Below are 57671 nucleotides of genomic sequence, written 5' to 3'. Positions count from 1 at the left end.
ATTCTGCACACGCTAGACTTGCTTTTTTCTGTGCCATAGATGCCTCCGTAACCTTTATTTTAACATGCTTGATAGATTTTGGCAAGTTAGTTAATCTGGCTACTGAACCAATTTGACACGTTATTCCAGGCATCCTTGACAGCATTTCCAGCATCATTTAGAGCCTGTCCGATAGAATCGCCTGCGCTTTGAGCAGAATCTTGGATATTAGACCAGACGTCTGATGATGAGCTATCAGAAGTTTCAGATTGGCTGCTACCCGTATTATAAGTGAGGGCTATGCCATTTTGGCTATAAGCATTCTCCACTGTGAAGCTAGTGCCTGCTGTGTATGGCAAGACTGCGCTAGCTACATCGCTAAAGAGGGTTGAAGCTGTACCTGAGCTGGCATCTGTCAGGTAGTGATTTTCATCTGTCGAATCATAACCCAACCACTGACTGATAACCACATCTGGAGTGTAACCGATAACCCATTGGTCACTAGTCAAGTCAGCATTAAAGCTGGTTTCCACTGTACCAGTCTTACCTGCGAGCGTATAGCCGTAGGCATTGGCATTGATGGCAGAACCATTTGAGAAGGTACCTAGCATCATGCTGGTCATCTTGTTGGCAGCAGATTCACTCATGACACGTGTTTCTGACTGCTTAAATTCAGCAACTGTTTCACCACTAGCTGTCTCAATCTTAGTGATCAAGTGGGCTGTCGGCATAACACCACCATTGGCAAAGGTTGCATAGGCCTGTGCCATTTCAAGCGGATTGGTTGTCACGCTACCACCGAGGGCAACACCCAATTCCTTATTAGCCTTATCCATATTAAGACCGAATTTTTCACCGTAGGTGAAGGCCTTGTTCACACCCATTTCATTGAGCAGGTAAACAGCTGGGATATTATAAGAATTTGCTAGGGCCTGATACATGGGAACAGATTCTGACTCGATACCAGCATAGTTGGTCGGTGCATAGCCATCATAGTCTTGAACCGTATTTGGTAGCTCAGTATTGATAGCATAGCCTGAAACAATAGCTGGTGTGTAGACAACTAGAGGCTTGATGGTTGAACCTGGGCTTCTAGCAGCCTGAGTGGCATAGTTGTAGCTTCTAAAGGTTGCGCTGGTCGAACCGACACGCCCAACCAAGCCCCAGACGGCTCCAGTTTTGGGATCCATGGCTACGCTGGCAGCTTGAGCTGACTCACCATCATAATCCGATGTTGGGAAGTAGGCACCATTATCAAAGAGGCTCTGCATATTGCTTTGGAAATTTTGATCCAACTCAGTGTAAATCTTATAACCGTTGTTGACAATGTCATCCTCTGAAATACCATAGGTCTGCTCCGCTTCTTGAATGACAGCGTCAAAGTAAGATGCGTACTGGTAATCATCACTGGTACCAGTATAGGCATCGTTAAGGCGACTGGACATATCCACTTCTGAAGCTGATTTTGCCTCATTTTCTGAAATCTTACCTGCGTCAACCATGGCCTGAAGAACGGTATTGCGACGGTTCGTAGCGTTTTCAACCGAATAAATCGGATTATAAATCTCTGGTCCTTTAAGCATACCAGCTAGAGTGGCTGCCTCATCCAAGGTCAATTCAGCTGCGCTGACACCAAAGTATTTCTTACTAGCGTCTTCGATACCCCAGACAGAATTTCCAAAGTAGGCATTATTGAGATACATAGTCAGGATGTCATCCTTACTGTATTTCTTGGTCAATTCAAGCGCCAAGAAGAACTCTTTTGCCTTACGAGTGATGGTCTGTTCCTGAGTCAGATAGGCATTTTTAGCCAACTGCTGAGTGATGGTTGACCCTCCTCCGAAACGACCCATGGTAAAGGTAGCCAGTAGGAAACGAGACAGGTTAATCCCGTTATTCTCATAGAAGGTCCTATCTTCTGTTGCAACAACAGCATTTTTCATATTATCGCTGATGGCATCCAGCTCCACATAGGTCCCTTTCTGTCCAGAAAGACTACCGACTTGTTGCTGATCCTTATCATAGATAATGGTCGTCGCCTTAAGAGCGTCTTGAAGGTCGGAGACATTGGTTGACTTGGCAACATAGAAAAGGTAAGAACCGATGGCTAGGACACCGACTCCCATCAGGAGAAGCAAAATTTTTCCCACATGGTAGCGACGCCAGAAGCGACGAATCCATGATTTTTTAGAAGGGACAAGCTTGCGCATCCAGACCAATTGAGGGAATTTGGCAAAGAACTTATCTGACCAAGTTTCCTTGACCTTGCTGCGCTGGTATTGACTGCTAGGACGCTCCTCCTTGGAAGCTGATTCTTGAAGCTCATCAGTTTTTGGCTGATCAACCTCTTCTAGCCCTTCTTTCTTTTTCTGTTTTTCTTTTGAAGACAGTTTCTGGGAGAGTTTTTGTTTCCAAGCTCCTGTCTGTTCTTTTAATTTTTCAATCCATTTCATAAGGGTATTATATCAATAAAGTCTTAAAATCCAGAAGAAAAACATCTTTTGGGGAATTTGCCTCCATTTTGCCACACTTTTTGTTACAATATGCCTATGCAATTTACCATTACCATTCCCCCAAAAATGGCCAACACGACGGTCAAAGATCTACTAGAAGAGCACTGGCTGGTGCCTCGAAAAATTCGTCATTTCTTACGCACCAAGAAACACCTTCTGGTCAATGGACAAGCAATCAATTGGCAGAGCCCTGTCAAGGCAGGTGATGTCATTTCACTGACATTTGATCAGGAAGATTATCCACAAAAGACGATTCCTTTTGGAAAAGCGGAGCTGGTTGACTGTCTTTATCAAGATGAGCACCTAATCATCGTTAACAAGCCAGAAGGTATGAAAACGCACGGCAATGCTCCCCAAGAAATCGCCCTCCTCAACCACGTCTCAGCCTTTGTCGGACAGACCTGCTATGTGGTCCACAGACTGGATATGGAGACTAGCGGAGCTGTTATTTTCGCTAAGAATCCTTTTGTGCTGCCTATCCTCAATCGTCTGCTGGAAGATAAACTGATTCAGCGCAGCTATTGGGCTCTGGCTGAAGGGCTCATGACTAGCAAGCAAGTCACCTACCGTGATAAGATTGGGCGAGACCGCCATGACCGTCGTAAACGTCTGGTTGACAGCAAAAACGGTCAGACTGCAACTACCATCGTGACCAAACTCAAAGAATACCCAAGCGCCAGTCTGGTCAAATGTCAGCTCAAGACAGGACGAACCCACCAAATCCGCGTCCACCTCAGCCACCATGGGCATGCCATCATCGGCGACCCTCTTTACAGCAGGAAAGCTGCGCCTAGACTCATGCTCCATGCCTACCAACTCAGCTTGACACATCCCTTTACACTAGAGTCAATCACTGTCAAGGCAGCGTCAAGTAGCTTTGAGAAGGTCTTGAAGAGTTATGAATAGCAAAAGAACCCCAACAAAATTGTTTGGGGTTCTCAGAATGTAGACAAACCTAACTTTCAACGGAATTGGATACAAAAGCTCTGCTTGTTTAAAATAGATGACCGATTTTTGCGAGCGGGAGTGCTAAGACAGTCTGGGAGACTGTCTTAGGCATTTACCAGATACTTCCGCCGTGATGAAAGTGTAAGAAATGCCTTTATAAAATCATTTCTTACACTCGGAATATTTGAGAGTGAAACAGTCCAGTGGACTGTTTCAGGTCTGAGCTTTGAAACTGGAAAGCTAAGAGTCTCAAATGGAATTCCACTGATACCTGAAATCATCCACTGGATAATTTCACCTGACGTCCGACATCACTTAAGGAAAGTATCGAAAAAAGACTTTGTCTTCAACCAGAGAACCAATTAAAGTTGATTATAGTAAGCCTGAACGAGCTCAACAAAATCCTCAGCATCATAGCTTGTTCCAAAATATCTTTGAGCGGCTTCTGTCCAGTAATCGGTCGGATCGACATGGTCAGTTCCACCCAGATAGTTGCTAACCATCTCATGTGTCCAAACGGTACCTGTACCGTCTTCCTGACCAAGTGTCACAGGAAGATTATACTTTTTCAACATATAGGCGGTGTAGTAGGCGGCATTGGCTAACTGTTCGGCAAAACCGCTGGCGCTATTTTCATGTGTCATTTCAAACTGGATATAGTAGGGATTCGCCTTGCTACCGGCTCCCTGAGCTTCATAATCCTCATCAGCGATACGCAAGATTGTATCACTATCAATAAAGGCATGCACAAAGACACCATCCGTATCATAGTGTTTGACCATATAGTTGACTTCACTGTCAATGGTCGAATTATCCGTCCCAGTATCATGGATAATGACTCCGATAGGATTGCCATCATCAGTCTTATAGGCAGACTGTTCAAAGCTATCCTCCAGCTCATCTGTTATCTCTGTTACAGGATAATCAAGATTATCAGCAATATAGGCATTGATGGTATTTTCCTGCTCTAGAGAAAGCTGCGCAGCGTCAATATAATAGGTCTGTCCATCCATGTCAAAGGCTGCCAAGGTCGTCTCTTCTCCCTTCAGGCTAGCCCCATAGTAATAGGCACTTATCTCAATCTCTGTATTTTGAGATAAGCTGATGCTAGAACCATCACTGGTATAAGCAAGAGCACTGCTTTCTGAAACTAGGGCAGTCTCTGAAACGGTGTAGACCTCTTCACTTGATAGGGCAATTGTTCCTGTTCTTCCCCAGAAAAACCAGATTCCCACTCCAAAAATGACGATAAAACCAGTAATCATACTAACTAAAGCTTTAGTTGATAAATTTGAAAACCAATAATTTCTTTTTTTCCTTTGTCGTCTAGACATCTCAATATTCTCAGGCATAGGACCTATGATAACAAATAAAACTTAAAAAACGATTAGCCATACACTCTAAATCAAAATCTCTCGCAGTCAAAACTGTGAGAGATTCTTTTTCTATTACCAGATAATGACACGATCTGCTTGGTCACGCCACATGCCGTCTCCCTCTTTGACATCAAATGTGTCATGGAAGTCATCGAAGTTGGCAACTTGAACATTGGTACGTAATTTACCTGGAGCGTGAACGTCGATTGAGACTAGCAGTTGAAGATACTCTTCACGCGCCTTCATACGCCAGATTGTCGCAAAGTTGACAAAGTATTCTTCTGCTGAGAAGTCTGCTTCTTTCTTAGCAGCTTCTAGCGCTGCGGCAAGACCGCCAAGGTCTGCCACATTTTCAGAAACGGTCAATTTACCGTTAACCTTAGCCCCTGCAAATTCAATACCGTCAAATTGTGCCACAACCTTATCTGTACGCTCTTGGAAAGCAGCATAGTCTTCTTCTGTCCACCAGTTGTTGAGGCTACCATTTTCATCAAAGGATGCTCCGTTAGTGTCGAAGGCATGTGAAATCTCATGGGCAATAACTGCACCGATACCGCCGTAGTTGGCTGATGAGCTCTGCTCGATTGAGTAGAATGGCGCCTGCAAGATAGCAGCAGGGAAGACGATTTGGTTTTGTTGCGGATCATAGTAGGCATTGACCATGTGAGCTGGCATGTGCCATTCGCTACGGTCAACAGGCTGGTTCCACTTGCTCCATGAATGTGCGATAGAGATTTTCGCCAAGTTCTGAGCATTTTCCACCAAAGAAAGCGACTCATCGACAACCTTCTTAGCATAGGTCGCTGGCAATTTCTCAGGATAGCCGATGTGAGGTGTGATAACATTGAGCTTGGTGATCGCCTTGTCACGTGTCTCAGGCTTGAGCCAAGTGTTTTGTGACAAGCGGTCCTTGTAAACCTCAATCATAGTTGCCACCTTGCTCTCCACGTCCGCCTTAGCCTCTGGCGAGAATTTTTCACCCGCATACCAGAGACCCAAAGCCTGATTGAAAGGTCCTTGCGCCAAGTAGAAGGCTGCTTTTCTCTTATCTTGTGCCTGAGGGGTTCCTGACAAAGCTCTGCCATATGCTCCAGAAAGTACACGGATCTCATCAGTAAGATATGAGGTATAGCCAGTCGCTGCGCCTTTGACCAAGACAGCTTTCAAAAGCTCCCAGTTCTCTTCTGAATAATAGTCAGCCGCAAACTCTGTCCAAAAACGCTCCTCTGGAACGATAATCTTATCAGGCAATTGACCCAAAATCTCAGTGAAGAAATCGTCCAATGGCAACTCTGGAACCAATTTGGTAAAATCAGCCCAGTCATAAGGGTGATAGAGTTTAGCGTACTCTGATGACTCTTCGCTTGAGAGAACGTATTGAGCCAACTTAGCATCAAGAGCAATAATTTTGTCCAGCATATCCTTGATTTCCTCAGCTGTGAAATCAAACTTAGCTAGTAATTCTTCCTGACATTGACGCCAAGTAGCTAGCAATTCCTTACCTTTTTCATTTCCTTCTGCATAGTAGGTTGTATCAGGCAAGATTGTTCCTGGTGCTTCAGCCCAGAGAACATTGAGCTGGGCATTCATAAAGTCTGGTGAGACTCCAAAAGGCAGCAGATTAGGTTTCCCTGCCAATTCAAACTCAGCCAAGTGGCTAGTGAAATCCTTAAAGCTCTCGAGTGCCTGATACTCCGCAATCAAAGGCTTAACAGGCTCAACACCCAAAGCCTCACGAGTCTCAAAGTCAGAAACCAGCTTGTGGAATTTGACAAAGTTAGCCAAAATCTCATCTTGAGGAAGATTTTTTCCTTCCAACCAAGCATCCGTTGTTTCCAACATCAGCTCCTCAATCTCATCAGCCAAGTCAGAAAAACCACCTGTACGAGGCTTATCATCAGGAATGACCGCAGTCTTTTCCCACTCGCCATTGATGGCATCGAAAAAATCATCTTGTAAACGTACCATAAGTCACAACTCCGAGTTACCTTAGTAACTCAACCTTTCTGTTCTATATATTTCTATTGTAACACGCTTTCATAAATATTGTTGTTTCAAGACTATCTAGAATAGTCTTTACTAGCGAAAAAGAGAGCTCAAAATAGGATTTGAAACTCCCTTTGTTTTTATAGTGGATTGAGAAAGAGATAGGACTAGGCAAGGAGCGAAAGAATAGAACTGGTCTTCATCAAAGCGACTTAACGCCGTCCTAACCTTTATTCAATTCACTTCATTTCCCTAAAATAGCAATGGTCTGATAGCCTTCTAGGCGAATGCTTTCCTTGACCTCAGCTTTATCATAGTTGCTGATAAGCACCTGTCCTGCCTGATAGCTCTTTGGAAGGTCAAGCGTGATTGGCTCAGCGTAAAAATTATTCAGAACCAATAATTTATGTCCTTGCCATTCGCGTTCAAAAGCGTAGACCTGCTTACTATCTGTAAAGGCTGCCTTATAACTTCCTTCTGAGATGATGTCTTCTTCCTTGCGCAGGCGAATCAGCTCCTTATAGAAGTTAAAGATAGGACCATCTTTTTCACTGGCAACATTGATATCAGCGTAGCTTTTTCCCACCTGCAACCAAGGCTGACCAGTGGTAAAACCTGCATTTGGGCTAGCGTCCCACTGCATAGGTGTGCGGGCATTGTCACGGGATTTTTTCTTGATAATGGCTAGCGCTTCCTGCTCAGTCTTACCATCTGCAGTCATGATGTCAAAGGCATTGAGGCTTTCGACATCCACATAGTCGCTGAGGCTATCAAAATCAGGATCCAGCATACCGATTTCTTCCCCCTGGTAAATGTAAGGAGTTCCACGAGATAGATGAATAGCTGCCGCTAGCATGGTAGCACCCTCATTGCGGAAATTCTTAACATCAACAAAACGACTTAGGGCACGCGGTTGGTCATGGCAGGTCCAAAAGAGGGCATTCCAGCCGCCACCTTGATCCATACCCTCACCCCAAGTGTGGAAGAGGCTGCGCAATTCTTCAAAATCAAAGGCCTTCTGTGTCCATTTTTGCCCATCTTGGTAGTCCACCTTGAGGTGGTGAAAATTGAAGGTCATGTCAAGCTCTTGACGGTCTGGATTGGTGTAGAGGATGCAATTATCAACAGTTGTGGCAGACATTTCTCCGACCGTCATCAAACTGTCATCCTGACCGAAGCTAGCTTCATTGAGCATGTGGAGGTAGTCATGGTTGATAGGTCTGTCAGTATAGGCTGGTTTCCCATCATTGATTGGGCAGTCTTCTAATACCTCATCTTTACCAATCAGATTGATAACATCAAAGCGGAAGCCCTTGACACCCTTATCACGCCAGAAGTTGACAACCTTGTAAAGCTCTTCACGGACATTGGGATTACGCCAGTCTAGGTCTGCCTGAGTAACATCAAAAAGATGGAGGTAGTATTTGCCAGTATCACCAAAAGGTGCCCAGGCATTGCCACCAAATTTAGATACCCAGTCAGTCGGCTGGTCTCTCAAGATAAAGAAATCCTGATAATATTTATCCCCTGCAAGAGCCTTTTGGAACCACTCATGCTCCGTCGAACAGTGATTGAGCACCATATCCAGCATAAAGCCGATACCTAGTTCCTCTCCTCGTGCAACCATTTCTTCAAAGTCTGCCATAGTCCCAAAATCTGGATTGATAGCTGTGTAGTCTGATACATCATAACCATTGTCTCTCTGAGGACTTGGGTAGAAAGGATTAAGCCAAATCAGGTCAATCCCAAGATCAGCTAGGTAGGGCAACTTCTCGATAATACCACGCAAGTCACCGACACCATTTCCAGTCGTATCTTTAAATGATTTTGGATAAAGTTGGTAGACAACCTTTTTCTTATCAATTGTCATTATGGTCTCCTTATAAAGTGAGAAAGGAACTGTACAGTTCCTCTCTTCTAGATTTTACTTGTAGATAGCAGAGCTTGGCCTGCTTTAACGTCCATTGGTAAGTTTTCTGGTATATCCAGTTGGAAATCGTTCTGGTTAGTCACGATAACTGGTGTTTCTGTTGGGAAACCTGCTGCCTTGATAGCCTCAATGTCAAAACTAATCAGTGACTGACCAACACGGACACGGTCACCTTGCTTGACATGTGCTGTAAAGTGCTGACCATCTAGGTTGACAGTATCCATACCGATATGCATCAGCATTTCAAGACCTTGGTCTGTTACCAGTCCAATAGCATGTTTGGTTGGGAAGAGAACTGAGACAACACCTTCTACTGGCGCCAGCAATTCTCCCTCGCTAGGATCGATAACCAAACCACTTCCCATCACACCTTGGGCAAAGACAGGGTCAACCGCTGTTGACAAGGCACGAGCTTGACCTGTCAAAGGACTTACAACCTCAACAATGGTTCCTTTTTCAACCTGCGCAGCTTCTTGCGCTTCAGCGATAGCCTCAACCTGAGGTGATTTAACAGTTTCATCCTCAGCCTTTGTAAAGAGACCCATCTTACGGAAAATCATGGTAAGGGCAAATGGTACCACGATAGCAACCAACATCAAGAGGGCAAAGATTCCCATGTATTTTGCTTGGATTGACAAGATACCTGGCAGTCCTCCGATACCGATAGCGTTAGCTGTGACATTGAAGGTCGTTGAAAGAAGCCCTGCAATTCCTGAACCAATCATACCCGCAACAAATGGGTAAACATACTTCACATTGACACCGAAGAGAGCTGGCTCAGTAACACCAAGATAGGCTGAAATAGCTGCTGGAAGGGCAATCTGTGCTTCACGTTCATCACGACGATTCATCCAGTAGTATGACAAAACAGCTGAGCCTTGAGCGATATTTGACAAGGCAATCATTGGCCAGAGGGCAGTACCACCTGCATCCGCAATCAACTGAGTATCAATGGCATTGGTCATGTGGTGAAGACCAGTGATAACCAGTGGCGCATAGAGGGCACCAAAGATGGCACCGAACAACCATTTGAATGAGCCAGTCAAACCAGCAAGAACGATTGTTGAAATCCATTGTCCGATTGTCCAACCAATTGGTCCCAAGACCGTGTGAGCCAAAATAAGAGCTGGAATCAATGACAAGAAGGGTACGAAAATCATTGAAACCACTTCTGGAATACGTTTACGCCAGAAGATCTCAAGATAAGAGAGGGCAAGTCCTGCTAGGAGGGCTGGAATAACCTGTGCCTGATAACCAATTTTTTGAATTTGGAAGTAACCAAAGTCCCAAACCCAATCTTTCATGATTTCCGCATGTGATGTACTGGCAACATTATAGGCGTTGAGCAATTGGTTTGGTGAAATCAAACAGATACCCAAAACGATACCCAAGATTTGGCTTGTCCCCATCTTACGAGAAACTGACCAAACAATCCCTACTGGAAGGTAGTGGAAGATTGCCTCACCCGGCAACCAGAGGAAGGAATTGACACCTGACCAGAATTGAGATACATCGACGATAGTATTGTAGACTGGCTGCCCTGAACTTGTGACCTGCTTAACGCCGTCAACTACTTTCTGTCCAAGCCATTCCATTTGAACACCTTCAAGGACATTTCTAAAGCCAAGAATCAAACCACCAACGATGATGGCTGGAATGATTGGTGTAAAGATTTCCGCCAACATGGTCATGACACGTTGGATTGGATTTTGATGGCTCTTTGCTGCTGATTTGGCAGCTTCTTTTGAAACGCCTTCAATTCCGGAAACAGCTGTAAAGTCATTATAAAAGACTGGTACGTCATTTCCGATGATAACTTGGAACTGACCTGCATTGGTAAAGGTCCCCTTAACAGATGGAATTGTCTCGATGCTCTTAACATCAGCCTTGGCTGGATCACCTAGAACAAAACGCATACGTGTTGCACAGTGGGTTACTGCTGACACATTTTCTTTGCCACCGATAGCCTCTAAGAGGGCCTTGGCATCATTTTCAAATTTCCCCATAATTTCTTCCTTTTTTCATTTGAAATACTTAACAAGATTATTGTAAGCGATAACAAACTTGTAGGCAAGTTGATTGGTAATTTTTAGGCAAAATGCGGAGCTTTTTCAAAATTTGTATGCTAAAATATAGACATATTTTAAACAAAGGATCCCAAATGAAAAAATACGAATCCATCTATCACCAGCTCAGCCAAGAAATCAAGAGTGGTATCTTTGAAGCTGGCAGCTACCTCCCCACTGAACTTGAACTAGTCAAGCGATTTCAGGTTAGCCGAGATACCATCCGTAAAGCCTTGGAACATCTGTCTCAAGACGGCTATATCAGTAAAAAGCAGGGCAGTGGCTCACTGGTGCTCAGCCAGGAGCAATTTCAATTTCCAGTATCGGACCTGACTTCCTATCAGGAACTGGTTGAGGCGCAGGGCATTCACTCTAAAACAACAGTTATCACAGTGGATAAGGTTATTATCGACCAAGAGCTGGCAAAATTAACTGGCTTTGCCCTCTACGATCGAGCTTGGCGCATCGTTCGCCAGCGTCTGGTTGACGATTTGGCCTCTGTGCTGGACATCGACTACCTCTTGATAGATTTGGTCCCAACTATGACTAGGGACATAGCAGAGCATTCCATCTATGCCTATTTGGAAAATGAACTACACCTACCAATCGCTAGCGCTCAGAAGGAAATTACTATCGACCAGACCAGCGAGACCGACCGATTGCTACTTGATTTGGGATCAGACCATCATGTCGTCCGAGTCCAATCCAAAGGCTTTTTAGCCAATCAAGTTCAATTCCAATTCACAGAAAGCAGACATAAGCTAGACAAATTTAAATTCATCGACTATGCTGTCCGCAAACACTGATTGTGACCGTTCTCTATCACGAACTCTAAAAACCAAAAACAGACTGGAAAAATCCAGTCTGTTCAGAATGTAGACAAACCTAACTTTCAAAGGAATTGGATACAAAAGCTCTGCTTGTTTAAAATAAATTTTCCGATTTCATGCGAGCGTTAGCGAGCACCCAAAAGATACTTCCGCCGTGATGAAAGTATAAGAAATGCTTTTATATAGGCATTTCTTATACTCGGAATGTTTGAGACATGAGGCTCAAACATTAGTCATGGAATTCCGAAGGAAGTCGCTGACGTCCGACATCACTTAAGGAAAGTATCGAAAAAAACTTTGTCTTCAACCAGAACAGACTGGAAAATCCAGTCTGTTTTTTAGTCTTCCATGAGAACATAACGTCTCTCACCAGTTGTACTGAGGTAAGATAGCCACTGCTTCTTACCTGATGTAACAATTTGATCGTAATTGATAGTCTGACCAGCGCTGTAAGTCGCTACTGTCTTAGCAGAGGTGTCTGGACTATTTTTGACATCTGCCGATGCCGTCAAGGTATAGGTTCCTGAGCTTTCTTTTACATTAGAATCGCTGCTTGATGACGAATCAGTCTCTCCTGAATCCGTCAGACTGGTAGCTGTTGACACCTTAAAATAAGGATCATCTTCTGTACTAATATTGCTAGCAATAACAATAGAATCCTGATCCTGTTTGCTATTATTAACCACATTGGCTACCCCAGCAGGATAAAACCAGATTCCTGCACCATCACGATAGGCATCCGATGCTCCAGAGCTATTGGTCAAAATAGCACGCGCATAGCCATCCTTATAAGCTACGCTACTAATCTTATTCTTAGCAGGACTGACCATGCCCTTGCTATCGAAAATAATGGTTAAGCCTGCACTATTCTCCCAAGTCCCCGTCAAGCTGGTATAATCACCATTTGAAATAGCAGTCGGATCCATCTTGAGATTGGTCAAATCAATTGAAGTGGATGAACTACTTGAACTGGTCTTATTGATAGGATTTTGATTAAGGCTAATTATCATGAGTAACCAGGGGAGAGCGAGTCCGATTGCTCCCAAGGCTAGTCCTGTCTTCTTATTCATACCTCTATTGTACTAAACTTTTGGATTGCATGCAAAGGCATACATTAAAAAATCACAATATTTATTACTCTTTCGTATCCAAAATAATGGTCACAGGACCGTCATTAACCAGACTGACCTGCATATCCGCCCCAAAGACGCCTGTCTTCACTGGCAAATGCTGCGCTAGCTTTTCATTAAAAGCATCGTAGAGTTTACTTGCCAAATCAGGCTTAGCCGCCTTGGTAAAGGCAGGGCGATTGCCCTTTTTAGTCTCCGCAAAGAGCGTAAACTGAGAAATAGACAGAATCTCTCCTTCTACGTCCAGAACTGACAAGTTCATCTTGCCAGCCTCATCAGAGAAAATACGCATATTGACCAGCTTTCTCACAGCATAGTCCAAATCTGCCTCAGTATCCTCAGGACCTACCCCAACCAAAAGCAAAAGCCCTCTTTCAACAGCTCCCTTGACCTGACCGTCAATCGATACCGAAGCTTCAGTCACACGTTGAATAATAAGTTTCATAACATGATACAAAGGGACGTTCCAGCTTGGCTGGTCTTTCCGTAGAAAAATAGGAAAGCTAACGAAGATGCTTTAGCATCTAGGAAGATTTATCTTTTTTCATAGGAAATTAGTCCCGTGTTCTAATTCCTTTCTATGATACAAAGGGACGGTTCGGTTTACCGAAAATTTTCGTATGAGTAAAACAGTTCAGTGAACTGTTTTAGATTTGAGCCTGGAAACTCAAGAGCGAAAATAGGAAACTGGCGATGTAGGCTTGCCTACAAGACAGTTTATCTTTTTCACTAGAAAATTAGTCCCGTGTTCTATTCCTTTCTATAACACAAAGCTCTGCCAGTTTAAAATCACAAAACAATCTTAAACCAGCGGAGCCTTTTATCTCAATAACATCTTATGTTTACCCATTCGTACGTTTAACGCTATAAACGTCTGGGATGATTTTAATCTTATCAACAAGGCTGGTCAATTCTGCCAAGTTTGGAATATTGAAGCTGACATGGATATTGGCAAACTTCATGTCCTTAGTTGGTTGAGCATTGACAGTCGAGATACTCTTGGTCGCATTGGATAGGATTTGAAGGACATCGTTGAGGAGACCTGAACGGTTAAGACCATAAATATCGATCTCAGCCAAGTATTCCTTGCTGGCGTTATCACTGTCCCACTCAACCTCAATCAGGCGTTGCTCATAGCCTTCCTGACTCTTGATATTGTGACAGTCGGCACGGTGAATGGCAACTCCACGACCTTTAGTGATATAACCCTCAATCTCATCACCTGGCACTGGATTACAGCACTTGGCGATACGCATGAGAAGACCTGATGCTCCTTGAATGATGACACCATTCTCACTCTTGACCTTGAGAACTTCCTTCTTCTCGGTCTTGATTTCGCCACCGTTAAGCAATTCGTCAGCCTCAGCCTTAGCCTTGGCACGCTCTTCCTCACGACGCTCTTTTTCAGTCAACTTATTAAAGACAGAAGCAGGGCTGATTTCCCCAAAACCGACCGCCGCATAGAGAGCTTCCTCACTGCGGACGCTAAGACGCGGTAAAATCTCTTCGATATGCTTTTTGTCCAGATATTTGTTGGCAACATAACCCTGCTCTTGGAAATAGCTGAGCAGCATATCACGTCCCTTGTTGACCGACATTTCCTTGTCTTGGTTCTTGAAGAACTGACGGATCTTGTTACGAGCCTTGGTTGTCTTAACAATCTTAATCCAGTCACGACTTGGACCGAAGGAATTACTGTTGGTCACAATCTCAACCACATCACCTGTCTTGAGTTTGGCAGTCAAAGGCACCATACGTCCGTTGACCTTGGCACCTGTCGCCTTCTCTCCGACCTGAGTATGGATAGCGTAGGCAAAATCGATAGGACCAGAATCTTTAGGCAATTCCTGCACAGCACCTGTCGGTGTAAAGACATAGATACGCTCTGAGAAGATATCTTCCTTGACCGAATCAACAAAGTTCATGGCATCGCCATCAGAAGCATCCTGCAATTCAACCAAATCCTTGATCCAGTTCATGCCGACAGCTTGTTCTTTGCTGTCAACCTTGGCAGTGATACCTTTCTTGTAAGCCCAGTGAGCTGCAACCCCGTACTCAGCCACTTGGTGCATTTCCTTGGTACGGATTTGAATCTCGATAGGACCCTTTGGACCGTAGACAGTGGTGTGGATAGACTGGTAGCCATTAGCCTTTGGATTGGCAATATAGTCTTTGAAACGACCAGGCATTGGACGCCAGAGCTCATGAATATAACCTAACATGGCATAGACATCACTATGCGTCTCCATGACACAGCGGATAGCAATCAAATCGAAAATCTGATCAAAGCGTTTCTTCTTATCACGCATTTTGCGATAGATAGAATAGATGTGCTTAGGACGACCATAAACATCCCCAAAGAGTCCCTGTTCCTGCGTTGTTGACTTGATTTTATCAACAATCTCATCCACCAAGGCCTCACGTTCACGGCGTTTTTCGGTCATCATGTGTGAAATCTTGTAAAACTCAACCTCATTGAGGTAGCGGAAGGACATGTCTTCCAATTCCCACTTGATGGTACTAATCCCCAAACGGTGAGCCAGTGGTGCGTAGATTTCCATGGTTTCACGTGAAATACGCTTCTGCTTATCAGGACGCAAGTGCTTAAGCGTACGCATGTTGTGAAGACGGTCAGCCAGCTTAACCAAGATAACACGGATGTCCTTAGACATGGCCATAAGCATCTTGCGGTGATTTTCAGCCAGCTGCTCTTCATGAGACTTGTACTCTACCTTACCGAGCTTGGTCACCCCATCGACAATATCACGAACATCCTTACCAAAGTCAAATTCGATATCATCCAGTGTAATATCGGTATCTTCAACCACATCGTGCAAAAAGCCACAGGCTACGGTACAAGCATCTAGATGCAGACCTGCTAGGATACCCGCTACTTGGATAGGGTGGATAATATAGGGTTCCCCTGATTTCCGAAATTGAAGGGAGTGAGCAGCCGTTGCGTATTCCAAAGCCTTTTGGACAAAGGCGACATCTGTCTGACTCATATACTGAGCCGTCAAGGCAACGACTTCTTCTCCTGTTAAATTGACCTCTTTTACCATACTTAGTCCTCTTTTTACTAGAAAATAATAATATTGTTACCTATTTTACCACTTTTTAATGCAAAAGGAAAAAAGACTTGGCTATAAAATCCACAGTCCTAAAAAGATAGACTCTTTTAAGAAAGGCTTGATTCTAAACCTCTACCAAATCGAACAATATATCCATTAAATTTTAAAAATATTCGCCTTTGAAACGCAATTCTTCTTTGAAAGCTTGATGAATAGGTTTTCATTTTATATAATAGCTAAGAAAAGAAATTAGAAAAAGGAAATGTTTATGGCAAAATCTTATATCCCCAAAAGTGCAGTCCTACTGTCTGCACTTGTTTTAGCAACTTCTAGTCAACTTGTAAAGGCTGACGAGGTTGAAACAACACGTCCCACTGACACAACTGAAGTTGTGACAAGTAGCGACACTAGTGCTACTGAAGCCAGTGCTAACAGCACCCTTACAGATAGCAGTCTTGATGCAAATGCAACGAGCTCTGCTCAGACTACTGCTGATGCTAGTGCAGAAACAAATATTAGCACAAGCCCAGTGGCTGACAGCTCTGCTATTGCTACAAGTACAGAAAATCTGGAAGAAAGCGGTCAAGTAGCTAGCCCAGTCACGGAAGCCACAACTGCAAGCAGCAACGACAGCACGACAAGTCAGGCAGTCGAAGGTGAGAGTGTCAATGTTCGCATCCTTTCTACAACGGACCTCCACACCAACCTTGTCAACTACGACTACTATCAAGACAAGGCATCTCAGTCTGTTGGTTTGGCAAAAACAGCTGTGCTGATTGAGGCGGCTAAGGCTGAAAATAGCAATGTTGTCCTTGTTGACAATGGGGATATTATCCAAGGCACACCACTTGGAACTTACGAAGCTATCATCGATCCCGTTCAAGCTGACGAAGAACACCCTATGTACCAAGCCTTGAATGCGCTAGGTTACGATGCTTCTACCCTTGGTAACCACGAATTTAACTACGGTTTGGATTTCCTCGGTCGTCTGATTGCCACAGCAAATCTTCCAATCGTCAATGCCAATGTCTTGGACGCAACGACTAAGGAACCTCTTTACAAGACTTACGAAATCATTACCAAAACCTTTACAGATACAGAAGGAAAACCTGTGACCCTCAAAATTGGTATCACAGGAATTGTGCCTCCTCAGATCTTGAGCTGGGATAAGGCAAATCTTGAAGGTAAGGTTATTGTTGAAGATTCTGTCCAAGCTATCACTAAGGTTGTTCCAGAAATGCGTCAAGCTGGCGCTGATATCGTCCTTGTCCTCTCTCACTCAGGTATCGGAGATGATCAATATGAAGTTGGCGAGGAAAATGAAGGCTACCAAATCGCTGGTATTGAAGGTGTTGATGCTGTTGTCACAGGTCACTCTCATGCAACCTTCCCATCAGGCGACGGGACAGGAAGTTACGAATCCCTTCCTGGTGTTGATGGCATCAACGGTAAAATCAACGGCACTCCAGTAACCATGGCAGGTAAATACGGTGACCACCTCGGTATTATCGACCTATCACTTACCTACACAGACGGTAAATGGCAGGTCACAGACAGCAAGGGACAAATCCGTAAAATCGATACCAAATCAGATGTTGCTGATAGCCGAGTAATTGAAATCGCACAAGAAGCACACAACGGTACTATTGCCTATGTCCGTCAAGAAGTCGGAACAACAACTGCTCCTATCAACAGCTACTTTGCTCTCGTTCAAGACGACCCTTCTATTCAAATCGTTAATAATGCCCAACTTTGGTATGCTAAGCAAGAACTAGCAGGAACTGAGTATGCTAACCTTCCGCTTCTTTCAGCAGCTGCGCCATTCAAGGCAGGAACTCGTAACGATGCGACAGCCTATACTGACATTCCAGCAGGGCCTATTGCCATCAAGAATGTAGCCGACCTCTATCTCTACGACAATGTCGCTGCTATCTTGAAAATCACTGGTGCCGACTTGAAAGAATGGTTGGAAATGTCAGCAGGACAATTTAACCAAGTGGATCCAACTAGCACAGAACCACAAAACCTCGTTAATACCGACTATCGTACCTACAACTTTGATGTGATTGACGGCGTGACTTACGAGTATGACATCACACAACCTAACAAGTATGACAAGGACGGTAAATTGGTCAATGCTGACGCTAGTCGTGTCCGTAACCTAAAATACCAAGGTCAGGATGTCACTGATGATCAGGAATTCATGGTTATCAGCAACAACTACCGTGCTAGCGGTAACTTCCCAGGTGTTAGAAATGCCAGCGTCAACTATCTCCTCAATCTTGAAAATCGCCAAGTTATTATCAACTATATCGTTGCAGAGAAGACAATCAATCCATCTGCGGATGCCAACTGGACTTTCACAGACAGCATCAAGGGGCTAGATCTTCGCTTCCTCACTGCTGACACTGCTCAAAGCCTTATCAGCAATATGGCAAATATTAACTACTTGGGAGCTTCTGACAGCGAAGGTTTTGGTGTCTTCCAATTTGTCTATGTTGAAAAAGCTAAAGACGACAGTCAAGACAGCACTGACACTAATGATCAGAACCAAAATCAAGATCCTACAAACAAGCAAAGCTTAAGCGAAGAAACTAAACAGGACATCTATCAGACAGTTGCTAAAGCCTATCAAGAAACACTAGCTCAAAAACAAACAGTAGCCAAATCTGCTAAGCAAACACCAACTGCTGAGCAGAATCAACTCCCTCAAACAGCTAGCCAAGAAGGTAATGCACTCAGTCTTTTGGGACTTAGCATCCTTGGACTCCTAGGATTTACAAGCATCAAAAAACGCAAACAGTGAACCATTAAGACTGAGTTAGTCTTAATGTAGACAAACCTTCAACAGAATTGGATACAAAAACTCTGCTTATTTAAAATTAATGACCGATTTATACGAGCGGAGTGCTAAAACAGTCTTCCAAACTGTTTTAGGTGGGGAATAGAGAAAGCATAGCTTTCATCAAGACTGTCTGGGAGGCTTTCTTAGGCATTTACTTGATACTTCCGCCGTGATGAAAGTGTGAGAAATGCTTTTAAATAGGCATTTCTCACACTCGGAATATTTGAGACTTTAGGCTCAAATATTAGTCATGGAATTCCGTAGGGATTCGCTGACGTCCGACATCACTTAAGGAAAGTATCGAAAAAAACTTTGTATTCAGCCAGAACTGAGTTAGTTAAGACTGACTCAGTTCTTTTTCTGCTCGTTGAAAAAGACACCCTCTCGTGCTAAAATAAAAACAAGAATTTCACAGAAAAGAGAAGCCTATGTCTCAACTAACCATCGTTTTTATCAGTCTCAGTGGCAATACGCTCAGCTTTGTCAAACGACTCTCTGACTACCTTGCCTTTCAAAATATCACAACTCGACAAATCAATATCAAAGAATTGGATCACCAAACCTTCCCTGTCGAAGAGCCTTTTGTCGCTATCTTGCCCACCTATCTTGAAGGGGGAAATGGTGTTGACACAGGAGATGTCGAGATTTTGACCAATCCTCTGGATGACTTTATCGCTAGTCATGACAACTACCGCAACTGCTTTGGTATCATCGGTTCAGGCAACCGCAACTTCAACAACCAGTATTGTCTGACTGCCAAACAATATAGTAAACGCTTTGGCTTCCCAATGCTGGGCGACTTCGAGTTGCGTGGCACCATCTCAGATATCGAACGCCTAGCTGCCATCATCTTAGAAGCGCAGGCAAATTTTTCAAAATAAGGAGACTTTATGAAAACAACCGTTGATTATATCACTAAACTGACCAATACCCCATCACCAACAGGCTTTACCCGCAAAATCATGGACTATGTTCAAGCTGAAATCCAATCTTTCGGCTATGATGTCACAAGAACCAACAAGGGTGGGCTTATGGTCTCTGTCAAAGGGAAAGATGACAGTAAACACCGTATCGTAACAGCCCATCTGGATACTCTTGGTGCCATGGTTCGTGCCATCAAACCTGACGGTCGTCTCAAACTCGCCTTGGTCGGTGGTTTTGTCTACAATGCCATCGAAGGGGAAAATTGTACCGTTCACGTGGCTAAAAACGGTAGAGAAATTTCAGGAACTATCCTTATCCACCAAACTTCTGTCCATGTCTATCGCGATGCTGGAACTGCTGAACGTACGCAGGACAATATGGAAATTCGTCTAGATGAAAAAGTAACCACTGCCGAAGAAACACGCGCTCTAGGCATCGAAGTCGGAGACTTCATCTCCTTTGACCCTCGTGTTGTAGTCACTGAGTCAGGCTTTATCAAATCTCGTCACCTTGATGACAAGGTCAGCGCAGCTATTCTCATCGAACTGCTTAAAACCTACAAAGAAGAAAATGTGCAGTTGCCACACACCACTCACTTCTACTTCTCAGCCTTTGAGGAGGTCGGTCACGGTGCCAATTCAAGCCTGCCAGCTCAAGCCGTTGAGTATCTGGCGGTTGACATGGGAGCCATGGGAGACGATCAGGCTACTGATGAGTACACCGTCTCAATCTGTGTCAAGGACGGCTCTGGTCCCTACCACTATGAGCTTCGCCAGCACATGGTTGCCCTTTGCCAAGCCAACGACATTCCTTATAAACTAGACATCTACCCTTACTACGGTAGCGATGCCTCTGCTGCCATGCGTGCAGGTGCCGAAGTCAAACACGCCCTACTCGGCGCTGGTATCGAATCTAGCCACTCTTACGAGCGCACACATACAGACTCCGTCCAAGCAACCGAACGCCTAGTTGACGCCTACCTCAAGAGCCCAGTTATTGATTAAGACAGAAAAAAGAAGTTAATCCTGCGATTAACTTCTTTTTTCTGTCTTAAGGATACGAACAGTCGTTCCTATATCAATCTGACTGTCTATCTTGATGTCTAAGGTCAGGCTATCCAGAATTTGTTTCGAGATATAGAGTCCTAGTCCTGTCGCCTTCTTATGCTCATGTCCGTTAAAGCCTGTGAAGCCTTCTTCAAACAAGCGAGGGAGGTCTTCTTCTAAGATACCAATTCCCTGATCTTGAAGGCTGATTTCCTGGTCTCTTATCTGAATATGGATCTGTCCACCTTTTTTGGAATACTTGATGGCATTATCTAGGATTTGTCCCAAGGCAAAGCTCAGCCATTTGCCATCAGTAACCAAGAGCCAGTCCCCATCTACTGTCACCGAGAGTTCCTTGGCTAAGCAAGATACGGCATTCTTTTTGACCAAGTCCAAAACGAGACGGCGCACCGAAACCTGCTCAAATCGAAAATCATCCTTGTGCTGATGAAACTTCAGGTAGGTCAGCAGAGTCTCAACATACTGCTGAAGATACGTGAGCTGTTGATCCACCTCAGACTGCTCTAAACGATTGGTTTGGCTCATCAGAGATAGAGCTGATAAGGGGACCTTCATCTGATGAGACCAGAGCTTAATCATGGCCTGGCTCTGTTCTAGTTGCGACTTGATTTGAGCATAATCTTCGTCGCTTAAGCGCTTCTGCTTCATCAAAAGCTCCCTATAAGCAAGGTCGCTTGGTCTTAGGTTGAAATCAAAGCTGTCGCTATCTCTCAAATCTCTCAGCGTCAGCATTTTCCGTGAAAACTGGTAGTATTGAAAGGCAGAAAACAAGCTAAAAAGGACCAAGTTGAAAACCAAGCTCATCCCAAAATAAGCCATGGGTAACTGGTAGAGGTAAAAGGTAGCGTAAAATAGGAAAAGTAAGACCATGTAGGTAATATACCAAGCCAGATACTCTTTAAAAAACTTCAAAATCATTGTAATAAATAGCCTACTCCTCTCACCGTATGGATATGATTAAAGCCAATTGATGTGACCTTCTTGCGCAATCTCGTCATATTAACACTGAGGGTATTTTGATCGATAAAATCCTCATGCTCCCACAGTTTTTTTAGGAGGGTTTCCTTAGGGACAACCTGACCTAGACTGGCAAATAAAATCGTTAGAATCTTATTCTCAGTCGGGGAGAGATTAACAGACTGGCCCTTTCCAGATAGGATCCCTTCATGATTGAGGCTGAATTCCTCCAGTTGATAAGTGTCTGTACTGAACTGTTGGACACGTCTTAGAAAGGCTGACAACTTGGCTTCCAAAACAGTTAGGGAAAAGGGCTTGGAAATAAAATCATCACCACCCATATTCAGAGCCATGACCATATCCATCTCATCATCACTCGATGAGATAAAGATAATGGGAACCGTCTGCGTTTTACGAATCTCTGTTGTCCAGTAAAAACCGTTAAAGTAGGGAAGTGTAATATCCATCAGGATAAGATCTGGTCTGACCTCATCAATCTCCTGCTTGATCGCTCGGAAATTCTGAACACGGTAAATCGTATAGGACTGAGACAAATGGTCAGTCAACAAGTCAAGAATAGTCTGATCATCTTCTACAATAAAAATTTTACTCACTGTCATGGTCCCCCTTTTTCTTTTATTCTAGCAAAAAAGCGACGAAAAATCGTCACTTCAGAATGTAGACAAACCTAATTTTCAACGGAATTGGCTACAAAAGCTCTGCTTGTTTAAAATAAATGACCTATTTCATGCGAGCGTGAGTGCTAAGACAGTCTGGGAGACTGTCTTAGGAATTTACCCGATACTTCCGCCGTGATGAAAGTGTAAGAAATGCCTATATAAAAGCATTTCTTACACTCGGAATATTTGAGACACTTGGCTCAAATATTAGTCATGGAATTCCCTGGTTTCCTGAAATCATCCACTGGATAATTTCACCTGACGTCCGACATCACTTAAGGAAAGTATCGAAAAAAGACTTTGTCTTCAACAAGAAACGACGAAAAATCGTCACTTTATTTATCTCTCGATGAGTTTATAGTAGGTTCTGCTTGTTGCCTTATAGATAACAAAGTAGAAGATCCCAATGACTACTACCGTAAGGCTGCTGACTAGATAGACCATACTATTATTCATGACACCAAAGGTAAGAAGCATCTGTTTGAGCATTGGTGTTGCGACAGCATAGTCCAAGCTAGCTAGTAACAAGGGCATAAAGAAGAGGAGGAACAGTTGAGAACTGATGGTCTTTTTCACCTGTGAACGACTCATCCCTACCTCTTGTAAAATACGGTAGGACTTCCTATCTTCGTGACCTTCGGCATATTGCTTGTAGTAGATAATCAAAGCAGCACCCAGCAAGAAACTAGTTCCCAGAAGAACACCTGTGAACAAGAAACCTCCAGAAAAACCATAGACACTATCCAGAAACTCCTGACGCGTTTCAACCGTTCCAATACTGTTACCTTGATTATCTGTTAGAATTCCTTGCTTAATAGACAGTTTTGAAAGCTCTGACTGACTAAGATCAACCTGAATCGTATAAGTTGTTGCCACGGTTGCTACCTTGTTCATATAAGCATCAAAGTTAGCTTTGATCTGATTTGCAACCTCTGCATTGGCAACAACAAGAAGAGAAGCATTATAGGTTGTCTGAAGTTCTGGAAAGATAGCTGTTTTCAGATTACTTACCTCAAAGGTCTGTCCAAAGAGAGTCAAACTGTTGAGCTTGCTCTCTCCCTTCAAACCATAAAAGAGGGCTTGATTATCTGTTAGCTCTGCTATTTGATTACCCAAACGACGGAAATCATCTTGAGTAATCAGGTAGGTAAATGTCAGATTACCATAACCTAGATTTTCAAAAGTCTGGGCATCTACTGTGACTGACCGAGTCTCCGCTTCAAGAGGCAAACTGATAAAGCTACTTGTATAGGTAACGGTGTCCTTATTGCCCACCTTATCTGTCAAGACCTGATCAAGCAAGTCCCCATGATCACCATAATCTGTAATACCGTCTAAGGTAATGGCTGTATTTTTGATAAAACGACTGCTAGCCAAGAACTGGCTATTGGTATAGAGGGCTACCGTCGTTCCTATGGTTACTAGAGACATGACTGCTAGTAACGTGATACTGGCTAGTCCAACGGCATTCTGCTTCATTCTAAAAAGCATCTGCGAGATTGGAATGAAATGCCTTGGATTATAGTAGTAAGCCTTATTGCGACGGCGCCATTTCAAATACCAGGCGATAAAACTGATGTAGAAGAGATAGGTCCCCACAATAACAAAGATAACTGCAAAGAAAAAGCGCATAATGACAAGAAGTGAGCTCAGTTTCGTTGACGTCAGAGCAATATAGTAGCCCACTCCCAGACTGGCAAGCCCCAGAAAGGCTAGGATAATATTTCCCCTTGGCTCACGCTCGCCCTCACTAGTCTTACGAAAGAGCTCCAGCGGACTGGTCTTAAGAATTCGTCGAAGTCCCACCAGCTCCAGCACTAGAAAAATACCTGTAAAAATCAGGATATTTAGGATAAATGGCAGAGCTGAGTAAGTCATAATCAACTGATCATAGTGAATCAAATTCACAAAAATCAAATAGAGAAAATTAGCAAAAACAGCGCTAAAAAGACTACCAAACACAAGCAAGAGTACATAGATAATCCCCAACTCTAAGCTGGCAATAAGACCAACTTGACGCTTGTTCATCCCCAAAACATTATAGAGTCCAAATTCGCGGCTCCTTTGCTTCATGAGAATATTGTAGCTATAAACCTCCATAATCAGAGAGAATAAACTTAGAACAACCACGCCAAGTCCTAAGATAATCCCTCCTGTTGACATACTCTTACCGATAGGACTAAATAAGATTAGAAGAGTTGAACAGCTGATTGAAAAGAGAATCAAGCTTGCCAACATAAAGGGCAGATAATGTTGTAGGGACTTGACCAAATTTGACTTAGCAAGTTTCACATAAAACATCCTAGTCACCTCCTAACAGGGCTGTCATCGTCAAGGAGATATCCTTGCTAAACTCTTGGTTGGTCTTATTGCCACGATAAATCTGGTGGAAAATTCGTCCATCTTTAATAAACAGAACACGTTTAGCATGACTAGCCGCATTGGCTGAGTGAGTTACCATGAGGATGGTCTGTCCTGCATCGTTTATGCTTTCAAAAAGACTAAGCAAGTCTTCCGAATTACGATAGTCCAGCGCAGCCGTTGGCTCATCTGCCAGAAGAAGTAAGGGATTGCTAATCAGGCTTCGAGCAATTGCCACGCGCTGCTTTTGACCACCAGACAGTTCAAAAGGACGTTTATTTAAGATTGCTTCAATACCTAGACTCGGTGCAAGCTGCTGCAAACGACTCTCCATCTCATGATGACTCTTACGAGCCAATACCAAGGGTAGAAAAATATTGTCACGAATAGATAGGGTATCTAAGAGATTGAAATCTTGAAAGACAAAACCAAGATTTTTTAAGCGAAAATCAGCCAGCTTACGCTCCTTGATGCCTGTGATATCTTTACCTGCCAACAAGACTGAGCCCTTGCTAGGCTTGTCCAGCGTAGCAATGATATTGAGCAGGGTCGTCTTACCAGAACCTGATTCACCCATGATCGCGATAAATTCACCATCTTGAACCTTGAAGTCCACATCCTGCAAAGCTCTGGTCTCCTCTTTTGAAAAACGCGTACGATAGACCTTTTCTAAATGATTGATTTCTAATAACATCTTTTTCCTCTTTTCTTTCTTCCTAGCACCCTAGGCCTTATCTTCTATAAGACGATGATAAGCGCCATTGATATCTACGGCAAATCCGCCATCTGCCGTCTGGTAAATATCTCCGTAAAACCAAGTTTCTCGCTCAGCAATATCCTTGCCACCCCAGTCAATCCGATTTAAGTCCTCATTGGTCAAGACCTTTCCTGTCTGACTGTCAAAGGTGCGACTTTCTGACAAGTTGCTAACATAGTCGGTCAGGCTTTCCTCACCTACTACTGTATCAGAAATTTGCCACTTTTTTTCATCAGAAACAAGAAAATGACAATCCTCATCTGAAATCTGAAAATGCTGATGAGACTTACCCTCAAGCAAGGTCTCAAGATCCAAAGGACTAGAGCTATCTTTCACTAGGCGATAGTAATCATCATCTATCCCAATAACAAGCCCTTCCTTACTAGCGTAGATTCCATTGATGGCAAGACTGGTCTCATCCTTGATCACCAACTTATAGACTGCTTTAACCGACTTCTCAAGCTCCGACTGGGAAACCTTCTGCTGATCTATCTGGTAGGTTTGCCCAGAAAAGGTCACCTCCTGATAGTCCTTTGAAAAAGTCACACCCGTTGACTGACAAGCTGTCAAAAGAAATAAAGCAGCTATCAACAAACTCACTTTCTTAATCATTGCCACTCTTCTTTCTAAAACAAGCCGCCAAAACCGATATGAAAACCAGACCAACAATCACCAAGCTATACCGCAACTTTCCCATACTCAACCTCACTTCCTAGCCTTGATTCTTTGGGACGTCCCACTTACTTTTGCTTATGGTTTTAGTTTACAGGAAAATAGCAGAGCTAACCTTACAGCTTAAAACAGTAATCTTACAAATTTGTAAGAAACATCAATCTGTAGACTGCTCCATTTGATATCGCTAGCAAAAAAGAGCCTGGAAACTTCTTCCAGACTCTCAAAATGTAGACAAACCTAGTTTACAACAAAATTTAAAATCAAAGCTTTGCTTACTTAAAATAAATGACCGATTTCATGCGAGCGTTAGCGAGCCCCAAAAGATACTTCCGCCGTGATAAAAGTGTAAGAAATGCCTTTATAAAAGCATTTCTTACACTCGGAATATTTGAGAGTGAGACAGTCCAGTGAACTGTCTCAGGTCTGAGCCTTAAAACTAGAAAGTGAAGAGGCTCAAATGGAATTCCACTGATTCCTGAAATCATCCACTGGATAATTTCACCTGACGTCCGAAATCACTTAAGGAAGTATCAAGAAAAAGACTTTGTCTTCAGAGCCTGGAAACTCCGTCTAGACTCTTAGTCAATTTCTATCTATAATTCCAATTCAATTTCCAAACCGAAGTGGTCACTGACAACTGGGCTGTTTTCGCCATCAAAGATAACCTTAGAAGACTTAAGAGTTATACCTTGGCTGACAAAGGCATGGTCAACCTTGAGCTGCTGGCTGTTGCCTTCCCAGCCATCGATATCAGCTGTAATAGTGAAATCCCCTGAAACTTCTGCCGCAATCTTATGACTGTCTGCCAGCTTGAGAGAACTTGCAAGAACAGCTTGATAACCTTCTTGGTCAGTTGGATTGTTGAAATCCCCCATCAAAACCAGAGGACAATCTTCCTCAGAAAGCGCAGCTTCGAGCTTTCGCCACTCTCCTTGGAAACCCTTATCCCACCAAGAGAGATGAAGGCTAGTGAAAGAAGCTCTGCTATTTCCCAAAACCGTCTCAACTGAAAGGAGACGACGTGTGTGGTAGTCTGTCTCATCATCCACATCGGAAACCAGAATGTCACGAGGGCTGATCTCAGTCAGGCTAAGCAGAGCAACGCCTTCGTGGTACTTGTCATAGCCGATATGATTGTAGGCCCAAGACCAGTGGTAGGTCAGACCCGCCTTGGCCAAGTCAGTTACCAGCTTGAGGGCAAAATTATCCTCATGAATAGGAGGATTGACAGCTAGCGCAACATAATTGAGAGGATTTGCCACCTCTTGGCTAGTCATCAGCTGGTTAATCTCTTGAAGGCAGATAATATCATAGGCTTCCTTTTTGAGTCTATCAAGAAGGGCAGCATACTTGTTCTCAAAATCCTCCTCCATCCAACTGTGTGTATTTAAACTAAGGCATTTTACCATGACTTTTCCTTTCTCAATAAGCAAAGAATTTGGAGCATAACCCCAAATTCTCAAAATATAGATAAACTTATTTTTTAAAATATTAGTAAAGCTCTGCTTACTTAAAATAGAATACCTATTTTTGCGAGCGATAGCGAGTACTCCAACAGTCTCAGAGAGGCTGTTGGAGTCTTACTAGATACTTCCGCTGTGATGAAAGGGTTAGAAATACTTTTATAGAAGTATTTCTAACCCTCGGAATATTTGAGACCTAAGACTCAAATATTAGTCATGGAATTCCACTGATTCCTGAAATCATCCACTGGATAATTTCACCTGACGTCCGACATCACTTAAGGAAAGTATCGAAAAATCTCTCTTTACTAAATCTCAATTTTAGCAACTGCTGTTTTAGCTGCGACTTGTCCTGTTTGTGTAAGGGTTACAGATTTGATTTCAGCTGTGTTTGTGAAGGCAACGATGATTGTTGTTTCACGGTCTGCTGATTTGATTGCTTCAAGATCTGCTACCAAGAGGAGGTCTCCTGCTGCGACACGGTCACCTTCAGCTACCTTAGCTGAGAATGGTGCACCGTTGAGGGCAACAGTATCAATACCAACGTGGACAAGAACTTCAAGACCATTGTCAGTCAAGATTCCTAGGGCATGTTTGGTTGGGAAGACGCTTGTAACCACACCGGCAACTGGAGAGTAGACACTGCCGTTTTCTGGTTCAACTGCGAAACCATCACCCATCATTTTTTGTGAGAAGACTGGATCGTGAACTTCAGTGATTGGAAGAACCACACCATCTGCAACTGAGACAGCTTCTTCTGTCAAACCTTGGAAGTTTTTCTCTTCAGCTTCTTGAGCTGTTTCTTCTGCTAGGCTTACTTTTGGAATAGCTACGCCAGAATCAAACAAGTCTTGAATATCTGACTTAAGGACGTCTGCTTTAGGACCGTAGATAGCTTGAACACCGTTCCCTTTAAGAACAAGTCCCATAGCACCGATTTTCTTCCAAGCATCTTCTGAAGCGACTTTATCGATATCTTTAACAGTGACACGAAGACGAGTCATACATGCGTCAACGTCTTCAACGTTAGCTTTACCACCAAGGGCGTTGATGATTTTAACAACTTGTGAGTTAGCATCTGCTGTTTCTGGATTTGCATCAAAAGCGTCAGCATTTTCATCAGCAGCCAAGTCATCGTAGTTACCGTTACGACCTGGAGTTGCATAGTTGAATTTCTTAATCATGAAGTTGGCGATGAAGTACATTACAGCACCTGAAACGATACATGCAATGATGAAGTTTACCAAGTCCATGAAGAGACCACCTTGGATAATCATTGGTGTACGAGTAAGGAGCTCGATATCACCGAATGAGTGAACACGAAGGTTGATAACATCTGCAAGACCAAATGTAATACCTTGAATAACTGCGTATACAACGTAAAGTGGCATTGCAACGAACATGAACATGTATTCGATTGGTTCAGTAACACCTGTCAATAGGGTTGCTGCAATTGTTGAGATGAACATTGCACTGTATTGTTTTTTCTTGTCGCTATCAACATTTTTGTACATAGCTAGCGCAAGACCAATAAGTGTACCTGATGAACCGATCATTTGACCAACTTTAAAGCGGGCTGGCGTTACAGTTTCAAGCAAGTTATTGTAAGCTGCTGTGTCACCGCTTTGTTTGAAATGAATCAAGTCTTGAATCCAAGCCAACCAGAGTGGGTCTTGTCCAAGAACTGTCTTACCAGCTTGAGCACCTGTCAAGATTTCGTAGGTACCGCCCAATTGAGTGTAGTTCATTGGGATTGTCAACATGTGGTGAAGACCGAATGGTAGAAGCAAACGTTCAAGTGTTCCGTAAAGGAATGGTGCAAAGAATGGTGCTGTGTCTTGTGATGAGGCAATCCACATACCAAAACCGTTGATAGCTGATTGGATAACTGGCCAAACAAGTGCCATAAGCAAACCAACGAGTGCTGAACGGTAGATAACAACGAAAGGTACGAAGCGTTTTCCGTTGAAGAATGAAAGCACATCCGGAAGTTTACGGAAGTTGTAGTATTTGTTGTAAGCTGTTGCCCCAACGAAACCTGAGATGATACCAACAAAGACACCCATGTTAAGTGCTGGTTGACCAAGCACATTGATGAAGTAGTCTGAGACAAGCATTGAACCACCAAAAATATTGTGGACTGTAGCGCTGTCGTCAGCGATCATATCAAGTGTCACACCGTAAACGTGACCTGTAATCAAGTTGATAAGGATGAAGGCGATACCGGCTGCAAATGCACCACCAGCACGCTCTTTAGCCCAGTTACCACCGATTGCCAATGCAAACAAGATATGAAGGTTATTGATAACACCCCAACCAATTTGCGCAATAACATTGGCAACTGTTGCCAACAAAGTGTTGTTCGGATCAATCAATGTCAATGAGTTACCGATACTTACCATAAGACCCGCTGCAGGCATAACAGCGATAACAACCATAAGACATTTACCGAATTTTTGCCAAAATTCAAAACCGAACTTTTCTTTCAGTTTATTCATGTTTCCCTCCTTCACAAACGACAATGCAAACGTTTGCGTAATTTGATAGTCTTATTATATCATGTTTTCAAATATTGTAAAGCGTTTTCTGAGTATAAAATAAAAAAAATTGAGTAATCATACAATTACTCAAACCTGGTTGAAGACAAAGTCTTTTTTCGATACTTTCCTTAAGTGATGTCGGACGTCAGGTGAAATTATCCAGTGGATGATTTCAGGAATTAGTGGAATTCCATTTGAGCCTCTTCGCTTTCTAGTTTTAAGGCTCAGACCTGAGACAGTCCACTGGACTGTCTCACTCTCAAATATTCTGAGTGTGAGAAATGCTTTTAAATAGGCATTTCTTACACTTTCATCACGGCGGAAGTATCAGGTAAATGCCTAAGACAGTCTACTAGACTGTCTTAGCACTCCCGCTCGCATAAATCGGAAAATTCATTTGAAGTAAGCAGAGCTTTGATTTTTAATTTTGTTGTAAACTAGGTCTGTCTACATACTGATTTGAGTAATCATACAATTACTCAAACCTAGAGGACTACAAATACGGTGTTGAGCCTCTTTCGATAATCTCATGGGGGAGAAAATAAGGTTTATCGAGCCCTTTAAGATTTCTCTCCAGTAGAAGGCTGGCTGCTTTTTCTCCTAATTGGAAAGGAAAAATTTCAACAGATGTTAGAGAAGGCTTTGCCAGCTCTGTCACCATGGTGTTATTGAAGCTGATCATGGCAAAGTCTGACGGCTTGTACTGCAACCATTCTAGAATGCGCTGCGTTCTCACCGCAATCACGTCATCGCAACAAATCATGGCTTCTATCTGGGGATTTTGCTGCAAAAAGCTCTGCAACTCTGCCATAGTCTTAGCCTCATCAACCCGCGATAACTGAAAGCTCAGTGCCTTGAGCCCTAAGGACTGCATACGGTCCAGATAGCCCTTGATCCGCTCCATCTCAACCATCTCATCCAGATCCGTGTAGAGGAAAAGGAGGTTTTGATAATGCCTGTCTAGCAGAAACTGAGTGACATCCTGACCAGCTTGGAAGTTGTCATTATCCACGAACATGGTCTCCTGATTGGCAGGTCCATAAGCCTGACCAACAACCACGCAGGGCACCTGCTCCTTTTGCACAAAGCTAAAGGCAGGATCATCCTTTTTAGAATAAAGAAAGATGAACTTTCTGATATTACCACTTCGAATCAAGGTTTGAATATTTTTAATTAGCTCCTCATCGCTACGCCCGCTAGCTAGACTGACCATGTAATCTTTCTCCGTGCAAACACTGGTAATCCCCTGAATAATCTGCATGAAGAAGGGGTTATTTCCTAGCGAATCCTGATTTTCACGAACAGGCAGGATAATTCCGATAGTATTCGACTCACGCTTGACCAAGTTCTGAGCTGAATAGTTGGGAGAGTAATCCAACTCTTCCATAGCCTTGCGCACCCGCTCCTTGGTCGCTTCGCTAATCATCTTATTATCATGCATGGCTCTAGAAGCCGTCGATGGCGATACTCCTGCTAACCTCGCAACATCTTTAATTGTTGGCATCAATGGCTCCTTTCATCTCTTTAGAATGTTTCTAGCATAGCATTTTTACAAAGTTTATTCAAGCGCTTTCATGAAAGTGGAATGAAAGATAACAGAAGCATCAACTTGCCCTCCCTTAATTAACAAGGACCAGCCTAGCAATATTTAGAGTCCAAACAGAGCTGTTTTTCTTGACCTTACGATTCTTTCTAAATCAACTAAAACAAAAAAGAGAGAATCAAATTGATTCTCTCCCTGGTTGAAGACAAAGTCTTTTTTCGATACTTTCCTTAAGTGATGTCGGACGTCAGCGACTTCCTGCGGAATTCCATGACTAATATTTGAGCCTAGAGTCTCAAATATTCCGAGTGTAAGAAATGCTTCTATATAGGCATTTCTTACACTTTCATCACGGCGGAAGTATCTTGAGGTGCTCGCTATCGCTCGCATGAAATAGGTTATTTATTTTAAATAAGCAGAGCTTTTGTATCCAATTCCGTTGAAAGTTGGGTTTGTCTACATTCTGAGAGAGAATCAAATTGATTCTCTCTCATTACAAGCTTATAGTTGCCCAAAGCTCTGTCTTGGATTTTCTAAAGAATGAATAGAGAAGACAGGACTACTGATCCAATTCTCACCTTCTGGCAATTGTGGGATCTGATAGATAGACCCTTTGCGGTTTTTTAGTGCCTTGTACGTAATTTGATCATAGATCGCTTGACTGCTAGTCTGTTGAGGTCGCTCTTGAGAAGGAATTGCCATTGCTGGGAAATTCTTTCCTTCTCTAAATGATACGCCTCTATCTTGCCATGCATTAACCTGACTAGCAGGAGTTCGTCTACCTTGACCTTGTCTACTTGCAGTAGGACGATAAAATGGTTGGTCTGCTGTTTCGGATGTTATTGCATTATCCGATGCTTGACTTTCACTCGTTGCAACTTCTGAAGTTACTGTGGTATCTGATGCAGCGGCTTCGCTTGTTGCGGTTTCTGAAGTGGCTGTCGTATCTGACGTTGTAGATTCACTTGTTGCTGCTTCTGAAGTGGCTGTGATATCTGACGTAGCGGCTTCGCTTGTTGCTGCTTCTGAAGTGACTGTCGTGTCTGATGCAGTTGTTTCACTTGTTGCTGCTTCTGAAGTTACTGTTGTATCTGACGTAGCGGCTTCGCTTGTTGCGGTTTCTGAGCCAGTCGGCATTCCTGAACCTGGGAAGTCTGGTGGCGTCATGCCTGCGAAATCTTCTGGGTTGAAATCAGAAGGCATTTCTCCTGATGGTGGGGTCATTCCTCCCATACCGCCAGGACCAAATGTAGTCTCTGAAGTCTCTTGAGTCGCGGTTGCTGTTGCGCTTGCACCACTAGAAACGGTAATGGTATAGCTTGTTCCTGATGTCAAAGCTTCTGTTGAAAAGACGACATTTCCAAAGCTTGCCGCTGCTGTTGTTGTCGCAATGACGTTGCCATCACTATCAGTGACTGTAATGGTATCTCCAGCAGAACCTGAGACATTGGCAATAATATAAGATTGACTAGAACCTGTTGAAAAGGCTTGTGCCATTCCTTGATTACCAATAGCCCAGACCGTTCCACCAGAAATAATACCTGTACCATCATAGTCGATAGCAGCATTATCAGCACCAGTTTGAGTTACATAGACCTCACCACCAGTAACGGTAACATTCCCATTGGCATCAAGACCGTCACCATCTGCTACCACGTAGACCGTTCCACCATTGATGACAATAGCAACTTCATTTTCAATGGTTTCAGAGCTATCAACCAACTCAGACAAGTCCGCATCATCCTTGGTTGTCCATTCAGTCGCATTGATACCATCGTCACCTGCATCGATAGTCACTGTACCATTATTGATCGTTACTAGACGAGCTTCGAATCCTTCGTCGCCTGATGTAACAGTCACCACAGAATCACCATCAATGGTCAAGGCATCGCTAACGGTAATCCCTTTATCCGATGATGTAACCGTCACGGTAGAATCCGTAATAGTCAAGTCTCCACCATTGACTGATGTTTCATCCTCAACCTGAATACCATCGTCACCTGCTGTAATCGAAAGGGTTGAATCTGTGATGGTCACTTGACTGACAGCATGGATACCATCTTTAGCTGTAGAAGTTAAAGAAAGATTAGCGCCATCCAAGGTCACACTATCCGCATCAATCGTATGATCTTCGCTAGATGTCAAGGATAGCTTGCTATTGTTCTTGCTAGAAATATAGAGGGCACCAGCCGTTTCAATCGTCGTCGCTGTTGATGAAATCGAACTATCTTCTGAAATTTGAATGTACAAATCAGTCAAGGCACTGATAGTTGTCGCATCCAAGGTAACTCCATTTAGCTCAATAGTGACCGCATCTGTCACATCATCAGCTACTGTAATAGTATAGCCTGAACCAGTTCCTGTTAATTGATAAGTTCCTGCTGCTGTGATGGTGATGGTTGTTCCAGAGATGGTCACACCATAATCACTACTTGTACTTGCTGTGCTATCTGAAAAAGTGATGACATTGTCAACTTCGCTAGAAGTATCTGAAGTATCCGAACTAGAATCAGTCGTCGTATCCTCTTCAGTTGTTACCGTAGTAGCAGTTTCGCTAGTCGTTGCTGCTGTTTCACTAGCTGTCTCTGAAGAAGTTGTTGAGTCAGTACTTGTCGTTTCCTCAGTCGTAGACTCACTTACTGCTTCTTCCGAAGAGGTTGTCTCTTCACTAGTTGCTTCTGAGGTTTGCGTCGTTGTTTGCTCAGAAGTGCTTGTTGTATCAGATGACTGGTCTGTCGTTGTCGAAGTTGTTTCAGTCGTTACAGTAGTTGCTTCATCGCTGGTCGTACTGTCACTTGAGGTATCACTACTTGTAGCGCTTGTATCTGATTGAGTTGTGCTGGTAATGACTGTTGTGTTGGTCGTTTCATCTGCAGATACCAACTGACCCATGCCCATACTTGCGCCGACAACCACAGTTAAACCGAGTGTGGCAACAGCTCCCTTAGCCCATTTGGCTGTTCTAATAGACCCATGGCCTCTTGTCTGACTATCTTTTTTAAATGCTAGTTGTCTCATATTTCTTTCGTTTACCTTTCATCATTTTCCCTTTTGGTACTATTAGTATGACAATCGGTCCTTAAAGAGACCCTAAATTTTTCTAAACTTTTTCTTAATCTAGCCCTAACCAAGAGACCATAAAAGAGGCGGGACTTCACTCCCAACCTCTCTTATTTCATCATTTCTGTCGCAAAGCTCACGGCACTCAAGGCATAGAGTGGAGCTGTTTCCGTACGCATGATACGTGGTCCCAAGCCCACTTTTATCGCTCCAGCCTCTTCGAAAGCTGCGATTTCTTTTGGAGAAACGCCCCCTTCTGGTCCGAAGATGAAGAGGAGCTTGTCTCCTGCTTTTACAGTCTGTAAGTTCTGGGCTAGCGCTGACAATTCACCCTCCTTGGCAGACTCTTCATAGGCGATAAAAATCTTATCGAAGCCGTTAAGCTCTGCTTGAAAGTCAGCCTTCTTCTCAAATAAACGAACCTGAGGAAGACGATTACGTTTGCTCTGCTCTGCTGCGCCCAGAGCAATTTTTGCCAGCTTGTCCTCTTTCTTGGCCAACTTTTTACCGTCCCATTTGACCACTGACCAGTCTGCTGGAAAGGCCCAAATAGCTGCAGCACCTAGCTCCGTCGCTTTCTGTGTCACCAAGTCCAGCTTATCACCCTTTGGAAAACCTGATGCGATGGTCACTTGGACTGGCATTTCAACATTGCTATCTAGCTCTTCTAGGACTTCAAACTGATGAACTGCGCTGTCCACTACCTTTGCCAGACGCTTGATGGCATCATCAAAGACCAAAACCACCTCGTCACCCTCGGTCAAACGCATGACGTTAAACATGTGCTTGATGGTGTCCTTGTCCTCAATAGTCACCTGCTGTTTCGCTTTGCCATTTACAAAATACTGTTGCATTAGCCGCCAATCACTCCTGAAATATCATCTGTCTTTTTGAACACACAAGCATTCCACTCACCTTGAACCATATGAGTCTCAAGGAAGAAACCAGCTTTTTCAGCACTTTCACGCACCATGTCCCATTTTTCAGAAATGATACCAGACATGATGAGATAACCCTCATCCTTGACCAAACGGTAGGCATCGTCTGTCAGATGAATCAAAATATCCGCCAAAATATTGGCAACAATGACATCCGCCTCTTGCTGGACACCTTTGAGCAGGTCACCAGCAGCCACATGAATATTGTCAGTACCAGGATTCATATCGATATTTTCCTGAGCCACGCGCACCGCAACATCATCCAAATCATAGGCATAGATGTCCTTGGCACCCAAAAGGGAGCTAGCGATAGATAAAACGCCAGAACCAGTCCCCACATCGATAACCGTCTCACCACCACGAAGCACCTGCTCCAAAGCGAAAAGACTCATCTTAGTCGTTGGGTGAGTCCCAGTCCCAAAAGCCATACCAGGATCTAGCTTGATGATTTTCTCACCAGCCTTAGCCTCGTAGTCCGTCCATGACGGCACGATGGTCAAATCATGGGTAATGCGAGCTGGCTCATAGTATTTCTTCCAGTTATCAGCCCAGTCCTCTTCGACCAATTCCTGACTGTCAAGGCTGACGCTACCAGTCGCAAGACCAAAGCCTTCAAAATCAGCCAAACGCTCTGCCAAATCAGCCTTAACCGCCTCAATATCAAGCGTATCAGGATAGTAGGCAGTAATAGCAATCATATCAGACTGCTCTACCTCAGGATAAAGCTCGCCGAAACGATCCTCCTGTCCAACATAGTCAGCCGAGTCGCTAATGGCAACCCCCTGACTACCTGTTTCAATCAATAAATTCGAGACAGCTTCCTCTGCCTCACGATTCACGTGAACCGTTAGTTCATTCCATGTGTTCATTTGAGTTCCTCTTTTCCATTGTTTGTTTTAACATCATTTCTTCATTTATTTTAACGACACATATAATTAGAATTAATAATGCTATTGAATAGTCCAAATTATACTGTTGCTCGGTTTTATATGCTGGTGAGCCATGCTGATACTTATTTCTTACTCCCAAACTATTGTCAAACTTACTGTTATTAACTAAATAATTCAAATAGTCTGACTCACTTCTTGAAAATAGGCTGCTCCCAAATTCTATCATCCCTTTGTCAGAGAGTTCATCCAACATTTTCCTTTCATCATCACTAGCATTAATATAACTAACATCGCTAAACCAATATAATTCTTTTAAAAGTTCAATTTCTTTATCATCAACAAAACTTAATTTGTCTTCATCATCGGATAGTATCCCATTATCTATTAAAAATTGAATATTAACCTGCTGATAATTTAAAAAGTCACCTTTTTTTACCATATGACTATTAATAAGTTCCACTAGAGTTTTACCATATCTATTTTTATCAATACAAATTAAATGGGATTGATCAGAAAATAGCATTTCTAGTATTTTTTGTATCTGCTGATTATCTGCCACATAGGCATATTTTTTAGAAATGAAGCTTGGCAAACTTTCAAAACTAGGAGTTACTTCCTGAAGGTTATATAACTCCTGATCAACCTCACTATTTTCAATGAGTAATTTATACTGTTTTCGAATTTTTTCCTCATTTTTAAAAATGGTACTAATTTTATTATCAATAGCATCATCTTCAGGCGAAAAAGTAAACGGTAGCCATTTTACCCCTAGCATTGATGAATAATCAGAGAAGTACCAATGAACTATCTTTTCGAGGCTAGAATTAAACTCTCTCAATAATCTTTGATATTCAATTATATGACAACTAACCTGTTGTTGCTTAATTTGAAAATATTGCGTAGAGTTATATGAATTTTTTGTAGAAACCCCTATACTACTAGAAATTACTAGCGTTTCCTTGTGTGGAAAGCTTGGTAGTAGTAGCATATTTTTCTCTGAAAAAATCAATCTATCTTTTGATAAATAAGTAAACAACTCCTCGGATTCTTGACAACTAGCTAACTTTATACGATCAATTAAAGATATCATGTATAACGTTAGCTGCTCATCAACTTGTTCACCGGCAGATCTCATAATATTATTTAGAATACTCTTATCTATCATCTCAGCCATCGTTAAAGATGATAAGCTCTTATACTCTAAACTTTTCTGCTTGTAATTTTCTTTATCAGTATATACTTCATATATAACATGGGGCCCAAAGTCTGATTTATCAAAATTTTCGTTAAAAGCATTGGAAATATTTTGTATTTCTAACTTCTGTTTATCTGTTATCGTAAAGTATCCTTTCCCTAAACCTCTTATTGGGCGTAGCAAAAGTCTTAAATAATTTAAATTTGATTCTCTATCATGTATATAGTCTTCTAACAGTAAGTTCCATTCATCTTTAGATATGTTATCAGGAATAAAATAATTTTCTGTATTCAAGTCAGTAAAATTACTTAACAAAATCTCTAAATGAATAGCTTTACATAAAAATGTCTCTTTTATAAAATTTGGATACCTTTTAAAGAAGTATTTGCCTTTTAACAGATATCTCAAAGATAAGCTACTTTGCCAGAATATTTCACCAAAGAGATCTTCTGGAATTTTGGAAGAATAATCGAACTTCGAAAAAATTTCAAAAAAATCGTCGCGGTACTCATATTCATCTTTTAATTGCAGCATATACTCTTGTATTAGCTCTGACGATGCTTTACCAAAAAAGTTTTTACAAATTTTCTTTAAATTTGGAATGGAAAATTTTATTTCATCAAGGTACTCCATTGTCCAGTTTACACTATAGCTTCCTGATTCAATAATCTTTATTGCATTCTCTAATTCAATAGCATCCGCAAAATCACCAAGTATCTCAGAGGGTTTCATATACAAAGAAAAAATCTCTTCCATTCTTGAAAAATAAAAAGAAATTGATAAATCACTTGCACTATAGAATTTCACTCTTTGTTTCATAATTTTCCTATCCAAATTATTCCATATAAACTTCTATATTATCCCTCACATCTCTTTTAAAATCGTCACCAATCTGTCAATAGCTTGATTTTCGATAAGATGATAGCTGTCTGATTCCAACAAAAAGTCACTGACAGTAGATTTGAAGGCATAGATTGGCTTTTGAGCTGCTAGGACCAAATCCAAAATTTCCTTGAACTTAGTGCCGTAATTGATATCAAGGTAGACGTCCACCTCTTTAATCAAATCCTCCAGCAGATAACCGATAACCTTGGGGTGAAGAAGGACATTTTCATACTGGTCCAGTCTCTTAAGATTTGGCCCCATATCCGTGAAGGCTGCGATATGAAAGATCACATCCTCTAACTGCTGAGCAAGGTACTCGATACCCTCCAATGATTCGGTATTGGTCACAATAAGCGCCTGCTTCTTTGGAATTTCTGCCATCTGAGACTGCACGCGCACGCCCCATTTGGCTAAAATCTGTGTCCAATCCATCAAGTGATATTGCCACCAAACCTCTCTCAAACGCCCAGAAGAATGGGTATTCCAGGGTTTGTCATCAGAGACATAGTGGAGAATCAAAGGGAGAGGATCCAAACGCAACTGGAAAATCTCTCTTTGACCATAATAAGCTGCGCCCCTATCATAACCAATCTGAAAATTATAGTCATGTGGCAACTCAAGGTAATTGTGTCCCAAAAGCATATTTAAAATACTCTGGTCACCCTCTGGCACCTCGGTATATTTCTGATTGGTCAGCTGAATCAACTGCTCAAAAATGCCCTCTGCCTTCCAGCGCTTGTTATTGATTAACATAACACCTGCATTGAAACCATGACCATAGCCAAAGGCTGCATGTGAAGCTGCTAGATAATAATCATTGATATCTTGATTAAAGAAGCCAGACAAGTCTCCCGTCACCAACAAATCACTATCTAAGTAGAGGACCTTATCCTCTGAAACATACTCAGGAATAAAGTAGCGAGCGAAGGTCATCTGATTGATATGATAGAGATTCTGATCTATGGTCCAGCTTTGATTAAATCGTCGGTCAAAAAGTTTAACATCCACCAAATCAGACCCTAGACTCCTTAAAAGTCTTCTGTGGTGGATAAACCACTCCTTGGGAATGTCTTGGTTAAAAATATAAATCCTGAGCTCTTTATTGTGGTAGCAGATTGACTTCAAGGTAGTCTCAATTGATCTGATGTACTTGTAATCACCTGCTAAAACAAGGGCCTTTTCTTTTGTCATAATGGTTGAAGTCCTCTGATATGATTCCAAACGACGCTCCACTTAGTTGTCTCTAGTCACACTGCCTCTCTCCATAGCAGGGCACCTAAAGTCGATACTCTCTAGTATCTCGGATAAGGATAAAAGTCTGTCTCTTTCAGTTCTGCTCTGCCATTTTCAAAAGCATCCGCATCCCAAGAAAGACCGAACTCTTCGATACTGTCATCTGAGAGGAAGTCCATGAGGTCGCTCAGCCCTTCTGTGGCAACCTCGTTGAGGGTCTGGGCAAAGTAAGCCAGAAACTCACGCGACAAACCCTTCTTAGGCTCGTAGGGGATGGTCACCAGATAGTCCTCGGCATCAAAGCGAGACTTGGCAGGGTTGTAGAAAAGCACATAATCCTCAAAGACGATGTCCTCGCTACTAGTCTCTCCCTGGTCGTCCACGGTCTCAATCGCAGAGCTATTTTGTGCCTCTAGGACAAAGGTCACCTCAAGAGCGTGGTTCTTCTTGTCCCAGTCCATCGCAAAGTCATAGTTCAAGTGCTTGTCTAGTTCTTCTTCCAGAACAGACAAAAATCCAAATTTAGCCATTTTAAATCCTTATTTTCTATTTAGTCTTTTTTATTATAGCATTTTTTAAACTCAGAATTTAATGATTACTTCCATAATACTGGGTTCAGAAATGTTTGGAAACGTTTTATTTTTTCTTTTTTAGCAACTTTAGTAAAATAGTTTTCGTATCCTTAGGGAGATGATTAGAAAAAGAGGAATAATAGTATGACAAATAAGCACAGACAAGCCCCATCCTATGCCAGACAAATACTTCTAACAAGTCTCATTATCGGAGCAGGCTTATCAGTCCTAACACCCAATATCAAGGCTGACGAGGAAACTACAGTTACTAGTGAAACTAGTATTACTATCAGTCAAGAAGCTAGCACTACCACTTCAACTCAAACGACTAGTCCAACCCTTGCTAGCTCAGAAGCCAATCCCACTACAGAAACTGAGACTAGCAATCAAGCTGTCATCAGTAATCCAGCTAGCAGCGAGACAAGTCCTAGTGTAGAAGCAAGAGAGGCTACAGATAGCTCTACAGAGCAGCAAACAACTGCTACCCTAACGGAGGATCAATCAAGTCAACAAGAGCTGATTACACTCGATGACTATAAGCAGGCTTCAGCTACACAGCTAGCTGAATGGGTGAGAGATAATCGTGTCAGTGGACAAGAGTTGATTGATTTTGCCCTACAAGCCATCCAAGAAACTAATCCTGATTTAAATGATGTTATTAGTCTTCGTGAAGAATTAGCCAGACAAGAAAGTGATGCTTTGGTCGACGAAGGACAACCTTTTTTCAAAGTTCCTATTCTCCTTAAAGGCCTAGGTCATACTATTTCAGGCAGCAGCAACACCAATGGGCTCGTCTTCTTAAAAGATCAAACCACTAAGGGCACAAGTGCTTACGTTAAGCAGCTGCAGAAAGCTGGTTTTATTGTCATTGGACAGACAGCTTTTCCAGAAATGGGGTGGATTAACGTTACCAATTCAGATCTCTACGGAGTCACTCATAACCCTTGGAATCTGGCTGCCAATCCTGGAGGTTCATCAGGAGGTTCTGCGGCAGCTGTTGCCAGTGGCCAAGTAGCTATCGCAAGCGCCTCAGATGGTGGAGGCTCAACTCGCATTCCTGCCTCATGGACTGGACTTGTCGGACTCCACCCAAGTCGTGGAATCCTAGAAGGTAATGCAGCCTCAAGCACCAGCAATGTCAGCAGCTTTGCCATTACTAAAAATATACAAGATACAAGTACTCTCTTTGAAACGCTACTTAAAGAGTCCTCAAAAGAACTGCAGACACAAGAGCTTTTAACAACAGATATTCCCATAGCCTACACCACTAAAACACCTGCTGGAACACCAATCAGTCCAGATGCTGTCAAGGCTGTCGAAGAAGCAGTTGCCTTTTTACAACAAGCTGGTTTTACGACTATTCAAGTTGACTACCCCATTGATGGGCAGGCTATGATGCAAGATTACTACACTATCATTGCTGCCAGTGCAACCAGTGTCAATCTGATGGCTCAACAAAAGTTGAAACACTCACTCACAAAAGATGATAGCGAACTTCTGACATGGGCTCTATATCAAACTGGTAAAACACTCAGCAAAGCAGATACACAAAGGGCTTGGGAGCATGTTGCTCAGTTAACCGAGCAGCTCAATCAATTTTACGAAACATATCCTATTTTTCTGACACCAACAACTGCCTATCCTGCTCCTAGCGCTGATTATAACCATATTCCAGAAAATCTAAAACCTCTTATGGAAGATATGAGTCAACTTACTAAGGAAGAAAGACTAGACCTCATTTACCAACAATGGTTGCCTGCTTGGACCCTGACACCTTTTACCCAGCTCGCAAACCTTACAGGAACACCTTCCTTAACGTTACCGACATACGTCACTGATGAGGGGCTTCCTCTAGGTATCTTGGTCAATAGCAAAGCCAACAACGATCGCCTTCTCCTACAACTCGGAAAAATCTTTGAAGAGGGAGGACTGTTTAAAACATACTATCAAGAAAAAGAGACTACCGAAACGGTAACTCTAACTTATCAGACCCAATATGTTGATAACAGTGATCTTCCACTAGGTCAAATCCATATTATCCCAGGACAAAATGGGCTAGAAGAAAAGACCTATAGAGTCTACTATCAAGCTGGCAAAGAATACAAGAGAGTTCTTCTTCGTTCTACTATTATCCTAGACACTATCAATCAAGTTATTGAAATCGGAAAACAAAATCAAGATATAGCGGAAGAACCAACCATTACAGTTAGCTATCAAGCTGAAAGTTTCTCCCATCATAATCAAGAAAAACTCCCTAATAACATCACTCTTTCAACTAGTCCATTAGGTACAAAAGTTAAACAAGATTCCTCTCAAACACAGGAAAGTAAGCTCCCTCAAACAGGAAGCACAGAAACATGGAACATCAGTCTTTTAGGATTTCTTAGCTTAACCCTAACTATACTTGGCTTCAAACAAGGTTCAAAAAATAATACGTTGCTTTAACCTACCCTCTTTATGTTACAATAGTCTCAATGATTAACCATTGAGACTATCTTTACATTGTGTTAAAAGAGTCAGCTAAGAAAAACTCTACATAAAAAATAGAAAGGATTTGAACACGGGACTAAGATCTAGAAGAAAAGATGAACTTCCTAGTGTCTGACGACACTTCGTCAGTTCCCTATTTCTTTACGAAAATTTTCGGTAAACCGAACCGTCCCTTTGTATCATGTTATGATTATCAGACCTATGCAGGACTGCGACCGTGAGGCAGTTCTGACCTTACAAAATACTGGCTGGACGGCTCTCACCTCGCCTGTCTATGACCGAAAGTGGACTGAGAAAGACTTGGAGAAGAATCTGGCAAATGGCATATCCTTCTTTGTCGCTGAGGTCGATGATAAAATCGCTGGCGTCTTGGACTTCGGTCCCTACTATCCCTTCCCAGCAGGCAAGCATGTTGCCACTTTTGGCATTCTCATCGCTGAAGCCTACCAAGGTCAGGGTCTGGGCAAGTCTCTCTTGAAAGCTCTGCTAACTGAGGCTAAGGCTCAAGGTTACACCAAGACTGCCATGCACGTCATGGGCAGCAACAGCACAGCCATTTCCCTCTATCAAAAGTACGGTTTCAAGGAGGAAGCTCGCTTGACCAAGGCCTTTCAGATTGACGGAAACTACGTCGACGGGCTCATTTTCGCCAAGGATTTGGAGGACGACTATGCCTGATAACCTAGCCTTACGCATGCGTCCTCGCAACATCTCTGAGATTATCGGTCAGAAGCACCTGGTCGGTGAGGGCAAGATTATTCGCCGCATGGTGGAAGCCAACATGTTGTCTTCCATGATTCTCTACGGTCCTCCCGGCATCGGGAAGACCTCAATCGCTAGCGCTATCGCAGGGGCAACCAAGTTTGCCTTTCGGACCTTCAACGCCACTGTTGATAGTAAAAAGCGCCTGCAGGAAATCGCCGAGGAAGCTAAATTTTCTGGTGGACTGGTTCTGTTATTGGATGAGATCCACCGCCTAGATAAGACCAAGCAGGATTTTCTCCTCCCTCTGCTGGAGAATGGCAATATTATTATGATTGGTGCCACCACTGAAAATCCCTTTTTCTCAGTCACACCAGCCATCCGCTCCCGAGTGCAGATTTTTGAGCTAGAGCCATTGTCCAATGATGACATCAAGGAAGCCATTGACCGAGCTCTCAATGATAAGGAAAGAGGTTTTTTCTTTGAAGTTCTCTTAGATGATGATGCTCGTGACTTTATTGCGACAGCTACTAATGGCGATCTGCGCTCTGCCTATAATTCATTAGATCTAGCTGTTATGTCCACTCCAGAAAATGAGCAAAGGCAGCGCCATATCACTCTGGATACTGTTGAAAACAGCTTACAGCGTAGCTATATTACCATGGATAAGGATGGCGACGGGCACTATGATGTCCTGTCGGCTCTCCAAAAGTCTATTCGTGGGTCTGATGTCAATGCTAGTCTTCACTACGCAGCAAGACTGGTGGAGGCGGGCGACCTGCCTAGTCTGGCCAGACGGCTGACGGTTATCGCCTATGAGGATATTGGGCTGGCTAATCCTGAGGCACAGATACATACGGTGACCGCTCTGGACGCTGCGCAGAAAATTGGTTTTCCTGAAGCTCGTATCCTGATTGCCAATGTGGTCATTGATTTGGCACTATCGCCTAAGTCAAACTCTGCCTATGTCGCTATGGATGCGGCTCTTGCAGACCTGAGAAAGTCTGGAAATCTGCCTATTCCAAGGCATTTGCGAGATGGGCACTACTCTGGTAGCAAGGAGCTGGGCAATGCTCAGGGCTACCTCTATCCACATGCCTATCCTGAAAAGTGGGTCAAGCAGCAATACCTTCCTGATAAGCTACTGGGTAAAAATTATTTCGATCCCAATGAAACTGGAAAATATGAGCGAGCACTAGCAGCCAACAAAGAGCGTATTGACAAGCTTTCTCAGTAACTCTTTAGAAAACGTTTGCACTTTTTTGAGATTTCCTCTTGAAATTATTTTGAAAAGTGGTATCATAAGTACATAGAAATCTTGCTGTGGTATACGAATTCACATCTAAGTGTTGACCGACTAATTTTTGTATTTTTCGGGAGACAAAGGTTCTCTGACAGTGTGCAAGCTGGCTCACCCAGAAGCGACTGAAGTTAGAGACGCGTCGCCCACCTGCTTTATACGTCGCGGGTTCAATACAAAACGTGAATTATCGGTACCAATACAGCTCTTTCTTATGCCTCCTTAGCTCAGTTGGTAGAGCAGTGGACTCTTAATCCATGGGTCACAGGTTCGAGCCCTGTAGGGGGTATGATAAGACAGAAAAAAGCCCAAATGGGCTTTTTTGCTTGGCTGAAAATATATTGCATTCTTTTAAGGATGTTTTAAGACGACAACTATATACTATACTCAATCCTAAATAAACTTTTCTTTTTCATAAATCTCCTAAGTAGGCTCTACTTCCTTGTTGAGCTTACTTTTTGTTTTCAGCAGGCATAACCTGTGAGAGACAGATTTTTAAATCCTTGATTTCCTTTAAGAATCATTTAAGCATGGCTTTATATACTATAACCATCCTAAAACTTTCACCGAACACATTCGGTATCCGCCACTGTAAATGGGCTAAAGCCCAAACAGTGGACGTATCTTTTTCATAAATCTCCTAAAAGAACGTTGAAAACTCATCGTTCTTTTATTTTATTTTGTCAAGGGTGACTTTCCCATTTCTGGGTCACCCCTTCAAAAGTCCACTGGACTTTTGAACTACCTAAAGGTATCCGTACCCGTAAATCTCCTAAACAAGCCCAACTTTCAAAGTTGGGTTTGTTTTTTTATAAATTCAATTCCGACTGCTGATAGAGGTCGCTAAGAATATCGATAAGGACTTTAATGCTAGGGGTGCGGTTGTCTTGATGGATCACCAGAACATAGTCAAATTCTTCTGGGCAGTCAAAGGGGATCCAAGCAAATTGTTCTGAGTGGTCATTAAGATATCCTGGTGACAGACAGATTGCCTTGCCACTAGCAACCTGAATAAGGGTAAAATCATGTGTTGGGCTGTTGTAGGTATGGATTGGTACGGTGTCTACTACTCTCTGCTGAACCTTACGCAGGGTAGGCGAAGATCCTCCATTGACCAAAAGAGTCCGCCCTGCCAAATCTTCCGTCCTAACCTTGTCCAGCTCTGCCAATTTATCCGACTGCTGACAAAGGAGATAGATGTGGCTGACAAAAAGCGGGTGAATGGCAACTCCAGTCAGCTTCTCCGCCTCATCACGTGGTAGCAAAATCATATCCAAATCCCTCTGCATAAAGGCAGAAATCGTATCGCTGACCGCCTGAATCTCTGGCACAATCTGCACCGTCGGCTGCTTCTCCTCAAACAAACGCATAGCCTCTGGCAGATAGTAGAGGGTCGAACGGGCAGGAAAGCCCAGCTTAATCGAACTCTGATAAGCCTCCCCCATATTCTGCGCCTGCTCGATGGCAAACTGAAGCTCTCTCGAAATCCTCTGCAGAGAGGTAACAAGCTCCTGACCTGCAGGTGTCATGCGGATACTCTTTCCGATACGGTCGAAAATAGCAAAGCCCACTTCCTCTTCAATCACCTTGATTTGGTAAGATAGAGATGGCTGAGAGATATAGAGATTTTCAGCTGCGCGACTCAAATTCAAAGTCTTAGCTGTCTCGATAAGATAGGTCATTTGTTTACTATTCATAGCGCCTCTTATATAGTGGACTGAGAAAGGAATTAGAACAAGCCCTAAAATTCAATCGTTTTTGGCGGGCTTTGTATCATTCAATAGGACTAGGCAAGGAGTTGCAGATAGAACTGACGTTCATCAAAGCGACTTAACGACGTCCTAACCTTTATTCAGTTCACTATAAAATTTTTAAATAAATAATAGAAAATAAGTATTGGATAATTTTATTATAGAGAATTATACTAGAGTCATCAAGTGAAAATGAACGAGGGAACAGCAACAAGCTGGAAGGTCCCTTTGTATCTTAATGAAAGGAAGGTCAGCTATGTCAGACCGCGAAATTCTCATTAATATCTACCGTGACATCAACCAAGCCATGGTAGACAGAGATACTGAAAAACTCCAAAAAATTCTCAAGGAAGACACGCTCTTGGTACACATGACTGGCTATCAGCAACCCGTTTCTGAATGGTTAGACCAAATCGACAGCCAAGAGATGAAATACTACTCTTGGAAAGAGGAGGCTATCAAAGATATCCAAATCAATGGTGACAAGGCAAGTCTGATTGGGCAAAGCCGTGTTAAAGCTCGCATTTGGGGAGCTGGTCCTTCTGTCTGGCCTCTTCAAATTCACATGTTCTTTCAAAAAATTGACGGCCGCTGGCAAGTTATCAAACAGGTCGCTAGCACTTATTAGAACAATTTTCGTTGGTACTCGCCTACTATAAACAAAGATTTACTGAGTAACAAGATTAAAAATCTCTATAATAAAACCATAAAAGTATAGAAGTACCAGCTGTGCTGTGGGACGACTGAAGTTCTAAAACAGTCTAGGATACTGTTTTAAGTGACCAAGTTGCTTTTCGCCGTAGTGAAAGTGCTAGAACTGAAAGCTTCTAGCACGAGGGGGTAGCGAGACCCAGGCTCGCTAAAAAGGAATGGAACGACAAAGTCGGTCGCTTCCGCCCCGCACTACTTAAGAAAAGCAATAAAGTAGAAAATCCAACAATGGAAGTGATTTTACTAAAAGAAAGGAAATCAAATGACAAAAGTAACCATTATCGGTGCGACAGGTTCTCTCGGTCGTGCCGCACAAAAAGCTCTCTTGGAACAGACAGATGCGGAGCTAGTTCTCTACGCTCGCTCTGCTGACCGTCTAGAAGATCAGGCTAGAACGACTCGCTTGGCAGCAGATGTCTCTGATACGGCTACTCTTGAAAATGCTGTCGCTGGGGCAGATTTGGTCTTTGTTGCCCTTTCTGGCAACCTTCCAAAACTCCTCAGCCAAGTCATGACAGCCATGGACAAGGTGGGCAGTAAGCGGATTGTCTTCATTTCATCATACGGTATCTATGGTGAACTTCCTGGACAAAATGGTCGTGTCGATCCTATTTTAAAACCCTACCGCAAGGCTGCTGACTTGTTAGAAGCCTCAGATTTGGATTATACGATATTACGACCAGGATGGTTTGATAATAATAGTGACCAGTCTTATCAACTCTTCCCCAAAGGGGAAATCATCACAGGGAACACCATTGCCCGCTCTGCCATTGCTTCGCTGGTAACAAAAATGGTCCAAAACCCAAGTCAATATCTCAAAGAAAATCTCGGAATTGTTAGAAACTAGGAGGAAAATCTCATGTCTAAAGATGTTTTATTAGTAACTGGTGCAGGTCAACTCTCACTCGCTATCGCTCGCCGTATTGGCTACGGTAAAAAGATTATTCTCGGCGACAAATCGCTTGAAAATGCTAAGAAAATCGGGCAAGTGCTACTTGAAGCTGGCTACGATGTCGAAACAGTTGAGATGGACCTTTCATCTCGTGAGTCAATCAAGGCTATGATTGCCCTTGGACAAACCTTTGGTCCTATCAAATATTTGGTCAATGGTGCCGGTGTCTCACCATCTCAAGCCTCTATCGAAACAGTTCTCAAGGTAGACTTGTACGGAACAGCTGTGCTTTTGGAAGAAGTTGGAAAAGTCATTGAAGCTGGTGGTGCTGGTGTCACCATCTCAAGCCAATCAGGCTTCCGTATGCCTGCCCTTACTGCTGAACAAGATGCTCAATTAGCAACAACAGCAACTGAAGACTTGCTTAGCCTCGACTTCCTTCAAACTGAACATATCACAGATAGCCTCCATGCCTACCAATTGGCAAAACGTGGCAATGAAAAACGTGTTATGGCTGAAGCTGTTAAATGGGGCAAACGAGGTGCCCGTATCAATGACATCGCACCTGGTATTATCGTGACACCGCTTGCCCTAGATGAATTCAACGGACCTCGTGGCGACTTCTACAAAAATATGTTTGCCAAATCACCAGCGGGTCGCCCAGGAACAGCTGACGAAGTCGCTGATGTCGCTGAGCTTATCATGAACGAACGTGCCCAATTCATCACAGGCTCAACCTTCCTTATCGACGGAGGAGCAACCGCAGCCTATTACTATGGAGACCAAGACTAAAATATTTTTTAACCGTTAAGAATGTTTTAAGACGACAGCTGTATACTATAGTTAATCCTAAATAAACTTTCACCGAACAAGTTCGGTATCCACCACTGTAAATGGGCTAAAGCCCAAACAGTGGACGTATCTTTTTCATAAATCTCCTGAAAGAGCGTTGAGAATTCAACGTTTTTTCATTTTATTTTGTCAAAGGGTGACTTTCCCATTTCTGGGTCACCCCTTCAAAAGTCCACTGGACTTTTGAACTCATAAATCTCCTGAAAGAACGTTGAGAATTCAGCGTTCTTTCTTTTTATTTTCCAAAAACAAAACCGTCTCTTCACTTTTGAAAAGACGGTTTGTTCTTATTTTTCGTTAGGTACGATAAGTAAAATTGAGGTGATTGATAGGGCACAGCAGATGAGGTTTGTGATCAAGCCTGAAAGTGCAGCTTGGTCATAATTGCCGCTAGCTGAGAAGGCTAGAAAGACTGTCAGTGAGATAGCTGTTCCTAGGGAATTTCCTAGAGAGCTAGCCATTTTATAAATACCTGATGCTGCTCCGACTTCTGCTTCATCAACGTGTGAAATGGCTGTATCTGTTGATGGCGTAGCATAGATTCCAAGTCCTGTTCCAAAGAGGGCATAACCGATAAAGACAACAACATAGTAGGCTGAGCCTTGAATGTTAACCAAGGTCATCAACAAGACACCGATAAAAGTGATGCATGGTCCCAAAAGCATTGGCTTACGGGCACCCCATTTTTTCAAGAGAACTTCACCGATACGAATGGTAATCAAAACGCAGGCAAGATAGCCCAGAGACAGAAGACCTGATGTTGATGCACTCAAACCACGTCCTTTTTGAAGGTAGGTATTGATGACAATAAGCGTACCTGCAACGGTATTGAGAAGGAAGTTTGACAGACTAGCTCCCAAGAAATACTTGTTGCTAAAGAGTTTAAAGTCGATAAACTTGATTGTCTTACTCTTCTCAACAAAGTAGAAGATTGCTAGTGAGATAGCAAAAATGGCTAGGTAAATCAGTGTCTTACTTGCAAAACCATTTTCCTTAACAGAGGTAATACCCAAGTTCAGCGCCAGCATTGACACAATGAAAATCACAAGCCCCAAGTAGTCGAAGCCCTTGACAGGGTTGTCAACCTTAGACTCAGGTGTTCCCCAAATCAAGGCAAAGCTGGTGACTGAAGCGATGATTGAGAAGATGAAGATATACTTCCAACCCAAGGCACCAGACACAGCACCGCCGAAGAAAGAAGCTAGACCTGTTCCACCCCAAGTCCCCATAGACCAGTAGCTGACAGCACGCTGACGATTTTCACCCTCATAGTAAGCCTTCACCAAAGCCAGGGTCGCAGGCATGATGCAGGCTGAGGCGAAACCTTGGAGGACACGCCCTGCGAGAAATAGCGGAGCGCTCGTCGCAAGGACCAAGCAAAGTGAACCCAGGATGTTAAGCCCAAGTCCAAAGAGTGAGAACTTGACACGACCAAAGCGGTCAGCAAAGCCACCCGCAACAACGATGAAAAGCCCTGCAATCAAAGATGTAATCGATACCCCAGTTGTGATAGTTGCATCTGCCAGTCCCAAAGACTGCTGCACAGCAGGTGAAATATTAAGCAATGACTGAGCAAAGAGCCAGAATGACAAAACAGCAAGAACCAAACCGACAAGCAGTTTGTTGGTTCCGACATAGTTTTCTTGTGACATGAAAAATCTTCTCCTATTTTCCTAGATATGAGTAAGCAGCGATAAGAGCTGCCTTGGTTCCTGTTTCCAAAGTTGGTTGAATAGCTGGCGCAAATTTGGGGCTGTGGTTAGGATAGACATCCTGACCTGCCACAAAGCCACCAAATCCCCAGTAGAGATAAGGAATATCAAAAGCCTGAGCGATGTATGAAAAGTCCTCTGAGGCTGTCATTGGGTCATAGGTGACCACATTTTCCTGACCGAGATAATCTTCAAAGGCTGACGCCACGCGCGCTCTAACCTGAGCGTCATTGGTCGTCAAGGGATAGTTATCAAAGACTGAAATCTCTGGCTCCTCCAGACAGCCCCCTGCCTGACATTCAGCTAGGACGATGCGTCGAATGGCTGCCAACAATTGCTCCTTGACCTCTTCATCATAGGCACGGATATTGAGCAAAAGGGTCGCCTTATCAGGGATAATATTTGCCTTGAGCCCTGCTTGAAATGACCCCACGGTAACGACTGCGAACTTGAAGGGATCTACTTCTCTAGCTACGATGCTCTGCAATTTGGAAACAATAGCAGAGCCAATAACGATGGGGTCAATACTGAGGTTAGGCATGGAACCATGAGCCCCCTGCCCCTTGACCACAACCTTGAGGGAAGCTGCGCTGGAAAGGAAAGGACCGACCTTACTGCCGACCTTGCCCGCCTCTGGCGTCGTCAGAACATGCTGAGCCAGCGCCACATCCGGCTTGGGAATGCGGTCAACCAAGCCGTCTGCAAGCATAGACTTGGCACCAGCCGCAATCTCCTCACCAGGCTGAAAGAGGGCAATGTAAGTCCCAGACCAAGAGTCCTTGTGTTGAGCCAGCGCCCATGCAGCACCCAGTCCAGCTGTGATATGAGTGTCATGACCGCAGGCATGCATAACTGGGACAGTCTGTCCGTCCTTGTCAGTCATTTCAACCTGTGAAGCGTAAGCCAGACCAGTCTCCTCTTTGACAGGCAGACCGTCGATATCTGCTCGAAAGAGCACCTTAGGTCCTGCTCCATTGACCAAGACACCAACAACACCGCCTCCGATGACCTGAGTATCGTAGCCATAGCTTGTTAAAGTCTCTTCAATAAACTTAACCGTCTCACTTTCCTGCATAGACAATTCAGGATGCGCATGAAGATGCTTATAAGTCTCCTCCTGCCAATCCTTAATCTCATCAAGAGATGCCAAGATTTTTTCTAGGGTCATGCTTTTACCTCCATCATAACCTACTATAACTCATTGTGATAGTATAACATGTTTTGACTCAAATCAAAACAATTTTAGAATATTTGGACACGATTTCAGGCTATTTCCGAATATTTATTCTCATTTCAAAACTTATTCAGTTCAAATAAGAAGTGCTATAATAGAAGACATAAAATAAGGATTGGAAAGACCTTACTAGCATCCTCTAGGTCCTCCATCCTTAAAAATCAAGATTATTTGGAGGTATTACCTTGCCAAAACTAAACTACCCTCCCCAACATAGCCGCCTAACTGCTATCCTCCTTGGGCTAATCGGCGGAGCTTTGGACGTCTTTTCTCACATGAGATTTGGTACTCTCGTTGCCACACAGACAGGAAATATTGTTCTCCTTATTTCTGATTTCAACAATCACGGCTTGGAAAGTAGTCTGCTCAAGTGTCTGTCCATCCTCTTCTTTTCCATAGGATTTTTGACAGGGGTCTTCGTTAAAGACAGGGCTAAAACAGCCTTCTGGAGAATTCACAACATCATTCCCTTACTCATCGTTAGTGGAATTCTGCCCTTTCTTCCTCATATCTCCTATCTTTGGGTCATGCTTCTCGCCTTTTCTACTGGGCTTCTCATGATAACCTTTACAGATAGTAAGATTGAGTCACATCCCTATACCATCTTGATGACTTCTGGCAATTACCGTAAGATGCTGGTCTCTTGGTATCGACTGATTGGTCGTCAAAAACAAGACCCTGCCATGAAACGCCAAGCCATCAATTACAGTATCACCGTAGTCAGCTTTATAACAGGCGCAATCATCTCTGCTAGCCTTATTCATCTAGTTTCTGACATGGCTATCTGGTTTGTCACCCTTTGCCTCATCCTAGTCATCTGGCATTACATCAATGTCACCATCCGCTACCACCTGCAAGAAAGTAATCTATAAGAAAAAGTCTTTTTCTTGATACTTCCTTAAGTGATTTCGGGCGTCAGCGACTTCCTACGGAATTCCATGACTAATGTTTGAGCCTCATGTCTCAAACATTCCGAGTATAAGAAATGCTTTTATATAGGCATTTCTTATACTTTCATCACGGCGGAAGTATCTTTTGAGTACTCGCTAACGCTCGCATGAAATCGGAAAATTTATTTTAAACAAGCAGAGCTTTTGTATCCAATTCCGTTGAAAGTTAGGTTTGTCTACATTCTAAAAAAGCGCCAAATGGCGCTTTTTTAGATTTTATTTGTAAAACGGAACTTGAACCAATCATGAATATTCTCTCGCCATTTCAGATAGGCGATAAAGAGGATATCTAGGAGGGAAATCACGATTCCCAGATAAAGTCCAGGTGTTGTGTAGTGCATCTTGATGGTATGCTCTCCAGATGTGATTGGGAAGGATAAGAGGCTACCCCAAGTTTTCTTGGTTTCTACCTTTTTGCCATCCACAGTCACAGTCCAGCCCTTGCTATAAGGAATTGTTGTCATCATGACATCACTGTCATCGGTAATATCAACGGTTCCATCAACACTTGTATTGGTCCAATTGGTTACCGTCATGCTTTGTTTTTCACGTTCTTTGACAACATCTCGAATAGCCTGACCATTGGCACGAACCAGTCCTGCTCCAGTCATATTGACGTCATCATCCGTATCAAAGCGGAATTCCAGCACGGTCTCCTGACCTTCCGTATTATTGGTCAACTGCCAGAGTTGTTTTTGAGAATAGCTCTGCTGATTATTGAGCCACTGATTATTCAGCAAAATAGAGACATGACCTCTTGTCTGCTTAAGCAGATAAGGTGTGAGGAAATAGTAAGTGTAGTTACTCTTAGGAACGACCTTGTAGCGGATAATGCCGAGCTGATTCTTATCAATACGCTTGTAAATCGTTTGTCCGTTAGCATCTGTTGTTTCAGTCATATTTTCAACCTCAACATCAGAGAAACTAAAGAGTTCAAAATAGTTCACATTTGTTCCAGCCATACTATTTAGGATGATATTCTGGTTAGATACAGGATTATTCTGTCCAAACTTTATACTCTGAGTCACCGAATTTGTCCCAAAAGCGATTGAGAAGACATTTGGATTTTCATAGACAACATAACGATCATCTTCATAGACTGTATTTGGATAATTGTCAGGAATATCGAGACGGCTAGTCATGCGTGAGAAGTACATCTTATCAGGATTTGCATTGACTTCTTCTGTCGTGTAATCCTTTCGGTCAACATAATAGCGAACTCCGTAAAGGGCATCTGTCAAAGCAGTTCCGTTGGCATAACGGGTTGCCGCATTAACACCGACATCTCCCATGTAAGAAAAGAGATCAATCGTAGAACCTTCCAAGCTTGAACTAAAACTACTCAAACCAGGATAGGAGATCAAGGACGGCGTTGTGTTAGAGTAGGCAAAGGTCATGGCAATGCGATAGAACTTATCAGAACTATCCTTCTGAATTGCATCCGTCACCTTCTTAACAGAAACTGCTGCATCGCTAAACTTAGCTGCGTCAGCGTAACCCAAGGTCACCTGTGACAGATAGGCATTGTAACCCAGCTCTGCGATGGTCATCAATGCCAAAATAGCAAAGCCTAAACGCTTAGGTCCAAAGTAGAAAATAAGAAAGACGAAGCCAAATGCCATTAGGGTTAATGACAGCTGTGTAAACAAGTATCCCTTACTAAGCAAATTGATACTTAGTGGGATTGCTAGGAGGCAAAGCCCCATCCAAACCACCTTAATCCACTGTTTCTTGTCTAGATATCTCCAAACCAGATAGGCCAACCCAAGGAAGATAGCCGTGATAAGAAGGGCTACAAGCTCTCTATGAGACTTGACAAAGCTAGAGACTGCCTTTGGTTGTTTCGTTGAAATATAGGTATAGGTTTGACTAGCTACATAAAGAGCGCTAGCTCCAACAAGGATACTCCCGATCCCCAAGCCCTTCCAAGTCAGACGAGGGTTCTCATTGATTGCCTGAAAGGCAAGAAGAACCATGAAGAAGGAGAGAATCCATGAAAAACGATAGAAGAATCCAGCTGGATTTTGTCCCATATGCCAGATCTGACTCGTAAATTCGTGGACAAATGACAGGAAGAAGATAAAGACAACAATAGCTGCAGCAATCTTGCGTTCCCTAGCCACTTGAGCAAATTTGAAGAAGAGAATGAAGCCAACAAGAGCGAAGGCTCCAACATAGATATTAGGAAGGTTTGGTCCTGCTGACCAACCAGATGTGGTATCAAAACCACCGATAACCAACTTAGATAGAATATCGAGAGGATTGATTTGCAAGGCCCACTTGAAGGTCATTCCTGTACTTACTTGCCCCTTACTCTCCATCAGGTTGAGCACAACTGGATAGAGCAGCGCAGCTGTTGACACTACTGCCAAGATCGAATAACCCAAAGTCTTTAAGAGAGGCTTAAAGAAAGCTAGCAAAGCTTTTTTCCTAGAATCATGACCAGCCAAACGAGGGGATACATAATAGCAGGCGTAGAGGGCAATGAAGATACAGATCATGTAGCCCATGTAGAATTGCAAGAACATGGTGATCGCTAGGACCAGCATATAACGAAATGGTCTAGCTCCATCCAACAGCTCTTCCAAGGCGATAATCACCAAAGGCAACATAATCATAGCATCATAAAAGATGGTATTCATCTGATAGGAAACCAGCATACCTGACAAGGCATAAGTTGAAGCAAAAATCGGCACCAACCAGGGATGCTTGTCCAGTCCGCGATAGCGTCTAACCAAAAGATAAGCAAAGCTCAAACCAATAGCCCCATAACGCAACCAGATTGTCAGAAAGACAGCCCAGGCAAATTGATTTAAGGGCGTCAGGATATAAATGATGTTAAAGGGACTCAAGAGATAATAAGCCAAAACACCAATCATCGGACCGCCGAGCGACTTGGTAAAGGAGTAAGAGAAGGCAGACAAATCACCTGACAAAATAGATTCCTTCAACAAGCCATAGAAACTAATATACTGCTGACCAAAGTCAACCGCCATCAAGGTCTTTGTCCCAAATGGAAACATTCCCATAAAGGCCCAAACTACCAGAATGATTGTCATTGGTAGTAGCGCACTGAGACTTAAAACCGTGGCTTTTTTATGTTTTTCAATAAAGTTGACAAGAGGTTGACACTTGTTGACAACAACTTGACACCATGAACTTATCTTATTTTTCACGATTATCCCACTCTATCCTCTCTAGCTTCTTCAATATTGGTCTCTCCAACAATGAAGTGGGGCCTGCGTTTAACCTCATAATAGATCTTTCCGATGTACTCTCCAAGAATACCAATTGATATCAACTGAACACCACTAAATAAAATAATAGAGGCAATGGTTGTAAAGTATCCGCTGACAGTATGACCAGGATCTGTAAAGAATCTGACAAACTCAAAGAGCAGATAAATCAGGGCTAAACCAATACTTACGAGACCAAACTGAATGCAAATACGCAGAGGTTTATCATTAAAAGAGATAATCCCTTGAATGGCATAGTTAAAGGATTTTTTGAAGCCAAACTTACTCTTGCCAGCCTGTCTTACCTGATTTTTATACTTGATTACCTTCTCATTGAAGCCAATCCACTCGTACAATCCCTTATTAAAGCGATTATATTCTGGGAGAGCTAGAAATGTATCAACTGCTCGACGGCTCAAAAGCTTCAATTCAGATTTTCCATCAGTCAAACGCACATCCATTGCAAAATTTGAAAAGGCATAGAAAAGGTGAGCAAAGAGGCTCCCTAGACGAGACTCGCCCGTTCGATCACGTTGACCGCTAACCAAGTCGTAGCCTTCTTTATAAGCCGCAATAAACTGTGGAATGAGACTAGGTGGATGCTGTAAATCACCATCCATAACCATGACTGCATCTCCCGTTGCGTATTTAAAGCCCGCTAGAATACCACCCTCACGCCCAAAGTTACGACTCAAGCTGATATAGCGAACATGACTATCCTGCTCTGCAATTTCCTGCATCATTGGAAAAGTCTGGTCCTTACTCCCATCATCAATGTAGAGTAATTCATAATCATCTAGCCTTTGATCTGCTACCAAATCCTCAAGCTGCTTTGACATAGCCGCATGAGTCAGAGCAATCATCTTCTCTTCATTGTAGAAAGTAATCAGTAGTGATAATTTCATAGTGCCTTCCAATCTTTTTCACGAGTTCAAAACTCTTTCTAATAGTTTAACATATTATAAGAAAGAGACAAAGTCTATTAGGTTACAAAAAAGCTACGGAAAACTTTCCGTAGCTAAGCATTCTCAGAACTACGTCTAAGAATACTCCTAAAAATCAAAGTTAAAACACTATGATTTTTTAGATTTAAGATAAATAAATCCTGATACAGATAAACCAATGATAAGTAAACCTAGAATTGATGACCACAATGTTGTGCTTTCTCCTGTACTTGGTAAAGAAGATTTTTTATTTGATTTTACAGGTGTTTTTCCACCCTTATTTGATCCATCTTTACCTGGTAGTACTGTTGTTGGCTCAGTCGTACTTTCTGTTGTCGTCGTTGTTGACTCAGTTGTACTTTCTGTTGTCGTTGTTGTTGGCTCAGTCGTACTTTCTGTTGTCGTTGTTGTTGACTCAGTTGTACTTTCTGTTGTCGTTGTTGTTGGCTCAGTCGTACTTTCTGTTGTCGTTGTTGTTGACTC

41 protein-coding genes, 1 tRNA gene and 1 other RNA gene (1 of these 43 running past the window's edge) are annotated in these 57671 nt (G+C 42.9%); 14 read left to right on the top strand and 29 right to left on the bottom strand.

Translation table 11 applies throughout. The features are described 5' to 3' along the window. Positions 1-37 carry the 5' end (the start) of a 50S ribosomal protein L33 gene (rpmG, locus tag JOC28_RS02950; RefSeq protein WP_205009155.1) on the bottom strand. Its footprint begins 116 nt before the window's first position, so only the first 37 of its 153 coding nucleotides appear in the window; it begins with the start codon at positions 35-37; the stop codon falls past the left edge of the window. A 49-nt stretch (positions 38-86) separates the two neighbouring features. After that, a complete protein-coding gene (gene pbp2a / locus JOC28_RS02945) occupies positions 87-2432 on the bottom strand; it encodes a penicillin-binding protein PBP2A (protein ID WP_205009154.1) in 2346 nt (781 codons plus the stop codon). A 96-nt stretch (positions 2433-2528) separates the two neighbouring features. Here pbp2a and JOC28_RS02940 point away from each other — a divergent pair, with 96 nt between their 5' ends. Beyond that, a complete protein-coding gene (locus tag JOC28_RS02940) occupies positions 2529-3398 on the top strand; it encodes an RluA family pseudouridine synthase (RefSeq protein ID WP_205009153.1) in 870 nt (289 codons plus the stop codon). A 404-nt stretch (positions 3399-3802) separates the two neighbouring features. Here the strand turns inward: JOC28_RS02940 and JOC28_RS02935 are convergent, their stop codons facing one another. The 4 genes from JOC28_RS02935 to treP all read right to left on the bottom strand — a co-directional run bounded on the left by JOC28_RS02935 (position 3803) and on the right by treP (position 10738). Then, complete coding sequence (locus tag JOC28_RS02935; protein ID WP_239548825.1) at positions 3803-4705, bottom strand: peptidoglycan recognition protein family protein; 903 nt, start codon at positions 4703-4705, stop codon at positions 3803-3805. A gap of 183 nt (positions 4706-4888) precedes the next feature. Continuing rightward, positions 4889-6784 carry a M13 family metallopeptidase gene (locus JOC28_RS02930; RefSeq protein WP_205009151.1) on the bottom strand — a complete coding sequence of 632 codons (1896 nt, stop codon included), beginning with the start codon at positions 6782-6784 and terminating at the stop codon, positions 4889-4891. 262 nt (positions 6785-7046) lie between these two features. Beyond that, entirely contained in the window at positions 7047-8672 is a 1626-nt protein-coding gene (gene treC / locus JOC28_RS02925) for an alpha,alpha-phosphotrehalase (protein ID WP_205009150.1), read from the bottom strand. Positions 8673-8719: 47 nt separating this feature from the next. Then, on the bottom strand, positions 8720-10738 hold the full coding sequence (gene treP, locus JOC28_RS02920) for a PTS system trehalose-specific EIIBC component (RefSeq protein ID WP_205009149.1): 2019 nt from the start codon (positions 10736-10738) through the stop codon (positions 8720-8722). A gap of 155 nt (positions 10739-10893) precedes the next feature. Between treP and treR the strand changes: the two genes are divergently transcribed. Then, the gene (treR, locus tag JOC28_RS02915; protein ID WP_205009148.1) at positions 10894-11604 is read left to right on the top strand and encodes a trehalose operon repressor; all 711 of its coding nucleotides are present in this window, start codon (positions 10894-10896) and stop codon (positions 11602-11604) included. 362 nt (positions 11605-11966) lie between these two features. On the opposite strand, the gene JOC28_RS02910 is transcribed toward treR, so the two are convergent. The 3 genes from JOC28_RS02910 to JOC28_RS02900 all read right to left on the bottom strand — a co-directional run bounded on the left by JOC28_RS02910 (position 11967) and on the right by JOC28_RS02900 (position 15820). Next, complete coding sequence (locus JOC28_RS02910; protein ID WP_205009147.1) at positions 11967-12698, bottom strand: SH3 domain-containing protein; 732 nt, start codon at positions 12696-12698, stop codon at positions 11967-11969. Positions 12699-12762: 64 nt separating this feature from the next. Continuing rightward, positions 12763-13203 carry a D-aminoacyl-tRNA deacylase gene (gene dtd, locus JOC28_RS02905; protein WP_205009146.1) on the bottom strand — a complete coding sequence of 147 codons (441 nt, stop codon included), beginning with the start codon at positions 13201-13203 and terminating at the stop codon, positions 12763-12765. Between the two features lie 397 nt (positions 13204-13600). Then, entirely contained in the window at positions 13601-15820 is a 2220-nt protein-coding gene (locus tag JOC28_RS02900) for a RelA/SpoT family protein (RefSeq protein WP_205009145.1), read from the bottom strand. Between the two features lie 277 nt (positions 15821-16097). On the opposite strand from JOC28_RS02900, the gene JOC28_RS02895 reads away from it, so the two are divergent. The 3 genes from JOC28_RS02895 to JOC28_RS02885 all read left to right on the top strand — a co-directional run bounded on the left by JOC28_RS02895 (position 16098) and on the right by JOC28_RS02885 (position 20602). Then, positions 16098-18635, top strand: coding sequence for a bifunctional 2',3'-cyclic-nucleotide 2'-phosphodiesterase/3'-nucleotidase (locus JOC28_RS02895; protein ID WP_205009144.1), 2538 nt, complete (start codon positions 16098-16100; stop codon positions 18633-18635). A gap of 467 nt (positions 18636-19102) precedes the next feature. Further along, entirely contained in the window at positions 19103-19555 is a 453-nt protein-coding gene (gene nrdI / locus JOC28_RS02890) for a class Ib ribonucleoside-diphosphate reductase assembly flavoprotein NrdI (protein WP_205009143.1), read from the top strand. Positions 19556-19564: 9 nt separating this feature from the next. Continuing rightward, entirely contained in the window at positions 19565-20602 is a 1038-nt protein-coding gene (locus JOC28_RS02885; RefSeq protein WP_205009142.1) for a M42 family metallopeptidase, read from the top strand. Positions 20603-20629: 27 nt separating this feature from the next. On the opposite strand, the gene JOC28_RS02880 is transcribed toward JOC28_RS02885, so the two are convergent. The 14 genes from JOC28_RS02880 to JOC28_RS02815 form a co-directional block, all read right to left on the bottom strand. After that, entirely contained in the window at positions 20630-21583 is a 954-nt protein-coding gene (locus tag JOC28_RS02880) for a sensor histidine kinase (RefSeq protein ID WP_205009141.1), read from the bottom strand. Further along, a complete protein-coding gene (locus JOC28_RS02875) occupies positions 21580-22242 on the bottom strand; it encodes a response regulator transcription factor (RefSeq protein ID WP_205009140.1) in 663 nt (220 codons plus the stop codon). The genes JOC28_RS02880 and JOC28_RS02875 overlap by 4 nt, the downstream gene beginning before the upstream one ends. A gap of 399 nt (positions 22243-22641) precedes the next feature. Next, a complete protein-coding gene (locus tag JOC28_RS02870; protein ID WP_205009139.1) occupies positions 22642-24603 on the bottom strand; it encodes an FtsX-like permease family protein in 1962 nt (653 codons plus the stop codon). Between the two features lies 1 nt (position 24604). After that, complete coding sequence (locus JOC28_RS02865; RefSeq protein WP_205009138.1) at positions 24605-25357, bottom strand: ABC transporter ATP-binding protein; 753 nt, start codon at positions 25355-25357, stop codon at positions 24605-24607. 30 nt (positions 25358-25387) lie between these two features. Beyond that, the gene (locus JOC28_RS02860) at positions 25388-26032 is read right to left on the bottom strand and encodes a NisI/SpaI family lantibiotic immunity lipoprotein (protein WP_205009137.1); all 645 of its coding nucleotides are present in this window, start codon (positions 26030-26032) and stop codon (positions 25388-25390) included. Between the two features lie 656 nt (positions 26033-26688). Next, positions 26689-27504, bottom strand: coding sequence for an endonuclease/exonuclease/phosphatase family protein (locus JOC28_RS02855; RefSeq protein ID WP_205009136.1), 816 nt, complete (start codon positions 27502-27504; stop codon positions 26689-26691). A gap of 362 nt (positions 27505-27866) precedes the next feature. Continuing rightward, positions 27867-30056, bottom strand: a complete 2190-nt coding sequence (locus tag JOC28_RS02850; protein WP_205009135.1) for a PTS transporter subunit IIBC — start codon at positions 30054-30056, stop codon at positions 27867-27869. A gap of 535 nt (positions 30057-30591) precedes the next feature. Then, positions 30592-31602, bottom strand: a complete 1011-nt coding sequence (locus tag JOC28_RS02845) for a LacI family DNA-binding transcriptional regulator (RefSeq protein WP_205009134.1) — start codon at positions 31600-31602, stop codon at positions 30592-30594. 540 nt (positions 31603-32142) lie between these two features. Then, positions 32143-34659: a carbohydrate-binding domain-containing protein gene (locus JOC28_RS02840; RefSeq protein ID WP_239548823.1), complete on the bottom strand. Its 2517-nt coding sequence runs from the start codon at positions 34657-34659 to the stop codon at positions 32143-32145. A 152-nt stretch (positions 34660-34811) separates the two neighbouring features. Beyond that, complete coding sequence (locus tag JOC28_RS02835; RefSeq protein ID WP_205009133.1) at positions 34812-35555, bottom strand: 16S rRNA (uracil(1498)-N(3))-methyltransferase; 744 nt, start codon at positions 35553-35555, stop codon at positions 34812-34814. Then, positions 35555-36508, bottom strand: a complete 954-nt coding sequence (gene prmA, locus JOC28_RS02830) for a 50S ribosomal protein L11 methyltransferase (RefSeq protein ID WP_205009132.1) — start codon at positions 36506-36508, stop codon at positions 35555-35557. Before prmA ends, JOC28_RS02835 begins: the two co-directional genes overlap by 1 nt. Beyond that, positions 36492-38543, bottom strand: a complete 2052-nt coding sequence (locus JOC28_RS02825) for a hypothetical protein (protein WP_205009131.1) — start codon at positions 38541-38543, stop codon at positions 36492-36494. The genes prmA and JOC28_RS02825 overlap by 17 nt, the downstream gene beginning before the upstream one ends. A gap of 45 nt (positions 38544-38588) precedes the next feature. After that, positions 38589-39800: a glycosyltransferase family 8 protein gene (locus tag JOC28_RS02820; RefSeq protein WP_205009130.1), complete on the bottom strand. Its 1212-nt coding sequence runs from the start codon at positions 39798-39800 to the stop codon at positions 38589-38591. 101 nt (positions 39801-39901) lie between these two features. Beyond that, positions 39902-40372, bottom strand: coding sequence for a DUF3013 family protein (locus JOC28_RS02815; RefSeq protein WP_205009129.1), 471 nt, complete (start codon positions 40370-40372; stop codon positions 39902-39904). 186 nt (positions 40373-40558) lie between these two features. Here JOC28_RS02815 and JOC28_RS02810 point away from each other — a divergent pair, with 186 nt between their 5' ends. From JOC28_RS02810 to JOC28_RS02790, 5 genes are all read left to right on the top strand, one after another. Further along, on the top strand, positions 40559-42859 hold the full coding sequence (locus JOC28_RS02810) for an amidase family protein (RefSeq protein WP_205009128.1): 2301 nt from the start codon (positions 40559-40561) through the stop codon (positions 42857-42859). Between the two features lie 231 nt (positions 42860-43090). After that, positions 43091-43582: a GNAT family N-acetyltransferase gene (locus JOC28_RS02805; RefSeq protein ID WP_205009127.1), complete on the top strand. Its 492-nt coding sequence runs from the start codon at positions 43091-43093 to the stop codon at positions 43580-43582. Continuing rightward, positions 43575-44843 carry a replication-associated recombination protein A gene (locus JOC28_RS02800; RefSeq protein WP_205009126.1) on the top strand — a complete coding sequence of 423 codons (1269 nt, stop codon included), beginning with the start codon at positions 43575-43577 and terminating at the stop codon, positions 44841-44843. Before JOC28_RS02805 ends, JOC28_RS02800 begins: the two co-directional genes overlap by 8 nt. Before the next feature lie 78 nt (positions 44844-44921). Continuing rightward, a non-coding RNA gene (gene ssrS / locus JOC28_RS02795) (6S RNA) lies at positions 44922-45118 on the top strand. Positions 45119-45122: 4 nt separating this feature from the next. Next, positions 45123-45195, top strand: a tRNA-Lys gene (locus JOC28_RS02790). Positions 45196-45715: 520 nt separating this feature from the next. Here JOC28_RS02790 and JOC28_RS02785 read toward each other — a convergent pair. Continuing rightward, positions 45716-46603 (bottom strand): LysR family transcriptional regulator, encoded by an 888-nt coding sequence (locus JOC28_RS02785; RefSeq protein WP_205009125.1) that lies wholly within the window; start codon positions 46601-46603, stop codon positions 45716-45718. 310 nt (positions 46604-46913) lie between these two features. Between JOC28_RS02785 and JOC28_RS02780 the strand changes: the two genes are divergently transcribed. The 3 genes from JOC28_RS02780 (at position 46914) to JOC28_RS02770 (ending at position 49052) form a co-directional block, all read left to right on the top strand. Beyond that, positions 46914-47285 carry a nuclear transport factor 2 family protein gene (locus JOC28_RS02780; RefSeq protein WP_205009124.1) on the top strand — a complete coding sequence of 124 codons (372 nt, stop codon included), beginning with the start codon at positions 46914-46916 and terminating at the stop codon, positions 47283-47285. Between the two features lie 345 nt (positions 47286-47630). Further along, positions 47631-48215: an NAD(P)H-binding protein gene (locus tag JOC28_RS02775; protein ID WP_205009123.1), complete on the top strand. Its 585-nt coding sequence runs from the start codon at positions 47631-47633 to the stop codon at positions 48213-48215. Between the two features lie 12 nt (positions 48216-48227). Further along, positions 48228-49052, top strand: coding sequence for an SDR family oxidoreductase (locus JOC28_RS02770; protein ID WP_205009122.1), 825 nt, complete (start codon positions 48228-48230; stop codon positions 49050-49052). 347 nt (positions 49053-49399) lie between these two features. On the opposite strand, the gene JOC28_RS02765 is transcribed toward JOC28_RS02770, so the two are convergent. Beyond that, entirely contained in the window at positions 49400-50764 is a 1365-nt protein-coding gene (locus tag JOC28_RS02765) for an MFS transporter (RefSeq protein ID WP_205009121.1), read from the bottom strand. Positions 50765-50777: 13 nt separating this feature from the next. Then, entirely contained in the window at positions 50778-51992 is a 1215-nt protein-coding gene (locus JOC28_RS02760; protein ID WP_205009120.1) for an amidohydrolase, read from the bottom strand. A 251-nt stretch (positions 51993-52243) separates the two neighbouring features. Here JOC28_RS02760 and JOC28_RS02755 point away from each other — a divergent pair, with 251 nt between their 5' ends. Beyond that, entirely contained in the window at positions 52244-52930 is a 687-nt protein-coding gene (locus tag JOC28_RS02755; protein WP_205009119.1) for a YoaK family protein, read from the top strand. 287 nt (positions 52931-53217) lie between these two features. On the opposite strand, the gene pgfM1 is transcribed toward JOC28_RS02755, so the two are convergent. The 3 genes from pgfM1 to JOC28_RS02740 all read right to left on the bottom strand — a co-directional run. Further along, positions 53218-56118, bottom strand: coding sequence for a glycosyltransferase PgfM1 (gene pgfM1, locus JOC28_RS02750; RefSeq protein WP_417774514.1), 2901 nt, complete (start codon positions 56116-56118; stop codon positions 53218-53220). Positions 56119-56186: 68 nt separating this feature from the next. Continuing rightward, on the bottom strand, positions 56187-57149 hold the full coding sequence (gene pgfS / locus JOC28_RS02745) for a glycosyltransferase PgfS (RefSeq protein WP_205009118.1): 963 nt from the start codon (positions 57147-57149) through the stop codon (positions 56187-56189). A gap of 168 nt (positions 57150-57317) precedes the next feature. After that, the coding region (locus JOC28_RS02740) for an LPXTG cell wall anchor domain-containing protein (protein WP_205009117.1) at positions 57318-57671 on the bottom strand (354 nt) is incomplete at its 5' end.

Source organism: Streptococcus loxodontisalivarius, assembly GCF_016908645.1.
GTDB classification, from domain to species: domain Bacteria; phylum Bacillota; class Bacilli; order Lactobacillales; family Streptococcaceae; genus Streptococcus; species Streptococcus loxodontisalivarius.
This window is presented reverse-complemented; position numbering and strand designations above follow the sequence as displayed.

What these genes read in the sequence shown, in the direction of transcription:
- JOC28_RS02760 (WP_205009120.1), bottom strand. Translation starts at nt 51,992, where the DNA reads ATGACCCTAGAAAAAATCTTGGCATCTCTTGATGAGATTAAGGATTGG.
- treR (WP_205009148.1), top strand. Translation starts at nt 10,894, where the DNA reads ATGAAAAAATACGAATCCATCTATCACCAGCTCAGCCAAGAAATCAAG.
- JOC28_RS02785 (WP_205009125.1), bottom strand. Translation starts at nt 46,603, where the DNA reads ATGAATAGTAAACAAATGACCTATCTTATCGAGACAGCTAAGACTTTG.
- JOC28_RS02850 (WP_205009135.1), bottom strand. Translation starts at nt 30,056, where the DNA reads ATGAATAAACTGAAAGAAAAGTTCGGTTTTGAATTTTGGCAAAAATTC.
- JOC28_RS02840 (WP_239548823.1), bottom strand. Translation starts at nt 34,659, where the DNA reads ATGAGACAACTAGCATTTAAAAAAGATAGTCAGACAAGAGGCCATGGG.
- prmA (WP_205009132.1), bottom strand. Translation starts at nt 36,508, where the DNA reads ATGAACACATGGAATGAACTAACGGTTCACGTGAATCGTGAGGCAGAG.
- nrdI (WP_205009143.1), top strand. Translation starts at nt 19,103, where the DNA reads ATGTCTCAACTAACCATCGTTTTTATCAGTCTCAGTGGCAATACGCTC.
- JOC28_RS02765 (WP_205009121.1), bottom strand. Translation starts at nt 50,764, where the DNA reads ATGTCACAAGAAAACTATGTCGGAACCAACAAACTGCTTGTCGGTTTG.
- JOC28_RS02865 (WP_205009138.1), bottom strand. Translation starts at nt 25,357, where the DNA reads ATGTTATTAGAAATCAATCATTTAGAAAAGGTCTATCGTACGCGTTTT.
- JOC28_RS02870 (WP_205009139.1), bottom strand. Translation starts at nt 24,603, where the DNA reads ATGTTTTATGTGAAACTTGCTAAGTCAAATTTGGTCAAGTCCCTACAA.
- JOC28_RS02875 (WP_205009140.1), bottom strand. Translation starts at nt 22,242, where the DNA reads ATGACAGTGAGTAAAATTTTTATTGTAGAAGATGATCAGACTATTCTT.
- JOC28_RS02935 (WP_239548825.1), bottom strand. Translation starts at nt 4,705, where the DNA reads ATGATTACTGGTTTTATCGTCATTTTTGGAGTGGGAATCTGGTTTTTC.
- treP (WP_205009149.1), bottom strand. Translation starts at nt 10,738, where the DNA reads ATGGGGAAATTTGAAAATGATGCCAAGGCCCTCTTAGAGGCTATCGGT.
- JOC28_RS02800 (WP_205009126.1), top strand. Translation starts at nt 43,575, where the DNA reads ATGCCTGATAACCTAGCCTTACGCATGCGTCCTCGCAACATCTCTGAG.
- JOC28_RS02860 (WP_205009137.1), bottom strand. Translation starts at nt 26,032, where the DNA reads ATGATTAAGAAAGTGAGTTTGTTGATAGCTGCTTTATTTCTTTTGACA.
- JOC28_RS02930 (WP_205009151.1), bottom strand. Translation starts at nt 6,784, where the DNA reads ATGGTACGTTTACAAGATGATTTTTTCGATGCCATCAATGGCGAGTGG.
- JOC28_RS02815 (WP_205009129.1), bottom strand. Translation starts at nt 40,372, where the DNA reads ATGGCTAAATTTGGATTTTTGTCTGTTCTGGAAGAAGAACTAGACAAG.
- JOC28_RS02855 (WP_205009136.1), bottom strand. Translation starts at nt 27,504, where the DNA reads ATGGTAAAATGCCTTAGTTTAAATACACACAGTTGGATGGAGGAGGAT.
- pbp2a (WP_205009154.1), bottom strand. Translation starts at nt 2,432, where the DNA reads ATGAAATGGATTGAAAAATTAAAAGAACAGACAGGAGCTTGGAAACAA.
- JOC28_RS02910 (WP_205009147.1), bottom strand. Translation starts at nt 12,698, where the DNA reads ATGAATAAGAAGACAGGACTAGCCTTGGGAGCAATCGGACTCGCTCTC.
- JOC28_RS02885 (WP_205009142.1), top strand. Translation starts at nt 19,565, where the DNA reads ATGAAAACAACCGTTGATTATATCACTAAACTGACCAATACCCCATCA.
- JOC28_RS02770 (WP_205009122.1), top strand. Translation starts at nt 48,228, where the DNA reads ATGTCTAAAGATGTTTTATTAGTAACTGGTGCAGGTCAACTCTCACTC.
- JOC28_RS02940 (WP_205009153.1), top strand. Translation starts at nt 2,529, where the DNA reads ATGCAATTTACCATTACCATTCCCCCAAAAATGGCCAACACGACGGTC.
- JOC28_RS02895 (WP_205009144.1), top strand. Translation starts at nt 16,098, where the DNA reads ATGGCAAAATCTTATATCCCCAAAAGTGCAGTCCTACTGTCTGCACTT.
- treC (WP_205009150.1), bottom strand. Translation starts at nt 8,672, where the DNA reads ATGACAATTGATAAGAAAAAGGTTGTCTACCAACTTTATCCAAAATCA.
- JOC28_RS02835 (WP_205009133.1), bottom strand. Translation starts at nt 35,555, where the DNA reads ATGCAACAGTATTTTGTAAATGGCAAAGCGAAACAGCAGGTGACTATT.
- JOC28_RS02780 (WP_205009124.1), top strand. Translation starts at nt 46,914, where the DNA reads ATGTCAGACCGCGAAATTCTCATTAATATCTACCGTGACATCAACCAA.
- pgfS (WP_205009118.1), bottom strand. Translation starts at nt 57,149, where the DNA reads ATGAAATTATCACTACTGATTACTTTCTACAATGAAGAGAAGATGATT.
- JOC28_RS02805 (WP_205009127.1), top strand. Translation starts at nt 43,091, where the DNA reads ATGATTATCAGACCTATGCAGGACTGCGACCGTGAGGCAGTTCTGACC.
- JOC28_RS02900 (WP_205009145.1), bottom strand. Translation starts at nt 15,820, where the DNA reads ATGGTAAAAGAGGTCAATTTAACAGGAGAAGAAGTCGTTGCCTTGACG.
- JOC28_RS02845 (WP_205009134.1), bottom strand. Translation starts at nt 31,602, where the DNA reads ATGCCAACAATTAAAGATGTTGCGAGGTTAGCAGGAGTATCGCCATCG.
- JOC28_RS02825 (WP_205009131.1), bottom strand. Translation starts at nt 38,543, where the DNA reads ATGAAACAAAGAGTGAAATTCTATAGTGCAAGTGATTTATCAATTTCT.
- dtd (WP_205009146.1), bottom strand. Translation starts at nt 13,203, where the DNA reads ATGAAACTTATTATTCAACGTGTGACTGAAGCTTCGGTATCGATTGAC.
- JOC28_RS02810 (WP_205009128.1), top strand. Translation starts at nt 40,559, where the DNA reads ATGACAAATAAGCACAGACAAGCCCCATCCTATGCCAGACAAATACTT.
- JOC28_RS02880 (WP_205009141.1), bottom strand. Translation starts at nt 21,583, where the DNA reads ATGATTTTGAAGTTTTTTAAAGAGTATCTGGCTTGGTATATTACCTAC.
- JOC28_RS02775 (WP_205009123.1), top strand. Translation starts at nt 47,631, where the DNA reads ATGACAAAAGTAACCATTATCGGTGCGACAGGTTCTCTCGGTCGTGCC.
- JOC28_RS02820 (WP_205009130.1), bottom strand. Translation starts at nt 39,800, where the DNA reads ATGACAAAAGAAAAGGCCCTTGTTTTAGCAGGTGATTACAAGTACATC.